The organism is Pseudomonas sp. Pseusp97 (assembly GCF_047304025.1).
Lineage (GTDB): Bacteria > Pseudomonadota > Gammaproteobacteria > Pseudomonadales > Pseudomonadaceae > Pseudomonas.
Map to the genome: position 1 here is coordinate 1 of NZ_JBGLYK010000024.1, position 44,507 is coordinate 44,507.

Here is a 44,507-nt window from a genome sequence, read left to right on the forward strand (position 1 = left end):
ACGGTCCACGTCAACGCGGAGTACGGGATCACCGACGCCGCCCGCGACGCGGCGCTGAGCGCCGGCCGCGACGTCACCCTCGCTTCGGCGGCGGATGAGAGCCATAGCTATAGCAATACGCGCAAGATCAGCAGCCAGAAGGACCACGTCGAACAGCAGGGCACCGAGCTGACCGCCGGCGGCGACGTCAGCATTGCCGCCGGGCAGGACCTGGCCCTCAAGGCCAGCAGCGTCAGCGCCTCGGGCGAGGCCTACCTCTATGCCTCGCGCGATGTCAGCCTGGTCTCCGGGCAGGACAGCGACTACAGCTACTACCGCAAGACCAAGACCAGCAGCTCCGGGCTCTCCAGCACCACCAAGACCCGCGTCGACAGCAGCAGTAGCATCACCCAGGCCGGCTCCCTGGTCAGTGCCGACAAGATCGCCATCCGCGCCGGCCAGGACATCGCCGTGCATGGCAGCGACGTCGCCTCCACCAACGGCACCAGCCTGCTGGCCGGGCGCAACGTGCTCATCGATGGTGCTACCGAAAGCTTCGAGACCAGCCACGCCGAGTCGAAGAAGAAATCCGGCCTGATGAGCAGCGGCGGGATCGGTGTGACCCTCGGCTCCAGCAGCCTGAAGACCACCCAGGACGACCACACCGAGCAGACCCGTGGCAGCACCATCGGCAGCGTGCTCGGCAACGTCGACATCCAGGCCGGCAAGGACCTGACCATCCGCGGCTCCGACCTCGCGCCGGCAAGGACATCAACCTCATCGGCCAGAACGTCAGCATCCTCGAGGCGCAGAACCGCAACCGCAGCGAGGAAACCCGCGAGCAGAAGAAAAGCGGCCTGACCCTGGCCCTGTCCGGAAGCGTCGGCAGCGCGGTCAATACCGCCTACCAGTCGTCCAAGGAAGCACGCCATGAAGACGACAGCCGTCTCGCCGCGCTCAAGGGCATCCAGGCTGGCCTGACTGGCTACCAGGCCTGGCAGGCGGCGGAGCAGGGCGGCATGACCACCGACAATGCCGGCAACTTCGTCGGCATCGCCATCTCCCTCGGCTCGCAGCAATCCAAGTCGAAAACCGTACAGGAGCAGAGCATCGGCCAGGGCAGCACCCTGACCGCCGGCAACAACCTCAACATCCTCGCTACTGGCGCAGGCAAGGTCGGTGAAGACGGCGACACCCACATCCAGGGCAGCCAGCTCAAGGCCGGCCAGGATGTCATGCTCGCCGCCAACCGCGACCTCATTCTCGAGGCCGCCTCCAACACCCAGAAACTCGACGGCAAGAACAGCAGCAGCGGCGGCAACGTCGGCGTCAGCATCGGCTTCGGCAGCGGCGGCGGTGGCCTGAGTGTCTTCGCCAACGGCAACAAGGGCACTGGCTTCGAACACGGCAACGGCACCACCTGGACCGAAACCACTGTCGACGCCGGCCGCCAGGTCGCCCTCGTCAGTGGCCGCGACACCAGCCTCATCGGTGCCCAGGTCAGTGGCGAGCAGATCACCGCCAAGGTCGGCCGCGACCTCACCCTACGGAGCCTGCAGGACACCGACGAGTACAAGTCCGAGCAGAAGAATGTCAGCGGCGGCGTCAGTGTCGCCATCATCGGCTCCGGCGGCAGCGCCAGCCTCTCGGTCGACAAGAGCAAGATCCACTCCAACTACGACAGCGTTCAGGAGCAGGCCGGGCTCTATGCCGGCAAGGGCGGCTACGACATCGAAGTGGGCAAGCACACCCAACTCGACGGCGCCGTCATCTCCAGCACCGCCAACGCCGACAGGAACCGCCTGAGCACCGACACCCTCGGCTGGCGCGACATCCGCAACGAGGCCGACTACAAAACCCAGCAACAGGGCGTCAGCGCGAGCACTGGCGGCAACGAAGGCAGCGCCTTCTTCGGCAACATGCCCAACGGCATGGTCACCGCCTACACCCATAGCGATAGCGACAGTGGCACCACTCGCTCGGCCATCTCCGCCGGCGCCGTCGAAATCCGCAATGGCGAAGCCCAGCAGCAGGACGTCGCCAGCCTGAACCGCGATGTTGAGCACGCCAACGGCAGCATCAGCCCCATTTTCGACAAGGAGAAGGAACAGCGCCGCCTGCAGGAAGTGCAATTGATCGCGCAGATCGGCAGCCAGTCGATGGACATCATCCGCACCAACGGCGAAATCAAGGCGAACGAGGAAGGACGCAAGGCGCTGGAGAAAGACGGTAAGTACCCACCGGGGGAAGGTGCCTCGGCCGAGGAGATCAAGAAGTACAACGAGGCCCTGGTCAACTCCAAGGCCTACCAGGATGTGATGCGTGAGTACGGCACGGGCAGCAACTACCAGCAGGCTGCCCAGGCCGTCACGGCTGCGCTTCAGTACCTGGCCGGTGGCGACATCGGGGGAGCCGTGGCGGGAGCCTCAGCGCCCTATGTGGCAACGCTGATCAAGCAGCAGACCGGCAACAACGACACCGCCCGCATCATGGCCCAGGCAGTGCTTGGCGCCATTGTGGCCAACGCCCAAGGCAACTCCGGCGTGGCCGGTGCAGCGGGTGCTGCGACGGGTGAGCTGATTGCGACCACGGTATACCCCAACAAGAGGCCCGAAGACCTGACGGAGAAGGAACGGCAGATCGTCTCGGCCCTTTCCACGCTCGCAGCGGGGATGGCGGGTGGCTTGGCGACAGGGGATAGCGCTGGGGTTGTGGCGGCGGCCGGAGCGGGTAAGACGGCGGTTGAGAACAACTATCTATCTGCCCGTGATGTATCCGAGCTGGCAGAGAAAGCTAAATCTTGCGAAGCAACAAATACCTGCGAGCAACTGGCAGCGGAAGCCAAGGAGCGGAGCGAGGCAAATCGCAAAAAACTACTGAACTGCAAGACGGATTGCGCCGAACTGCGTGCGGAGGTGGATGAGGGATCGCAGGCAGTAGATGCGCTGGTGAAGGTTCTGCCTGAGGGTGAAGCGTCCGACATCCTTGGTCGTTACACGGGCATTGGAGGCGACAACACCAGTGACTGGACCCTGGCTGGTCAGCTCCATCTGGATCGAACGGCCAAACTCTACTGGGACGGTGGGCCGGAATACATCAATGAAATCGCGACCTACCTGACCCAGACCGGGTTCAATCCATTCGCGATCGGTGTTCCCGTTTTCGCGGGAGGAGGAGCCGCAAAGCCAGGTTCGGTATCTGAGCCAGTAGGTGTTCCCTTCATCACGCCAGAGATGAAAGCTAACCCGTATCACCCTGATTGGAGAGCCTATGCTGGTGGGCAAGCCCGTGGGGTGGGGGCGGATGCTGTAGACGGTGGAGAGGTTAAACCCATATTAATATATGAAGATCCGCGAAACTTGATTCCAACACAAGTTAAATCGGAGATGAGCGGATCTCAAATTAAGCGATATACAAAAGATATGCTTAAGAATGGTTTTGATGAAAATTGGCCTGTTGATGCATGGAGAAATCCTGCTACAGGTCGGTTAGAGCTTCAAGATGGGCATCACCGTACCGAGGCTGCAAAGCGGGCAGGAATTGATAAAATTCCTGTGAATGTTTGGGAGTGAAGATATATGCGCGGAAAATACAGAACGGTTTTTATCTTGCCATTAAAGACAGAGAAAATCCTTACTGATTATGGCTGGGAGTTTTCTTCCCCTGAAGCTCTTAGTGTGGTTGTGAAGGAAAAAGTGCTGAATGATTTTGGCTTGGATTTCCAAGGTGAACACGCGGGGATAGAGAAATATATAGGGGAAAAGCTCGAGGTTCTTTTCTTTTATGGCTCAACTCGAGAGTTGGAAACTATTATGTTTAAGCTGTATGAAGATGATGTGGCTTCTGTTCAGGCCGTCTGGGAGGGTGGTCTAATGAATTTTTCGGAGATTTTTATTCCGGTATAATGACGCTAGAGTATTGGTAACTACAGAAACCTTAGAAGGGGCAGATTTGTTCTACTCTAAATTCGGGTTATGAGCCAGTGCTGGAGTACAGATTAAGGTTGGGATTAAGTTGTTGGGTCAGAATGGGATTTTGTATAGAAATTCATCCAATTTGACACATGACCCGGTGGGTTTTTGAGAAATGAAATCTTTTAGTTACTATCAAGCTCTACCTGAGTCCATGATCGCGGAGAATATAAAGGTTGAGTTTTTAGAAGTCCTGAAATGTTTAAAGTCTGGAGGTTTATCCAAAGAGAGTGCACTTAAGGCTCTTTTGGAATTGAGTGATAGGCAATGGAATACTTATTGTGCTCTGAGTGATGATATAAAGTCTTCAGTAGCTGATGCCTTAATTGCACTGTGGGATGGCCGATGTATCGAGTCAGCAGAGACGACAGTTGCTATAGTTTCGAGGCTGGGGCTTGGACAACTTCTCAGATTCCTAAGCGAAATTGACCCCGACCAGACGTCTCCTGACGTGTATATAGAAATTCATGAGGCAGTAGAAGAGTTGTGGGATAGTGTAGAAGATCCCTATAGTGGGATGCAAAACTAGCGAAAAGGGGACAGGTTTGTTTTTTACTCTAAAGCTGGCTGGCGAGTCAGGGCTAGAATACAGAAAATTAACTGCCAACTTTTCTGAATAAAAATGAATAGTACAAAGATTCTTCAGTTGGCTTTTATGCTTGTTAAGTGGGTGCTTGTATGTAGTGGGGCGCTTTTTCTAGCGTCGACAGTTTCAGTAGGATTTGTCATGTATTTAAGGGAGCAGGATTTCGACCTGTGGAATGTGATGGAGTCTGCTGCCGAGAGTGCTTTGAGAGGGGGAGGAATAATGACCTTCTTTCTGGGAGCTGTTTTTGCAGTAAATTACTTTAAGTCTGGAAGGGGTTGAGAAAAAAGAAAGGTAACAAAAGGGGGCGGAGTGGGGCGTTCGCTGGTTAAATGCCGAGTGGCAGGAATTTCAAATGAAGCCTGATGGATTGCTTAATGAATACATGTCGTCGTTGGTTTCTGGTATTCGATTTGTTTTTCTTATGATCATTTCCGGCCTGATTGCCGGTAAGCTGGAAAGATTCTTTGAGTTCAAGAATCCCATTGAATTTATTTTGATATTATTTCCTGTTTATTTTGCTCTTGAAGGACTTCTGAGTCTATTTAAACGCCGCGGCAAGAAAAAGGTAAAAGAGATACAGCGCGGCGGATATGATTAAGTTTTGATTGAAGGTTAAGAGACGAAAATGAAAAATATTTATTTTTCTACTCTAAAGCTGGGTGGTGAGTCGGGACTAGAATACAGAAAATAAATCTGTCCCCTTTTTCTTTCCCAGCGGTGTTGAACTGACTGCTTGAATCCATCTTCCCTTTCTTTCGTCTTCTTTTTCTCTATTAGCCTGCACGGTACTCGTAGGCGCTCGTTGCAGTGGCATAGTCTCTGGACTACTGGGAGGACATTCCATGGCATCGAGGCCAAGTTGGTTAAATCGTTCCTATATCGTGGTTGGCGACATAACCGATCACAACGGACAGGTATTGACGGGTTCCGCGACGGTTAAAAGCGCCGGGCGGAACATTGCGCGGGCAGGCGATAGCGTGAGCTGCCCCATCCACGGACCGAACAGGATCCTCGCAACGGGTAACCATGCCCTGCTGGAGGGGCAGGAAGTGGCTTACGATGGTACTCCGACTGAGTGCGGCTCCAGGCTGATACCGTTGCAGGCTTTTCCGCCGCTTGGTAGTGAACTGCACAGGTATTACTTCCCGGACGACTACTGGTACTACAAGAACCATCCGGAAATGTATGAACAGACTCCTCCGGGCCAGCGGCTGTCGAACCCCAATGGTTCCATCCTGCGCTTGCCGTTGAACAACCAGGATTGAGCGCGTGGCGTCGTTGGACTGCCTCGACTGTTGAATGAAGATACCCTTTGGTTTCCATTCCGAAGCCACTTGCCCCAGTCCGGGAGACCAGTCATGACCACCGCCACTCCCTTCCTCATGTTCCAGGGCGGCGTCGCGCAGGCGGCGCTGGATTTGTATCTCGCCACTTTTCCCAACTCCCGCGTGGTGCAGGTGGAGCGCTATGGCGCCGGTGAGCCGGGGCCGGAGGGGACGATCAAGGTGGCGCGGTTCGAGGTGTGCGGGCAGGCGTTCCTGTGTTCGGACAGCCCGGTGAAGCATGACTTCGATTTCACGCCGTCCAGTTCGATCTTCGTGGAGTTCGAGGCGGGGGATGTGCTGGAGCGCGTCTTCGCGGTGCTGGCGGAGGGTGGGCGCGTGTATATGCCGTTGGGCGACTATGGCTTCAGTCCGCGCTTTGGCTGGGTGAGCGACCGGTTCGGGGTGTCGTGGCAGTTGAGTCTGTCGAGGTAGGTGCGGGGGGAAAGGCCGTTCGCGAGCAAGCTCGCTCCTACGAACAGCGCCCCGCCAGAGAACCTCACCTGTAGGAGCGAGCTTGCTCGCGAACCTGCGTGGAGTGCAGCTGGCCATGGATTTCGCGGACAAGGTCCGCTCCTACAGAAGGCGGCTGGTTGCGGTGATGAGACGGGGTTCTCCTGGGGCGGAATATCCTCGTCCGACGCGGCCGTTTGCGTGGGGGAGTTGGGGAAGGCCCCTACACTGCGCCGGCGTTGCGGTCCTACAAGCCCTCTGCGTAGCGTTCCTGGCACCACGTTTGGCGTGGTCAGGTGTGGAAACCTGTTTAGAACTTTACGAACGCCATAGCAGAGATGATTCCGTCCGAAATCGAGCGGAATCAGCTCTGGCTGTCTATGGCGGACCGTGCGAGGCGGACTTCGGTCCGGCCGGTCTTCTTTCGTAAGTTCTCCGGTTTTCCACCCTTGCACGGTCCGCCTCCCTTGTTTCGGATGTTTCGGGCGGCGGCTTCCTGTCTTGAGCAAGGAGCTACTGCATGATGACGTCGATGTCCTTCCCGGCCGAACACGGCCTGATTACCCAATCCTTCGTGCGCTACAACCGTCAGTTGCGCGGCGTGCTGCTGGATCAGCAGCCGTGGTTCGTGCTGCGCGACCTGACCAAGCTGACCGCGAGCAAGCGCGGCGTGGAGCTGGTGCGCAAGCTGGAGCCGGACCAGTCGCGCTGGGAGCGCCTGGCCGGCGCGGCGGAGGATGAGTTGCTGGTGAGCGAGAGCGGGGTGTATGCGCTGCTCCTGCTGCACCTGTACCACCCGGAGAACCGCAGCCTGCGGCAGTGGCTGAGCAACGAGGTGGTGCCGGCGCTGCGCGCAGCGCAGCAGGACAACGCGCTGTTGCCGCGGCACCGGTTCCGCGAGGTGCAGGGGCAGCACATTGCCCTGCTGGATTGGCAGGGGCGGCTGTGGGTGCGCTTTGCCGATGCGGCGCGGTTGATGGAGCTGGACGGGCGCGAATAGGGCCGTCGCCTCTACAGGAGGTCGGGTTCGGCCTCCATTGCCAGCGGGCTGAGCGGGAAGGTACCGCCCTCCGCTTCGCCGAGCAGGGCGAGGAAGCGGCCGCTGCGGTGGTCGACAGTGACCTTGCGGCCGGTCTGCAGGGGCAGCGAGGGGCAGAGGATGCGCTGCCCGCTGGCGTCGTTCAGCAGCAGTGCGTGGTGCGCCGAGCTGTCCCGGGTCTTGCCACGCAGCGTAAGGCGGCACGGTTCCGGACGCGGCGAGAGCAAGCAGGCATGCAGGCGGGTTGCGCCGCTGGCCATGGTTTCGATGCTGAGGGCGCGGGCAAGGCCCCAGGGCGATTCCTCGTTGCTACGCACACCGAGCCACTCGCCACCGGCTGGAGGCTCGGCACCGGTCCAGAGTCCGCTGAAGTGCTGGGTGCCCGGGCGCACCTGGGTCAGGCGGAGGATGGGCGGAGCGCGGACCTCCTCGACGGGGGAATCGAATTCGATGGTGCTGTGGTGCGGGACGAGCTCGTCGAGCCCACCGCGCGCGCCGCCGTGCTGTGACCAGACGTCCTGCTGCGGCTGGCGCTGAAAGTGCCCGGCGTCGACAGAGGTGTCATCGCGTGCGCCGAGGTGCGCGAGCAGAGCCGGGAGGCCACGGCACACCTGCCATGTCTGCTCGTCGGCTTCGCCCCAGCAGGCCAGCAGGTGCGCGTTCAGGTCGAAGCCGGCGGTCTGGGTGGTGGCGCGGGTGAAGCGGGCCAGCGTGCTCAGCAGCTCGTCCAGTTCCAGGGCGTAGCCGTCGTCCGGGTCGGCGCCGTTGTCGCGGAACGGCTGGTCCTGCCCCAGCGCAAGCCGCCAGCGGCTCGTAGGCTGGGTGGCGCGGATGCGCACGACGGAGGCGAATACGCGGGCGGATTCGATCAGTGCCGGCAGGCTGTCCGGCGGGATATGCAGCGGCTGGGAGCCGGCGACCAGCAAGCTTTGCAGGTAGCCGTGGGCGACGTTCTGGCGACGGGTTTCATCGGCTTCGCCATCCTCGACGTCGAGCTGTTGCACCTGCAGGCGGCAGGCATGGCGGTGGATGCGGTGGAGCAGGAGCCACAGGCCGGCCGGCGCCTGGTGCCCGTTGAGCAGGCAGCTGAAGTGGATTTCCTGGGCGCTGCGCAGCAGCCGTTGCATGAGCAGGGCAGCGGTTTTGCCCTGCGTGCGACGGCCGCGCAGGAGGCGCCAATAGCCGAGGATCAGGCGCCGGTGGAGGGCGAGGATGAGCTTCTCGGCCTGCTCCGCGCGGGCCTGGTCGAGCGGGCTGTGGCGCTCTGCGAAGCGTTCGGCGAGGTGGCGGCTGACATCGAAGACCTGCGGCCGCAGGCGTTCGAGTTCGTGCAGCAGTTGCAGGCCGCTGAGCGACTGGTGGAGCAGGTCGATGGCCGTGCGGTAGAGCTCTCGCGTTCGCTGGGCCAGGTATTGCAGGGCGGTGTCCATGTGTCCCGTGGTTCCGAAGGATGCTGGCGAACACTTCGGAGACTGCGAGATTCAGGATGATTTGCGATTCAGACGAGTCTGATTCATGAGGGGCAATGCGTCACAGGAATGAAAAAGGGAGGCCGGCGGCCTCCCTTTTGCGTTTCAGGCGAAGGGCCTCAGAGCACACGCACGCTGGCGAAGGTGGATTCGCCCTGGGCCTGGCTGAGCGCCGAGATGGCCGAGGAATTGGGCATGAGGGCGAGGTCCTGCGGGATCGGCATGACCATGACCGGCTGGCCGATCGGCTGGCCCTGGCGCTCGTCGCGCGGCGGGATGCCGAAGTATTCGCGGTAGCACTTGGAGAAGTGCGGGGTGGAGACGAAGCCGCAGACCGAGGCGACTTCGATGATCGACATGGAGGTCTGCTTGAGCAGCTGGCGCGCGCGGATCAGGCGCAGCTTGAGGTAGTAGCGCGACGGCGAGCAGTGCAGGTACTTCTGGAACAGGCGCTCGAGCTGGCGGCGCGAGACGTTGACGTAGACGGCCAGTTCGTCGAGGTCGATGGGCTCCTCGAGGTTGGCTTCCATCAGCGCGACGATTTCCTGCAGCTTGGGCTGGTTGGTGCCGAGCATGTGCTTGAGCGGCACGCGCTGGTGGTCCTGCTCGTTGCGGATGCGTTCGTAGATGAACATCTCGGAGATCGCCGCGGAGAGTTCGCGGCCGTGCTCGCGGCCGATCAGGTGCAGCATCATGTCCATCGGCGCGGTGCCGCCGGAGGAGGTGAAGCGGTTGCGGTCGATGGAGAACAGGCGGGTGCTCATGGCCACGCGGGGGAAGGCTTCCTGCATGGCGGCCAGGCATTCCCAGTGCACCGAGCAGTCGTAGCCGTCGAGCAGGCCGGCGCGGGCCAGGGCCCAGCTGCCGGTGCACACGGCGCCGAGTTTGCGGCCGTGGCGCGCCTGGGCCTGGAGGAAGGTGGTGTGCTCGCGGGTGACGCTGCGCTGGATGCCGACGCCGCCGACCACGATCAGTGTGTCCATCTGCGGGGCGCTGTCGCAGGCCGCGTCGGGGGTGATCTGCAGGCCGTCGCTGGCCCAGACCTGGCGGCCGTCGAGGCTCAGGGTGTGCCAGCGGTAGAGTTCGCGTCCGGAGAGCTGGTTGGCCATGCGCAGCGGTTCCACCGCCGAGGCCAGGGAGATCAGGGTGAAGTTGTCCAGCAGCAGGAAGCCGATGGACTGCGGAGCTCGGTTTTGCGGGGGAACTCCGGGGTTGAACGCATTCATTCGATCACCTCACGCTAGTCACAGTCGCCTCACGGGAGGCGTTTCTTATGCTTGTTGTTCTGTTCGGGAATCCGCCTCGGGGGTTGCCCGGGCTGCTCCTCTGTTCTCGCTGCCTGTTAACAAGGCAAATGCCGTGCCTAGGTTGAATGGCTGTTCAATTAAAAAAGAAAACGGCATGGGAATGCCGTTTTTGCAGGTCCGGATTGCGACGCCGCGAAGGTCGCAAATACGCATGGATCGGGGCCTGGGGTTTTTGGTAGCACTCACCGGTCACGCGACCGGCGGCGCCCTGCGCGGAACGGTAACGCCCCTGGTGTTGTCGGGACGGGCGTACCGCTTGCGCCATCAGGGGGCGCGCCGGGGCTGGCGTGGTCGATTGCGGGTCAGCACTCGATGATGCTGACGGCCAGTCCGCCGCGCGAGGTTTCCTTGTACTTGTCGTGCATGTCGGCGCCGGTGTTGCGCATGGTGCGGATCACCTGGTCGAGGCTGATGAAGTGCTGGCCGTCGCCGCGCAGGGCCATCTGCGCGGCGTTGATGGCCTTCACCGCGGCGATGGCGTTGCGCTCGATGCAGGGCACCTGGACGAGGCCGCCGACCGGGTCGCAGGTCAGCCCCAGGTTGTGTTCCAGGCCGATCTCGGCGGCGTTCTCCACCTGCTCGGGGGAGGCGCCGAGCACTTCGGCCAGTCCCGCCGCGGCCATGGCGCAGGCGGAGCCGACTTCGCCCTGGCAGCCGACTTCGGCGCCGGAGATGGAGGCGTTCTTCTTGCACAGGATGCCGACGGCGGCGGCTGCCAGGAGGTAGTTGGTGACGTCGTCGTCGCTGGCGTCGGGGTTGAAGCGCATGTAGTAGTGCAGCACCGCCGGGATGATGCCGGCCGCGCCGTTGGTGGGCGCGGTGACCATGCGTCCGCCGGCGGCGTTTTCCTCGTTCACCGCCAGGGCGAAGAGGTTGACCCACTCCATGGCGGAGAGGGTCGAGCCGATGACGTTGGGCTTGCCGATTTCCTGCAGGTTGCGATGCAGGCGCGCGGCGCGGCGTTGCACGTTGAGGCCGCCGGGGAGGATGCCTTCGTGGCGCAGGCCGTTGTCGACGCAGTCGCGCATGGCTTGCCAGATGACCTTGAGGCCTTCGCGGATGTCGGTTTCGCTGCGCCACATGCGCTCGTTGGCCATCATCAGCTCGGACACGCGCAGGTTGTGGCGGCGGCAGAGCATGAGCAGTTCGGCGGCGCTGGCGAAGTCGTAGGGCAGCACGGTGTTGTCGGTATCGAGGCTGCCGGAGGCGGCCTGTTCCTCGTCGACCACGAAGCCGCCGCCGATGGAGTAGTAGGTGTCGCTGTGCAGCACGTGGTCGCCTTCGATGGCGGTCAGGCGCATGGCGTTGGGGTGGTATGGCAGGTTCTCTTCGAGCAGGCGCATGTCGCGCACCCAGTCGAAGGGAATCGCCTGGCTGCCGGCCAGCAGCAGTTCGCCGGAGCTGCGCAGCTGCGCCATGCGCGGTTCGATCTGGCTCGGGTCGATGCGGTCCGGCCATTCGCCCATCAGGCCCATGATCACGGCGCGGTCGGTACCGTGGCCGACGCCGGTGGCGGACAGCGAGCCGTACAGGCGCACTTCCACGCGGCTGGTGCGCTCGAGCATCTGCCGCTCGCGCAGGGCGCCGACGAACAGCGCGGCGGCGCGCATGGGGCCGACCGTGTGCGAACTGGAAGGGCCTATACCGATCTTGAACAGGTCGAACACACTGATTGCCATGCCGGACTCCGGGCGAGCTGCACGTCCATGAAAGAGTGGGATAGGCACGTCCCTGTGCCCGCGATGCCCGGCCATGATCGACCCAAGTCCGGCGCTGGCTGCGTCCATCGGCGACGCGGCCGTATCCAATAACGCCGCCCGCGACCCCGGTTGGGGCAGGGCGCCGGAGCGCCTGTTCCGGGGCCGACGAAAGCTTGCCTCTTTACGACGCGAGTGCCGCGAACCACGACCGGTCGATAGGCGTGGGCGGCCCTGCTGTTCCATGATCCGCCACCGACGAACGGCCGCGTTCGCCCGTATCCACCCCCATTCTCCGCAGTCAGAGGCTGGTCTCATGAAGAGTCTTGTGTCGTCGCTGTTGGCGTTATCCGTGGTACTACCGGGCGCTGCGCGCGCCGCCGAACCCGAATCCTGCGCCGTGGTGCGCTTCGCCGATGTCGGCTGGACCGATATCACCGTGACCACCGCGGTGACCCGCCTGGTGCTCAGCCACCAGGGCTACCGCACGCAGGTGGTGCGGCTGTCGGTGCCGGACACCTACAAGGCGATGTCGGAGAAGAAGGTCGACGTGTTCCTCGGCAACTGGATGCCGAGCATGGCGAACGACATCAAGCCTTTCGCCGACAAGGGCCAGGTGGAGACCGTGGGCGCCAACCTCGAAGGCGCCAAGTACACCCTGGCGGTGCCGCGCTACGCCTATGAGGCTGGCCTGAAGACTTTTGCCGATATCGCAAAATTCAAGGATCAGCTGGGCGGGCGTCTCTACGGCATCGAGCCGGGCAACGACGGCAACCAGCTGATCCAGAAGATGATCACGGAGAAGGCGTTCGGCCTGGGCGACTTCAAGCTGGTGGAGTCCAGCGAGGCCGACATGCTGGCCTACGTCAAGCGAGCCGGGGCCTTGAAGCAGCCCATCGTGTTCCTGGGCTGGGAGCCGCACCCGATGAATACGCGCATCCAGATGAACTATCTGGAGGGAGGGGATTCCTACTTTGGCCCGAACTTTGGCGGCGCGACGGTCTTCACCAACGTCAGAGCAGGCTATCTTCAGGAGTGCCCCAATGTCGCGCGGCTGCTGAAGAACCTGAAATTCGACCTGGCGATGGAGAACCAGCTGATGGATGCGGTGCTCAACGAGCGACGCAATCCCCGCCAGGCCGCCAAGAGTTGGCTCAAAGCCAATCCGCAGGTCCTCGATGGCTGGCTGCAGGGTGTCGCTCCGAACTCATCGGGCGCGGCGCCAGGGGGTCAGAAAACCGCCGCCAGGGAGTGATCCGGGCCTCTGGAAGACGCTGGAACCGGGCCTTTCCACTGGATGCGACATGGCTGGTGCTGAATACGACTTCGCCTGCACTGGATGCGACCCACCCGGTAGGCGACGAAATTTTCCTGTTCCATGATCGTTTACGAAATGACAACAAAAGGACCTGCGCCCCGAGGTCCCACTCATAATTCAGACCGCCGCGCCCCACTGTGGGCAGCGTCGGCGCCCCACCCCGCAGAGGAGTACGCTCATGAAAGGTTGCAAGTCTTTGCTGCTGGCTGCTGTGTCCGTTTGCGCACCGCTGGCGGTTCAGGCCGCTGAACCTGAGTCGTGCGGCACGGTACGTTTCTCCGATGTCGGCTGGACCGACATCACCGTGACCACCGCTACTACCCGTCAGGTGCTCGAGTCGCTTGGCTACACCACCAAGGTAACCATGTTGTCCGTGCCGGTGACCTACAAGTCGCTGGCGAACAAGGATCTGGACGTCTTCCTCGGCAACTGGATGCCGAGCATGGCCAACGACATCAAGCCCTACGCCGACAATGGCTCGGTGGAGACGGTGAAAGCCAACCTCGAGGGCGCCAAGTACACCCTGGCCGTCACCCAGGCCGCCTATGACGGCGGGCTGAAGTCCTTCGCGGACATCAGCAAGTACGCCGACAAGCTGGGCAACAAGATCTACGGCATCGAGCCGGGCAACGACGGCAACCGCCTGGTCCAGGGCATGCTCGACAAGAACCAGTTCGACCTGGGCAAGTTCAAGCTGGTGGAGTCCAGCGAGGCCGGCATGCTCTCGCAGGTCGGGCGCGCCGACCGCCGCAACCAGTGGATCGTGTTCCTGGGCTGGGAACCGCATCCGATGAACACCCGCTTCAAGATGAAGTACCTCGAGGGCGGGGATGACGTGTTCGGTCCCAACTACGGCGGCGCGACCATCTACACCAACGTCCGCAAGGGCTACGTCCAGGAATGTTCGAACGTCGGCAAGCTGCTGACCAACCTGACCTTCACCCTGGACATGGAAAACAAACTCATGGACGCCGTGCTCAACGGGGGCAAGAAGCCCGAAGAGGCGGCGAAAGCCTGGTTGAAGGACCATCCGGAACTGCTCGACGCCTGGCTCGCCGGCGTGACCACCCGTGACGGCAAACCGGCCTTGGCGGCAGCCAAGGTGGCATTCGCGAAGTAACTGTGCCGAAAGCATTGCCGTTGGCCGATTCCTCAAGCTTCTGATGGGCCCGCATTATGTTTCTGACTGACCACAAGCTACCGCTGGGCGAGCATATCGCCGCCTTCGTCGACTGGCTTACGCAACATGGCGCGTCGGTGTTCGACAAGATTTCCGACACCCTCGAGTTCCTCATCCATGGCGTCACCAACAGCCTGCTCTGGTTCAACCCGCTGGCGCTGATCGCGCTGATGGTCTTCCTGGTGTTCTACATCCAGCGCAGCTGGGGGCTCGCCGCTTTCGCCCTGGCCTCGCTGCTGCTGATCCTCAACCTGGGGTACTGGCAGGAGACCATGGAGACCCTGGCGCAGGTGATCTTCGCCACGGTGGTGTGTATCGCCATCGGGGTGCCGCTGGGCATCCTGGCGGCGCACAAGCCCTGGTTCTACACCGCGCTCAGGCCGCTATTGGACCTGATGCAGACGGTGCCCACCTTCGTCTACCTGATCCCCACCCTGACCCTGTTCGGCCTGGGTGTGGTTCCGGGTCTGATCTCCACGGTGATCTTCGCCATCGCCGCGCCCATCCGCCTCACCTGCCTGGGTATCCAGGACGTGCCGGCTGAGCTGATGGACGCCGGCAAGGCCTTCGGCTGCTCGCGCTGGCAACTGCTGACGCGCATCGAGCTGCCGCACGCCATGCCGAGCATCGGCGCGGGGATCACCCAATGCATCATGTTGTCGCTGTCGATGGTGGTTATCGCCGCGCTGGTGGGTGCTGACGGCCTCGGCAAGCCGGTGGTCAACGCACTCAACACCGCGGACATTTCCCTCGGCTTCGAGGCCGGTCTGGCCATCGTCCTGCTCGCCATCCTGCTCGACCGGGTGTGCAAGCAACGTTCGCTGCGGGGGAGGTAAGCACTATGTCGGCGATTCGATTCGAACACGTGGATGTGATTTTCGGCACCCACACCAAGGAAGCGCTCAAGCTGCTGGACAAGGGCCTGGGCCGCGAGGAAATCCTCAAGCGCACCGGTCAGGTGCTGGGTGTGGAGGATGCCTGCCTGGACGTCGAGCGCGGCGAGATCTGCGTGATGATGGGCCTGTCGGGCTCGGGCAAGTCCAGCCTGCTGCGCTGCATCAACGGCCTCAACCGGGTCAGCCGCGGCAAGCTGCTGATCGAGCACGAAGGCCAGCAGGTGGACATCGCCAACTGCTCGCCGGCGGCGCTCAAGACCATGCGCACCAAGCGCATCGCCATGGTGTTCCAGAAGTTCGCGCTGATGCCCTGGCTGACCGTGGCCGAGAACATCGGTTTCGGCCTGGAGATGCAGGGCCGTCCGGCCAACGAACGCAAGAAGGTGATCGACGAGAAACTGGAGCTGGTCGGCCTGTCGCAATGGCGCGACAAGCGCCCGGATTCGCTCTCCGGCGGCATGCAGCAGCGCGTCGGCCTGGCCCGCGCACTGGCGATGGATGGCGACATCCTGCTGATGGACGAACCCTTCTCCGCGCTGGACCCGCTGATCCGCCAGCAGCTGCAGGATGAACTGCTGGTGCTGCAACGTCAGTTGCACAAGACCATCGTCTTCGTCAGCCACGACCTGGACGAGGCGCTGAAGATCGGTACGCGCATCGCCATCATGAAGGACGGCCGCATCATCCAGCACGGCAAGCCCGAGGAAATCGTGCTCAGCCCGGCGGACGACTACGTGCGCACCTTCGTCGCCCACACCAACCCGCTCAACGTGCTGTGCGGCTCCAGCCTGATGCGTGGCCTGGACCAGTGCCGCCGCCAGGCCGACGAGGTGTGCTTCGACCAGGGCCGCGACTGCTGGCTGGGGCTGACCGAGACCAACCAGATCAAGACCGCGCGCCAGGGCAGCAACATCATCGACCTGCAGCAATGGCGCCCGGGCGACCCGGTGGAGAAGCTCAAGCACGAGCCGACCCTGGTGGACGTCAACATCCGCATGCGCGACGCGCTGCAGATCCGCTACCAGACCGGCCACAAGCTGGTACTGCAGGAGCAGAGCCGCGTCGTCGGCGTGCTCGGCGACAGCGAGCTGTACCACGCGTTGCTGGGCAAGAACCTGGGCTGATTCTTCGCCCGAATGAAAACGCCGGCTCCCTGTGAGGGGAGCCGGCGTTTTTGTTGGGGCTGGAGCCTTGGTTCTTGTAGGAGCGAGCTTGCTCGCGAATGGACTTCCCGGTAGCTCGGGGTGTTGGGCGGTTCGCGAGCAAGCTCGCTCCTACAAGTCAGGTCAGGTTCGGCGCCGACGGCTCGCTTTTGTAGGATGGGTGGAGCGCAGCGATACCCATGCCGATGGCGGGAGGAGTCGATGGATATCGCTTCGCTCCACGCCATCCTACGGCTGAACCAACCGACACATCGGTCAGTGCTTGAGGTCCGCCAACCCCTTGAGCAGCGCCTCGTGGAAGCGCTTCGGGTCCTGGATCTGCGGGGCGTGGCCCATGTCGTCGAACTCCACCAGGGTGGCGTTGGGGATGGCCTTGGCGGTCGCCTTGCCCAGCTCGGCGTAGTTGCCCAGCTTGGGCTTCAGGTCGTCCGGAGCCAGGTCCTTGCCGATGGCGGTGTTGTCCCTGGTGCCGATCAGCAGCAGGGTCGGCATCTTCAGCTGGCCGAATTCGTAGACCACCGGCTGGGTGAAGATCATGTCGTAGAGCAGCGCCGAGTTCCACGCCACGCGCTCGTGGCCGGCGCCGTTGAACAGGCCGGCGAGCATGTTCACCCATTTGTCGTACTCGGGTTTCCATTGGCCGGCGTAGTAGGTCGCCTGCTCGTATTGGCGGATGCTCTCGGCGCTGGTCTTCAGCTCGCGCTCGTACCACTGGTCCGGGGTGCGGTAGGGCACGCCCAGGGCCTTCCAGTCCTCCAGGCCGATGGGGTTGACCATGGCCAGCTGCTCGACCTGCTGCGGGTACATCAGCGCGTAGCGGGTGGCGAGCATGCCGCCGGTGGAGTGGCCCAGCAGGGTGACCTTGCCGATCTTCAGGTGCTCGAGCAGCGCATGGGTGTTGCTCGCCAGCTGCTGGAAGCTGTACTGGTAGCGCTCGGGCTTGGTCGACTTGCAGAAGCCGATCTGGTCCGGCGCGACCACGCGGTAGCCGGCGTCGCTCAGGGCGGCGATGGTGGTTTCCCAGGTACCGGCGCAGAAGTTCTTGCCGTGCAGCAGCACCACGGTACGGCCGTTGGGCTGCTTCTTGGGCTTCACGTCGATGTAGGCCATGTGCATATGGTGGCCCTGGGACGCGAAGCTGTAGTGACCGACCGGGTAGGAGTAGTTGAAGCGCTCCAGTTCCGGGCCGTAGGTGGGTTTGGATTCGGCGGCGTGCAGCGGCAGGGCAGCGGCCAACAGCAAGGCGGGTAGCCAGCGTCGGGACATCGGGGAGCTCTCCTGGTGGTGGGGCACGGGTCAGACAGCGGGAATCGCCATAGGTTGGCAGATTTTCTGAGCTGGCGCCGCATCGAGGCGCTTGCTTTGTAGGAGCGAGCTTGCTCGCGAACCGGGTGGGCACGGCGTGAGGCGTTCGCGAGCAAGCTCGCTCCCACAGGCTCAGGTCAGGCGGCGGTGGCGCCGCCGGTCAACCAGTCGATGAACAGCGAGAACAGCTCCGCCTGGGAGTTGATTTCCAGCTTGGTGTAGAGGTGCTTGCGGTGCATGCGCACGGTTTCAGGGGAGATATCCAGCACCCGCGCGCTGGACTTCACCGAGTGGCCGCGCAGCAGCAGGTGGGCGATTTCCCGCTCACGCTCGGTGAGCAGGTCGGCGCCGAAGTTCATGAAGGCCGCGCGGATGTGCCGGTTCAGCGGTGCCTGGTTGTCCGGCGCGCTGACGCTTGCACCACGCCCGGCCAGCAGCAGTTCGAGCCCGCCGTTGCGCTCGAACTGGCGTATCAGTTCGCGCACCAGCGGCAGGACGGTGGCCAGCAGGTCGAGCTGGGTTTCGCTGAAGCGCGCGCCGCTCCTGCCCTGGTACAGGCACAGCGAGACCTTGCGCGCTTCGCCCAGGTCGATGATGAAGTGGCAGTCCTCGCTGCAGCCGAACTTGAGGTAGTAGGTCTTGTAGTACTCGCTGGCGAAGAAGTCGTCCGGGGCGATGTCGGCCAGCGGGTAGAAGCCCTCGGTGAGGCCGTCTTCCATGGCCAGGCAGAAGGGGTCGAGCAGGTAGCCGCGGGCGTAGTAGCGGTCGATCAGCGCCTCGTGGTGCTCCGGGTCGATGCCGCGCTGGTACAGCGGTTGCGGCGGCTGGCCGCGCTGTTCCAGGCCGAGCATGACCGATTCCACCGGCACCAGGCAGCCCAGCGCGTCGGCCAGGCGTTCGACGAAAACCACTTCGCCGACGCTGGCCAAGGCGCGCGCCAGCCCCGCATGCCAGGCATGCAGGGCCGGTGCGTCGGAGGTTTCGCTCAGCGCCTGGGATTCGCTCATGTCCGGCAGTCTAAAGGGCTGCCGGGGTGCAGGCAAAATCCTCGGATCGATCATCAGTGCCCCGCGTAATCACCGCTGCGCTGGAGGTCCTGCGCGGCCTCGAGGATCGATTCGCGCAGGGTGTCGACGATCTCGTCGACCTGCTCGCGGGTGATGGTCAGCGGCGGCGACATCACGTTCAGGTGCACGATCGGTCGCACCAGCAGGCCCTTGGCCTGGGCGCGCAGGTGGATCTTCTCGCCGATGTTCAGCTCCTCGGGGAAGAGCACCTTGGTGCGCTTGTCGGCGACGAACTCGACACAGGCCATCAGCTTCTGGCAGCGCACGCTGCCCACCAGCGGCAGGTCGGCCAGTTCCTGCAGACGCTGCTCCAGGTAGCCGCCGACATCCTTCACATGCTCCAGCAGGTTCTCGCGCTCGATGATCTCGATGTTCTTCAGCGCCGAGACGCAGCTCACCGGGTGCCCGCTGTAGGTGAAGCCGTGGGCGAAGCAGCGGCCCTTGTCGGCCTCGCCGATCACTTTCCAGATGCGATCCGAGAAGATGCACGCGCCCAGCGGCAGGTAGCCGGAAGTCAGGCCCTTGGCGGTGGTGATGATGTCCGGCTGCATGCCGAACACGTCCTCGGAGGCGAAGAAGGCGCCGAGGCGGCCGAAGGAGGTCACCACCTCGTCGGCGACGTAGAGCACGTCGTACTGCTGGCAGACCTGCCACATGCGCTGGTGGTAGCCCTTGGGCGGGATGATCACGCCGCCCGAGCCCATGATCGGCTCGGCGAAGAAGGCGGCGACCTTGTCCTGGCCCAGTTCGAGGATCTTGTCTTCGAATTCCTTGACCAGGAATTCGAGGAAGTCGCCTTCGGTCATCCCTTCCGGCGCGCGGTAGGGGTTGGGGCAGGAGATGTGGTGAATGACGTCCTTGAGGAAGTCGAACTCGGCCGGGTGGTCGGCGACCTTGCCGCCCAGCGACATGGTGAGGAAGGTCGAGCCGTGATAGGCGTTGACCCGGCTGATGATGTGCTTCTTGTCATGCTTGCCGCGGCAGTTCTGGTAGTACTGGATCAGCCGGTAGGCGGTGTCCACGGCGGTGGAGCCGCCGGTGGTGAGGAACACGTGGTCCAGATCGCCCGGCGCGAGTTCCGCGAGCTTCTCGCAGAGCTGGATGGCGGTGACGTTGGCCATGTCGCAGAAGGGATTGGAGTAGGCCAGCTGGCGCACCTGGTCGGCGATGGCGTCGGCCATTTCCGCGCGGCCCAGGCCGATGTTGGTGCACCACATGCCGCCCACGGCATCCAGGTAGCGATTGCCCCTGGTGTCGTAGATGTAGGCGCCCTCGCCGGCAGCGATGTTCAGCGCACCGTTGACCCGGTGATCGTCGAACACGTGGTAGCCGTGCATGTAGTGGGCCTTGTCGGCGGCGACCAGCTGCTCGTCGTTGAACTGGGCGAAGAAGGCTGGGGTTGGGGTGGTCATCTGCTTTACCTCGGTGTTTCGTTATTCGGTTGGGCGTTTTGCCCTCTCCCTAACCCTCTCCCTGAAGGGAGAGGGGACCGTCCGGAGCGCATGGGACTCCGAACCTCCTTGTGGATCGTGGTTGTCGTTACTTTCAGGATGCCGCCGCGATTTCCGGCGGCTCCGCTTGGCCCCCTCTCCCTTCAGGGAGAGGGCTGGGGAGAGGGGGCTTCTGGTGCTTGCGCCATCAGGTCCCGGTCTTCACCGCATTCCAGGTGCGGGTGATCAGGCGGGTGGCCTTGGGTGTCTGCACTTTCTGGGTGAACAGCCGGGCGCGGGTCTCGGCGTCGGGGTAGATCGCCGGGTCGTTGCGCACTTCGGCGGCCAGCAGCGGGGTGGCGGCGGCGTTGCTGGAGGCGTAGCGGATGTAGTCCGCGACGCCCGCGGCCACCTTGGGCTGCAGCATGTATTCGATGAACTTGTGGGCATTTGCCACGTGCGGCGCGTCGGCCGGGATGTAGAAGTCGTCGAACCAGATCAGCGAGCCTTCCTTGGGCACGAAGTAGCCCAGCTTGACCTTGGCGCCGGCTTCGTCGGCGCGGGCCTGGGCAGTGGCGTAGTCGCCGGACCAGGTCATCGCCATGCACTGGTCGCCGTTGGCCAGGCCGTTGAGGTAGCTGGTGGAGTCGAACTTGCGGATGTACGGGCGGATCGCTTGCAGCAGGTCCTGGGCGGCCTTGAGGTCCTCGGGCAGCGCGCTGTTGGGGTCGCGCTTGAGGTAGGCCAGGGCCAGCGGGATCACGTCGGTGGGCGAATCGATGATGGTCACCCCGCAATCGGCGAATTTCGACACGATCTTCGGATCGAACAGCATCGCCAGCGAGCCGATGGGCGCGTCCGGCATGCGCTGCTTGATCTTGTCGACGTTGTAGGTGATGCCATTGCTGCCCCAGGTGTAGGGCGCCGAGTACTGCACGCCGGGATCGTAGTGGTCCAGGTGCTTGAGCACGTCCGCGTCGAGGTTGTTCCAGCTGGGCAGCTTGGACTTGTCCAGCGGCTGGAATACGCCGGCTTTCAACAGCGGCGGCACCAGGGCGGCGTTGAGCACCACCAAGTCGTAGCCCGAGCGACCGGGCAGCAGTTTGCCCTGCACGGTCTCGTAGGAATCGAAGGTGTCGTAGACCACCTTGATCCCGGTTTCCTTCTCGAAGTCGGCGATGGTGTGCTCGCCGATGTAGTCGGTCCAGTTGTACAGCCGCAGCGTCTTCGCGCCTTCGGCATCCTCCCCGTGACCCAGTGCCGGCAAGGTCGCCAGCGCCGCGCTGAGTACTGCTGCGAGCGTTTTCTGCATGTCAGTCCCACCTTGATTTTGTTATGGATTGGCGAATTCGCGGATAGAGCCACTCTCGACCAGGGCCGGCTGCCCGGCCATTCCCCGAACGGGTAGGTAATGGTCTGTTGGCATTTCGACGCGAGCCGCGTTGCCGCGAAAAATCACGCCAGGCTAGACGCGGGACGCCGGCAATGGTCGTTCCCTTGCCTAGTCCCGCAACGACGCATGGCGTGATTTTTCGCGCAACCCGAAGGGACGACTAACGGCTCGCGCCGACCGTTGTGAGTGTGCATCGTCGCGGCCGTGGCGAAACGTCAACAGACCCTGGCGCTGGCTTCCTGTCGAACAATCGTTCAGATTGGCCACCTGAAACTTCAGGAGCCAGGCATGAACGAGGAAGTCCGCTTTACCCGACTGGAGCCGGAGCAGCGCAAGGCGCTGCTGATCGAGGCCACCCTCGCGTGCCTGAAACGCCATGGCTTCCAGGGAGCCTCCATACGCAAGATCTGCGCCGAGGCCGGGGTCTCGGTGGGGCTGATCAACCACCACTATTCAGGCAAGGACGAACTGGTGGCCGAGGCCTACCTGACCGTTACCGGGCGGGTCATGCAGTTGCTGCGCGAAGCCATTGCCGAGGCGGCGCCGGATGCCCGCGCGCGGCTGTCGGCATTCTTCCGTGCGTCGTTCTGCGCCGAGTTGCTCGACCCGCAACTGCTGGATGCCTGGCTGGCTTTCTGGGGCGCGGTGAAAACGGCCGAGGAAATCAACAAGGCCCACGACCATTCCTACGGGGAGTACCGTGCCCTGCTGACGCAGGCGTTGAACGAGCTGGCGCAGGAGCAGGAATGGGCCGATTTCGATGCGGAGCTGGCCGCCATCGCTCTCAGCGCCTTGCTCGACGGCCTGTGGCTGGAGTCCGGCCTGAACCCCAACACCTTCACCCCGGAGCAAGGCGTGCAGATCTGCGAGGCCTGGGTAGACGGCCTCCAGCATGGCGGCCGGCAACGCTTCAGCCGGGCGCCGGCAGGCTGTTGATCGATTGTTCAACGACCGGTAACCTGCTGGCGTTCGCAGGACCGGTCCTACAGACCTTTCTACACTAATAACAAGAACTGCCCCGCCAGGAGCGGTGGCGTCAGCAGGGTATTGCGATGACTTCCCGTGTACTGATCGTGGACGACGATCCGGTGATTCGCGAGCTCCTCCAGGCCTACCTCGGCGAGGAAGGCTATGACGTGCTCTGCGCCGGCACCGCCGAGCAGGCCGAGGCGACGCTCGCCGAAGCCGCACAGGCCGACCGGCCCATCGACCTGGTGATGCTCGACATCCGCCTGCCCGGCAAGGACGGCCTGACCCTGACCCGCGAGCTGCGCGTGCGCTCGGAGGTCGGCATCATCCTGATCACCGGGCGCAACGACGACATCGACCGCATCGTCGGCCTGGAATGCGGCGCCGACGACTACGTGATCAAACCGCTGAACCCCCGCGAGCTGGTGTCCCGCGCGAAGAACCTGATCCGCCGCGTGCGCCACGCCCGGCAACCCGCCGCCGCGCCCGCCCAGGGCAGCAGCCGGCAGCACCACAAGCGCTTCGCCCACTGGACGCTGGACCCGGACCGCCGCCGCCTGATCGACCGTGACGGCAGCGAAACCCCGCTGACCCACGGCGAGTTCCAGCTGCTCTGCGTGTTCCTGCGCAACACCGGCCACACCCTGAGCCGCGACCAGCTGATGGACCAGATCCGCAACCGCGAGTGGCTGCCCAACGACCGCTCCATCGACGTGCTGGTCGGCCGCCTGCGCCGCAAGCTGCGCGACGACCCGGCCGAGCCCGAGCTGATCATCACCATCCACGGCGCCGGCTACCTGTTCACCGCCACGCCCGCCGACGCCTGAGCCTTACTCCGTGTTTCGAGCGCGCACCGTACGGCTCCCTCTCCCTTCAGGGAGAGGGCTGGGGAGAGGGCAATCCCCGCTCCAATTCCTCCTGTATTTCCTTGCTTTGCTCTTTTGTACGGCCACCCAAGCCGCCCAACCCATCCGCTATTGCGACTACCCCGTCTACCCGCCCATCTCCTGGAGCGACGGCCACGAAGTGCGCGGCCTGGCCCCGCAGACCGTGCGCAGCGTACTCGGCCAGCTGGGCTACGAAGTGCAGACCGTGGTGCTGGGCAACTGGAAGCGCTGCCTGCTGGACGCCGCCGAGGGCCGCGTCGACCTGGTGCTCGCCTACCAGACCCCGCAGCGCGACGACGGCCTGCTGTTCTCCCGCGTGCCGGTGCTGCGCGAGGAAGTGGCGATCTTCTACAACCGCCGCAAGCCCGTGCGTTTCGACCAGTTGGGCGACCTCGCCCAGTACCGCGGCGGGCTGCTGTTCGGCGAGAGCTACGGGCCGCAGTTCGACCGATTCGTCGCCGAGCACGGCAATGTCGAATGGGTCTCCGACAGCCGGCAGAACTTCGGCAAGCTGATCCGCCAGCGCATCGACTTCATCGCCCATGAGCGGCGTACCGGCACGCTGTTCGTCGAGCAGCTGGCCGGCGGGCAGGACATCGCCGCGCTGCCCCGGCCGCTCACCGTCGATTACCTGCGCATCGCCGTTTCCCGCCATTCCCCGCTGGCCGCGCGAATGGAAGAGATCAACGCCGTGCTGAAGCAACGCGTGGACGACGGCAGCGTCGCCCGCTGGCTGCAGCAGAGCGAGCGCGACTACCGCGCCATGCTCGCCGGCGACGGGGTGCCGCGTTGAGGCTGCCCGGCGGCCTGGCCCGGCGCCTGCTGCTGCGGGTGCTGCTGTTCAGCCTGTGCTTTACCGTGCTGGCCAGTGTGGTGCAGCTGTACTTCGAATACCGCCGCGAGATGCGCGACATCGACAACCGGCTGGAGCTGATCCGCGTCGGCTATCTCGCCAGCTTCGAGCGCAGCCTGTGGGACCTCAACCAGGAGCAGCTCAACGTACAGCTGCACGGCCTGGCCGACTTCCCCGACATCGCCCAGGTGCGCCTGCGCAGCGCCGACTTCAACCTGGTGCAGGACGCCGATGAGAAGCGCGGGCCGTTCCGTGTCGAGCACTACGCCCTGGCCTTCCAGCCGCCGGACGGGGAGCGCCGCGACCTGGGCGAGCTGGAAATCAGCATCGACCTGGGCGCCGTCTACCTGCGCCTGCTCCACGGCGGGCTGACCAGCCTGCTGTGGATGGGCGTGTTCCTCTGCGGCCTGGCGGTGGCGCTGAGCTGGCTGTTCCACAGCCTGGTCACCCGTCACTTGCGCGCCATGGCCGATTTCGTCCGCGGGCTCACCGGCGGCGACCTGGGCACCGAGCTGGTGCTGGACAAGAAACGCTCGGGCGAAGAGGACGAGATCGACACCGTCGCCGATGCCCTCGATGGCTTGCGCCGTGCCCTGCGCGCCGAGTTGCGCCGGCGCGAGGCCGACCGCGAAGCGCTGCAGAGCAAGCGCGACGAACTGCAGCGCCGGGTCGAGCGGCGCACCGCCAGCCTGCGTCGCGCCAAGGAGGAAGCCGAGGCCGCCAACCGCGCCAAGAGTCGCTTCCTCGCCACCATGAGCCATGAGATCCGCACCCCGCTCAACGGCATCCTCGGCATGGCCGAGCTGCTGCGCGCCGCGCCTCTGGGCGAGCAGGACCGGCGCCGCCTGCAGGCGCTGGCCACCGCCGGCGAAGGTCTGCTGGCGATCCTCAACGAGGTGCTGCACTTCGCCAAGCTGGAAGACGGCGCCAGCCAGCCGGAGCCGGTGGATTTCTCGCTGCGCCGCCTGCTGGACGACGTGGTGACCCTGCTGGAGCCGCGTGCCGAAGACAACGGCACCTGCCTGCGCCTGCGCATCGAACCCCAGGTGCAGGACGCTTGCCGGGGCGCCGAGCAGTTCCTGCGCCAGGTGCTGAGCAACCTGCTGGCCAACGCGGTGAAGTTCACCGAGGAGGGCGAGGTGCTGCTGGAAGTTGCCGTGCTGGAGGGCAGCGAGGCCGGGCAGCGCCTGCGCTTCAGCGTGACCGACGACGGCATCGGCATCTCCGCCGAGCAGCAGGAAAAGATCTTCCAGCGCTTCACCCAGGCCAGCGACGAGGTGGCGCGGCGCTACGGCGGCACCGGGCTGGGGCTGGCGATCAGCAAGCGGCTGGTCGAGGCCATGGGCGGCGAGATCGGCGTCGAGAGCCTGGAAGGCGAGGGCAGCACCTTCTGGTTCGAGATCATGCTGGCGCCGGGCGTGGTGCCGCGCTCCGAGGTGGAAATCGAGCAGGCGCCGGCTCTGGACGTGCTGGTAGTGGAAGACGTCGCCCTCAACCGCGAGGTCGCCCAGGCCTTGCTGGAGCGCGATGGCCACCGCGTGCAGCTCGCCGACGACGCGCAGCCGGCGTTGGCGCTCACCGCCGCCCGGCGTTTCGACCTGATCCTGCTGGATATGCACCTGCCGGGGATGAACGGCCTCGACCTGTGCCGGGCGATCCGCGCGCAGCCCGATGGGCTCAACGCGACCACGCCGATCCACGCCTTCACCGCCAGTGTGCAGCCAGGCATGGTCCGCCGCTATTTCGAGGCCGGCATGCAGGGCGTGCTGGGCAAGCCGCTGCGCCTGGACGACCTGCGCCGCGCGCTGTCCGGCGTGGCCTGGGAGTTGCTGCCCGAAGCTGTGGATAACGGCCCGCTGGATCGCCAGGTGCTCGATACCCACCGGCGCCTGCTGGGCGAGCACAAGCTGAATGAACTGCTCGCCAGCCTGTGGAAGCTGCTGGATGAGCAATGGCCGCTGCTGCTGGATGCGCTGCGCCAGGACGATGCGGTGGAGGCCGCCAGCCTCGCGCACCGGCTGGCGGGCAGCTGCCGCTCCATGGGCTTGCGCGGGCTGGGGGATTGCCTGGGTGAGCTGGAGCAGGCGGCGTTGGCGGGTTCCTTACAGGGTGATTGGGCCGCGCGATTGGAACGCGAACGGTCGTTGGCCGGCGAGCTGATGCTCACCCTGTAGGAGCGAGCTTGCTCGCGAACGCTTTTCCGGGCAAATCCAACGCTGGGCTGGTTCGCGAGCAAGCTCGCTCCTACGCGGTCCCCTCGCTGAACCCCCCGCCCCGCGCGGCCTGCACAAAATCCTTACATCTTCCTACAACTTCGATCCCGGCGAACAACCCCGCCTTACATCGTCTTCCAATAATCCGGTGGCATCCGTGCCCGAGCCACGGCCTCTGATTGATTGGAGATAACAATAATGATCCAACGTAGAGTTCCGCTCAGCCGCGCCCGCCGTTCCCAGGAGGTGCGCCATGTCTGAGACCCATCACGCCGAGAGCGGCGAAAAGATCCAGCTCACCCGCGCGCTCAAGAGCCGCCATATCTTCATGCTGTCCCTGGGCGGCGTGATCGGCACCGGCCTGTTCATGGGCTCGGGCGTCACCATCGGCTCCGGCGGCCCGATGGGCGCCATCCTCGCCTACCTGGTCGCGGGCCTGTTGATGTACCTGGTCATGGTCTGCCTGGGCGAGCTGTCCGTGCAGATGCCGGTCTCCGGCTCCTTCCAGGCCCACGCCACGCGCTTCATCGGCCCGGCCACCGGGTTCATGATCGGCTGGGTCTACTGGATGAGCTGGGCCTCCACCGTCGGCCTGGAATTCACCGCCGCCGGCATGCTGATGACCCGCTGGTTCCCCGAGGTGCCGATCTGGCTGTGGTCGGGCTTCTTCGTGGTCGTGCTGTTCTCCCTCAACGCCCTGGCCACCCGCGCCTTCGGCGAGGCCGAATACTGGTTCTCCGGGATCAAGGTCGCGGCCATCCTCGGCTTCATCATTGTCGGCCTGCTGGTGATCTTCGGCGCCATCCCCCTCAATAGCGGCACCGCCGCGCCGGGGCTGCACAACCTGATGAGCGACGGCCTGTTCCCCAATGGGTTGTCCGCGGTGTTCGCGGTGATGATGACGGTGGTCTACGCCTTCCAGGGCTGCGAGATCATGGGCGTCGCCGCCGGCGAGACCGACCAGCCGGAGAAGAGCATCCCGCGTGCCGTGCGCAACGTGGTGTTCCGCGTGCTGATCTTCTATGTGCTGGCGATTGCCGTGCTGTCCTGCATCGTGCCGTGGAAGCAGGCCGGGCTGATGGAGAGCCCCTTCGTGCAGGTGTTCGACATGGTCGGCATCCCCTACGCGGCCGACATCATGAACTTCGTCATCCTCACCGCGATCCTGTCCGTGGGTAACTCCGGCCTGTATGCCTCCACCCGCATCCTCTGGGCCATGTCTAAGACCGGCATGGCGCCGCGCAAGCTGTCCAAGCTCAGCGCCCGTGGCGTGCCGCTCTATGCACTGCTGATCAGCCTGGCTTTCGCGCTGCTCTCGCTGCTCACCAGCGTGGTCGCCGCCGACACCCTGTTCATGGTGCTGATGGCGGTGAGCGGAATGGCCGGCACCGTCACCTGGATCGTCATCGCCTACGCCCAGTACCGCTTCCGCCGCGAGCACATGGCCAAGGGCGGCACCGTGGCCGACCTGAAGTACGCCGCGCCCTTGTTCCCGCTGATCCCGCTGGCTTGCATCGCGATCTGCTGCTCGCTGTTCGTGTTCCTCGCCCTGGACCCGACCCAGCGTCCGTCGCTGTACTGGGGCTTCGGCTTCATGGGCGCCTGCTACCTGGCCTACTACGTGCTCAAGCGCAAGCGTGGGCAGGTGCTGACCGACGAGGCGGTACCGAGCCTCGGCTGAGTCTTTGCGCACCGCAGAAGCCCCGCATCGCGGGGCTTTTTCTTTTGCTTTTCGGCTCTTCGTAGGAGCGAGCTTGCTCGCGAACCCGCCCAGCGCCAGAGCGGCCGGATAATCCGTTCGCGAGCAAGCTCGCTCCTACCGGTACACCACCGCCCCCCTCTCTTGCTGAACGTTTGTTCGAAGTTGTAACAAGCTCCCGGCGAAAGCCCTGGGAAAACCCCTCAGCCCCCGCGCCGCGCGGCCTTCCCATCGATGGCAAGGGCGTTACAAGCCACCCATTCGGGTGGATTGCCGGCTTGCTGAACAAGTGTTTAGTATTGGTTCCAACGCTTCATCCGCCTCAGCAAACGACTACAAGAACGAGGGCAGCATGACTCAGCCATCCCCGCTCAGCCGGGTCCAGGACGGTATCGCCTGGATCACCCTGAACCGCCCCGAACAGCGCAACGCGCTGGACATCCCGACGCTCAAGAACCTGCACGCCCTGCTCGACACCCATGAGGCGGACCCTGCCGTGCGCGTCATCGTCCTCAGCGGCGAAGGCCGCAGCTTCTGCGCTGGCGCCGACCTTGCCGAATGGGCCGAGGCCGAAGCCCGTGGCGAGCTGGAAACCTACGGTTGGACCGAAACCGCCCACGCCCTGATGCGTCGCCTGCATGGCCTGGACAAGCCGACCATTGCCGCCGTCAACGGCACCGCTGTCGGCGCCGGGATGGACCTGACCCTGTGCTGCGACTTCCGCATCGCCGGTGCCTCCGCGCGCTTCAAGGCCGGCTACACCGGCATGGCCTACTGCCCGGACGCCGGCGCCAGCTGGCACCTGCCGCGCCTGATCGGCAGCGAAGCGGCCAAGCGCCTGCTGTTCCTCGACGAGCTGTGGAACGCCGAGCGCGCGTTGAATGCCGGCCTGGTCGGTGAGGTGGTCGCCGACGATCAATTGCAGGCCCAGGTCGGCGAATTCGCCGCGCGCCTGGCCGCCGGCCCGACCTTCGCCTTCGCCCAGACCAAGCGCCTGATGCGCGACGGCGCCGCCCGCACGCTGGCCCAGCAACTGGAAGCCGAACAGGCCGCCGGGCTGCTCTGCGGCCGCAGTGAAGATGCCGCCGAGGCGCTGCGCGCCGTGGCCGAAAAACGCTCCCCCCAATTCAAAGGCCGCTGACGGCTGCAGGTGATGTGATGGATTTCCAACTGACCCAGGAACAGGAAATGCTCGTCGAGGCGGTCAAGGCTTTCGTCGAGAAAGAGCTGCTGCCGTACGAGGAAGAAGTGGACCGCGCCGACGCGGTGTCCCCGGAGCTGGCCGCGAAGATTCGCGGCAAGGCCCTGGCGGCCGGCTTCTACGCCTTCAACATGCCCGAGGAAGTCGGTGGCGGCGGCCTGGACTACCTGTCCCAGGCGCTGGTCGAGCGCGAGCTGTCCAAGGTCTCCTGGGCGCTGCACGTGTTCGTCGCGCGCCCCTCGAAGATCCTCATGGCCTGCAAGGGCGAGCAGATCCAGGACTACCTGCTGCCGGTGGTGCAGGGCGAGAAGATCGACTGCTTCGCCCTCACCGAGCCGGGCGCCGGCTCCGACGCCAACTCGATCAAGACCCGCGCCGTGCGTGATGGCGACGATTTCGTGATCAACGGCGCCAAGCACTTCATCAGCCACGCCGGCCATGCCGACTTCGCCATCGTCTTCGCGGTGACCGACACCTTCGAGCGCAACGGCAAGAAGCGCAACGCCGTGACCGCCTTCCTGGTCGACAAGGGCACCGCCGGCATGACCGTGCGCCGTGGCCCGCGCTGCGTCAGCAACAAGGGCTACCACACCTACGAAATCTTCTTCGACGACTGCCGTGTGCCGGCCTCCAAGGTCCTGGGCGAAGTCGACAAGGGCTGGGAAGTGGCCAACGCCTGGCTCACCGCCGGCCGCGTGATGGTCGCCGCCAACTGCGTCGGCCAGGCCCAGCGCGCGCTGGACCTGGCGCTGCAGTGGTCCGCCGACCGCAAGCAGTTCGGTCAGGCCATCGGCAGCTACCAGGGCATCTCCTTCAAGCTCGCCGACATGGCCACGCAGATCCGCGCCGCCGAGCTGATGACCCTGCACACTGCCTGGAAGATGGACCGCGGCAGCATGACCGACGGCGAAGCCGGCATGGCCAAGCTGTTCGCCAGCGAAGTGCTGGGCAAGGTCGCCGACGAGACCGTGCAGATATTCGGCGGCATGGGCCTGATGGACGAAGGTCCGGTGGAACGCATCTGGCGCAATGCGCGCATCGAGCGCATCTGGGAAGGCACCTCGGAGATCCAGCGGCACATCATTTCCCGCGAACTGCTGCGGCCGTTGCTGCGCTGATTGCGGGTGTTCTTCGGGGAGTGGCCGGCGCTGCCGGATAGACCCTCTCCCCAGCCCTGGCTGCGCGCCCCGCTCCGAAGGGAGAGGGGGCAAGAACGATTCGGCGCGTGGACAGACACCTGCGCTGAAGGATGACCCGAAAGCTCCCCTCTCCTTTCAGGGAGAGGGGCTGGGGGAGAGGGCAGAGCCCTGTACCGAGAACCCGACATGAAAAGAGAAAACCTCCAGCGCCTGCTGGCGCCCCGGCACCTGGCCTTCATCGGCGGCCGCAGCATGGCGCGCGCGCTCAAGCGTTGCGCCGAAGGCGGCTTCGCCGGCCCGATGTGGCTGGTCAACCCGCAATACGACGTACTCGAAGGCGTGCCCTGCGTGCGCAGCATCGCCGACCTGCCCGAAGGGCCGGACGCGGTGTTCGTCGCCACCAACCGCGACCTGACCCTGCAGGCCGTCGCCGAGCTGGCTGCCAAGGATGCCGGCGGCGCCATCTGCTACGCCTCCGGCTTCGCCGAGACCGGCGCCGAAGGCGAAGCCCTGCAGCGCCGCCTGCTCGCCAGCGCCGGCGACATGGCTCTGCTCGGCCCCAACTGCTACGGCCTGCTCGACTACCTGCACGGCTCCGCGCTGTGGCCGGTGGCCCACGGCGGGCACCTGGTGGAGAAGGGCGTGGCGGTGCTGACCCAGAGCGGCAACTTCGCCTACAACCTGTCCATGAGCGACCGCTCGCTGCCGATCGCCTACATGGCCTCGGTGGGCAACCAGGCGCAGCTGGGCGTGGCCGAACTGATGGACGTGCTGCTCGACGAGCCGCGTGTCACTGCCATCGGCCTGCACCTGGAAGGCCTGAAGAACGTCCCCGGCTTCGCCCGCGCCGCCTTCAAGGCGCTGCAGAAAGGCATCCCGGTGATCGCCCTGAAAACCGGCGTTTCCGAGATCGGCGCCGAACTGGCGCTCAGCCACACCAGCTCCCTGGCCGGTTCCGACGCGCTGTACGACGCGCTGTTCGACCGCCTCGGGGTAATCCGCGTCAGCGGCCCGGTGAGCTTCATCGAAACCTTGAAGGCAGCCGCCTGCGGCAACCTGCCGGCCGGCCCGAGCCTGGCCGCGCTGGCCTGCTCCGGCGGTGATGCCGGGCTGATCGCCGACTACGCCGAACGCAACGGCCTGAGCCTGCCCAAGCTGGTCGACGGCCAGCGCGCCGAGCTGGCCCAGGTGCTACCGGACTACGCCAACATCGCCAACCCGCTGGACTTCACCACCGCCATCTGGGGCGACGGCCCGGCCCTGCAGCGCATGCTCGACAGTGCCCTGCAGACCGACGCCGATGCCGCCCTGCTGGTGCTGGACTACCCCGGCGAGGAAACCGGCGAACGCCCGCAGTGCGACCTGCTGCTGGAGCTCTACTGCGCGGCGCTGGAGCGCCACGGCAAGGTCGGTTTCATCGCCTCCGCATTGCCGGAACTGCTGCCCAAACACGCCCGCGAACTGCTGCATTCCCACGGCGTCGCCGCGCTGCAAGGCGTGGAAGATGGTCTCGCCGCCTGGGGCCGCATCGCCCACTACCGCCAGCGCCGCGAAGCGCTGCTGGCTCGTGGCGAAGCCGCGCTGGTGCCGCTCTGCCCGCAAGCGCTGGAAGGCGAGGGCCGGCTGCTCGATGAGTGGCAGTCCAAGCAGGCGCTGAAACCCTTCGGCCTGCCGCTGCCGCGCGCTGCCCTGAGCACGCCGGCACAGGCCCGCGAAGCGGCCGCCGACGTCGGTTTCCCGCTGGCGCTGAAAGTGGTCAGTGCGCAACTGCCGCACAAGACCGAGGCTGGCGGCGTGGCGCTCAACCTGCGCAACGAGGCGGCGCTGGAAGCTGCGCTGTTCGACATGCGCGAGAACATCGCCCGCCACGCACCGGGCGTGCCCTTCGACCAGGTGCTGCTGGAGCGCATGGCCAATCCGCCGCTGGCTGAGCTAATCGTCGGCATCAAGCGTGAGAACGGCTTTGGTCTCGCGCTGGTGCTGGGTGCCGGCGGCATCCTCGTCGAGCTGCTCAAGGACAGCCGCAGCCTGCTGCTGCCGACCACCGACGCGGCGATCCGCGACGCCCTGCTTGGCCTGCGCAGCGCGCCGCTGCTCACCGGTTTCCGGGGCCGCCCGGCGGTGAACCTGGAGGCCCTGGTGGAAGCCATCCGCGCCGTCGCCGACTACGCCTGCGAGCACGTGGACAGCCTGCTTGAACTGGATGTGAACCCGCTGCTGGCGGACGCCGACGGCGCCGTGGCGGTGGATGCGCTGATCCGCACCGCCGATTGATGACGCCACACCTGTAGGAGCGAGCTTGCTCGCGAACAACCCCCCGCTGTGGGGCTCGGTTCGCGAGCAAGGGCTAGGCGCCCCCCTCGATCCTACGAAAAGCAAAAGCGGCGCCAAGCGTTGAAGGAAGAACACGAACGCTCCCTTTCCCGCTTGCGGGAGAGGGGCTGGTAGAGAGGGTGGTGGGCCGGAACTCGGTGCCATCGAAGAGCCCTCTCCCCAGCCCTTTCCCTGAAGGAAGAGGGAGCAAAAGCGGCGCACGCCGGACACTCGGCGTAGGCCCCAACGAGTAGGGCGAATAACCGCTCGCGGTTATCCGTCGAAAAACCATTCGGGAGATCGTTCATGCAAAACGACAAGACCCTCACCGGCGGCCAGGCCCTGGTGCGCCTGCTGGCCAACTACGGCGTCGACACCGTGTTCGGCATTCCCGGTGTGCACACCCTGGAGCTGTACCGCGGCCTGCCCGGCAGCGGCATCCGCCACGTGCTGACCCGCCACGAGCAGGGCGCCGGCTTCATGGCCGACGGCTATGCGCGCGTCAGCGGCAAGCCGGGCGTGGCCTTCATCATCACCGGGCCGGGGGTGACCAACGCCACCACCGCCATCGGCCAGGCCTACGCCGACTCGATCCCGATGCTGGTGATTTCCAGCGTCAACCACACCGCCAGCCTGGGCAAGGGCTGGGGCTGCCTGCACGAGACCCAGGACCAGCGCGCCATGACCGCGCCGATCACCGCGTTCTCGGCCGTCGCCTTGAGCTTATCCACAGCCTGCTTGAGCGCATCGGCGCTGGGCTGGCCACGGCCGGCGCGGCGCACCACCTCGTGGGTCCAGTCGCGGGCGACCGGGTTCGCCAGCACGTCCAGCGGCACGGAGATGTGCACCGGACGCGGGCGCTCGCTGTCGAACACGGCGTAGGCGCGGGCCAGCACCGCCGGCAGTTCGTCGACGCTCATCAGGGTGTGGCTGAAGGCGCTGACGCCGGCGACCATCGCGCGCTGGTTCGGCAGCTCGTGCAGGTAGCCGTTGCCGTGCGCCAGGCGCGAGCGCTCGTTGACGCTCGAGATCACCAGCATGGGGATGGAGTCGGCGTAGGCCTGGCCCATGGCGGTGAGGATGTTGGTCATGCCCGGGCCGGTGATGATGAAGCAGGTGCCCGGCTTGCCGGTGACGCGCGCGTAGCCGTCGGCCATGAAGCCGGCGCCCTGTTCGTGGCGCGGGGTGATGTGGCGGATGCCGCTGTGCGGCAGGCCGCGGTACAGCTCGACGGTGTGCACGCCGGGGATGCCGAAGACGGTATCGACGCCCCAGGCTTCGAGTTGCTTGACGAGGAATTCGCCGCAGGTGGTCATGGCAGTTCCTTAAGATTCATGGGTGAGGTCGTAATCATCATTCAAGCAAAAGGGCGCGGAGATCAGCTCGCCGCGCCCTTTTGCCCAGCTTGGTTTCTTATCAGGCCGCTTCGGCTACCGGCGCCGGGCGCGGCGACAGCAGGCTGACGACGATGAAGCTGACCAGGCCGATGGCCAGGCTGTAGTAGATCGGGGTGTTGGCGTCGAGGCCATCCTTGAACATGAACACCAGGGCGGTGATGAAGCCCAGGCCCATGCTGGTGATGGCGCCGGCGGTGGTGGCGCGCTTCCAGTAGATGGCGCCGATCAGCGGGATCAGCATGCCGCCGACCAGCAGGTTGTACGCCAGGGTCAGGGCGTTGAGCACGTCATTCACCACCAGGGCGATACCCAGTACCACGATACCGGTGAGCAGGGTGCAGATGCGGTTCAGGCTCAGGCGGGTGGAGCGCTGGCCGGTGAAGATCGGCAGCAGGTCTTCGGTGATGGTGGTGGAAGCGGCGAGCAGGCCGGCGCTGGCGGTGGACATCATCGCGGCCAGGGCGGCGGCGATCACCAGGCCACGGATGCCGTCCGGCAGAGCGGCGCTGACGATGGCGGCGAAGGCGTTGTTGACGTTGTCCAGGTCAGGCAGCAGGACCTTGGCGCACATGCCGATCAGCGCGCCGACCAGGCCGTAGATCACGCAATAGACGCCCGCGGCAGTGCCGGCGTACTTGGTGACCTTCTCGTCGCGGGCGGTGAACACGCGCTGCCAGATGTCCTGGCCGATCAGGATGCCGAAGAAGTAGATCAGGAAGTAGGTGATGATGGTGTCGTAGCCGATGGTGTGGAAGCTGAAGGCGGTCGCCGGCAGCTTCGCCACCAGTTCGTCCCAGCCGCCTACGCGGTACAGGCAGATCGGCAGCAGGATGAACATCAGGCCGACGGTCTTGATGATGAACTGCACGATGTCGGTCAGGGTCAGCGACCACATGCCGCCGATGGTGGAGTAGATCACCACGACGCCGCCGCCCAGCAGCACGGACACCCAGAACGGCAGGCCGAACAGGACCTGCATCACGGTGCCGATGGCCAGGGTGGAGACCACGCCGATCATCAGCGCATAGGCGAACATGATCACCGCCGAAGCCTGGCGGGCCATGGGGTTGTAGCGGCGCTCCAGGACCTGGGTGACGGTGAAGATGCGCAGCTTGAGCAGCGGTTTGGCGAGGAACAGGTTCAGCGCGATGATCCCGGCGCCCAGCGCGGCGCACAGCCAGAAGCCGGAGATGCCATGGACGTAGCCCAGGCGCACGGTGCCCACGGTGGAGGCGCCGCCCAGGACGGTAGCCGCCATGGTGCCCATGTAGAACGACGGGCCGAGATTGCGGCCGGCGACGAGGTAGTCCTCGTGGGTCTTGGCGCGGCGCATGCCGTACCAGCCCAGCCATAACATGCCGGCGGCATAAATCAGTACGACGATCAGGTCTAACGCCATGGTTGGTTCCTCACACTTGCATTGTCATTGTTGCCGCGCGCTCGTGGCGTGCGGTAGGCCATCGGACCGGCGGCAACCGGTCCGATGGGGGCTTTGGGGTATTTCGCTTCGCCAGGCAGCGAAGCCTGGATCAGGCCGTCGGCTCGCTGATGCTGCGAATCGGGCGGTCATGGCTGGAGACCCAGCGCGGGCCCTTGGGACCGTAGACGCCAGCGGGTTCCGGGAAGCTGCGCAGCAGGGCGACGTAGAGCAGGGCGGCCATGCCGAGGGTAACCGGCAGGCTGATGTCGATGCCGCCGGCCAGGTCGCCCAGCGGGCCGACGAACTGGCCCGGCAGGTTGACGAAGCACAGGCCCATGGCCGCGCTCGGAATCCAGGCACCCATGCCGCGCCAGTTCCAGCCGTTGTGGAACCAGTAGGCGCCGCCTTCCTGGCCGCGGGTGAACACCTGCAGGTCATCGGCGTGGTAGAAGCCACGGCGGATGATCAGGCCGAGGATCATGATCACCATCCACGGGCTGGTGCAGGTAATGATCAGCACGGCGAAGGTGGACACGCTCTGCACCAGGTTCGCGGCGAAGCGGCCGATGAAGATGAAGGCAATCGACAGCAGGCCGATCAGCAGGGTGGCCTGCACGCGGTTGAGCAGGCGCGGGAACACGCTGGACATGTCCAGGCCGGTGCCATACAGCGAGGTGGTGCCGGTGGACATGCCGCCGATCACCGCGATCAGGCACACCGGCAGGAAGAACCAGCTCGGCGATACGGCCAGCAGGCCGCCGACGTAGTTGTTCTGCGCGATGTAATCCGGCGCGTTGACCGCGACGATGGTGGCGGTGGCCAGGCCGAACAGGAACGGGATCAGGGTCGCCAGCTGGGCGAGGATCACCGCCAGCATGATGCGTTTCTGCGAGGTCTCGCGCGGGATGTAGCGCGCCCAGTCACCGAGGAAGGCGCCGAACGACACCGGGTTGCTCATGGCCAGCAGGGCGGCGCCGATGAAGGCGGCCCAGAAACCTTCGCTGCCCATCTGCACGGTGCCGGCGTAGCCGGCGTCGAAGGGACCGGCGAAGGCGAACAGGCCGAGCAGGAACAGCAGGCTCGCGGCCCACACGGCGATCTTGTTGACCATCAGCATGAAGCGGAAGCCGTAGATGCAGACGATCAGCACCAGCACGGCGAACAGGCCGTAGGCCAGGCCGAGGGTCAGGTCGGTTTCCGGCAGGTCGAACAGGCGCTTGGCGCCGCCGATCAGCGCGTCGCCCGAGCTCCACACGGAGAGGGAGAAGAAGGCGACGGCGGTGAGCAGCGACAGGAACGAACCGACGATCCGCCCGTGCACGCCGAAGTGGGCGCCCGAGGAGACCGCGTTGTTGGTGCCGTTGAGCGGGCCGAACAGGCCCATGGGTGCGAGGATGATCGAACCGACCAGCACGCCCAGGACGATGGCCCAGACGCCGGCCTGGAACGACAGCCCGAAGAGGACCGGGAAGCTGCCCAGCACGGCGGTGGCGAAGGTGTTGGCACCACCGAAGATCATGCGGAACAGGTCGGTGGGCGTGGCGTTGCGTTCGTGGTCCGGGATCTGTTCGACCCCGAATGTTTCGATGGTGGTGATTGCGTGTGCGTTGTTCTTGTTATCCATGACTTCCTCCCGGGGAGCCCTGTCTTTATGGCGTCGGAGACGGTGACAGGTGCTCGTGTGTGGCCAGCCAGCGGCCCAGTTTCGGATCACGGCGGAAGACGATGGTCTCCCGCTCGTGGTTCAGGCTTTCCTCTCCCTGGATGCGCAGCCGCGTGGCCACGTCGTGGCAGAACACGGCCACGTCCTCGCCCTGCAGGCTCACAAAGGTGTTGCTCGAAAGGCAGTCAAGGACCTCGAAACCATCGTCACGCAGCCAGCCTTCCCACACCTCGCGGTACGCCGCGCGCGACAGCAGCGGCTGCGGCCAGGTGTGGAAGATGAAGCTGGCGTCTTCGCTGAAGGCGGCGAAGTAGGCTTCGGTGTCGGTGCGCGCGAAGGCTGCCACGAGATCGCGGGCAGCCTCCAGCACCTGTGCTACGCAGGCGTCGTTATTCATGCAGGTGCTCGTGCGCTCAGCGGCGCTCTACGCCCGGGAGGATGCAGAGCATTTCGTACAGCAGGTTGGCGCCGAGGAGCGAGGTATTGCCGGTGGTGTCGTAGGGCGGGGAAACCTCGACCAGGTCGCAGCCGATGATGTCCAGCCCCTGGCAGCCGCGGACGATTTCCATCGCCTGGATGGTGGTCAGGCCGCCGATTTCCGGGGTGCCGGTGCCAGGCGCCCAGGCCGGGTCGATGCCGTCGATGTCGAAGGACAGGTAAACCGGGCCGCCGCCGACTTTCTCGCGGACTTCGGCCATCAGCGGTTCCAGCGACTTGTGCCAGCACTCTTCGGCCTGCACCACGCGGAAGCCCTGCTTGCGGCTCCAGTTGAAGTCTTCGGCGGTGTAGCCCTGAGCGCGCAGGCCGATCTGCACCACGCGGTCGCAGTCCAGCAGGCCTTCTTCCACGGCGCGGCGGAAGGTGGTGCCGTGGGCGATCTTCTCGCCGAACATGTGGTCGTTCACATCGGCGTGGGCGTCGATGTGAACCAGGCCGACCTTGCCGTGCTTCTTGTGGATGGCCCGCAGGATCGGCAGGGTGATGGTGTGGTCGCCGCCCAGGGTCAGGGGGAGGATGCCGTGGTCGAGGATCTTGTCGTAAGCCTCCTCGATGATGCGCACCGCTTCCATCAGGTTGAAGGTGTTGATCGCCACGTCACCGATGTCGGCGATGTTCAGCGAATCGAACGGCGCGGCGCCGGTGGCCATGTTGTACGGACGGATCATCACCGACTCGGCGCGGATTTCGCGCGGCCCGAAACGGGTGCCGGAGCGCAGGGAGGTGCCGATGTCCAGGGGCACGCCGACGAAGGCGGCGTCCAGCTCGTTGAGCTCTTCGGGGGACTGGATATGCGGCAGGCGCATCATGGTGGCGATGCCGCCGAAACGCGGCATTTCGTTGCCGCCCAGGGGCTGGTGAAGTTTCTTGTCCATGGGAAGGGCCTCAGGCTGATCGCTGTCTTCGTGGAAACAGGCTTGTTGAATACTGAGACCGGATTCTCGTCAGGGGCGGTAGTGGAAAAAATCGCTGGCTACAAATAATCACTTCAGAGTTTTCTAAACTAACGGGGATCGCTAGACTGCGCCACCTTGCCGCAGCAGGCGGCCCGGCAGGCCTGTGGCCTGCGGTTCCTGGATAGATAGCTGGCTAGCTATCATCTGTCTTTCAGGTACACAAAGTACTGAACTAGAGCGGCCCGGCCGCGGTTTTGCGGAGTCTTCATGAGCACGAGCGCACTGCCCGACGTCAAACTGCTGCGGATTTTCGCCTGCGTGGTGCGTAGCCAGGGCTTCGCCGCCGCCCAGCAGGAGCTCAACCTGTCGACCTCGGCGATCAGCACCTACATGAGCCAGCTGGAGAACCAGCTGGGCATCGTGCTCTGCCACCGCGGCCGCGGCGGCTTCGGGTTGACCAGCAAGGGCGAGCTGTTCCACCAGGAAACCCTGCGCATCCTCGGCGAACTGGAAGGCTTCGAGCGCTACGCCGCGACGCTCAAGGGTGAACTGCGCGGCACCCTGAACCTCGGCGTACTAGACTCCACCGTGAGCGACCCGGCGCTGCCGCTGGCCGATGTCATAGGTTCCTTCAGCGGCCTGCACCCGGCGGTGCACCTGCACCTGCAGGTGCAGAGTCCCTACGAGCTGCAGCTCGCGGTGCTGGACAACCGCCTGGACCTGGCCATCGGCTCCTTCTTCAGCCGGATGAACGGGCTGGTCTACCAGCCTCTTTATAGGGAGCAGCACTGGCTGTACTGCAGCGACCGCCATCCGCTGTTCGACGGCCGGCGCATTCCCGCCGAACTGATTACCCAGCAACGCATGGTCGGCCGTGGCTACTGGAGCCAGGCGGAACTGGCGCGGCACGGCTTCAAGCACAGCGCCGGCACCGTGGAGAGTATGGAGGCGCAGCTGATCCTGATCCTTTCCGGCGGCTATATCGGCTACCTGCCCGAGCACTATGCGCACCCCTGGGTGGAGCAGGGCCGCCTGCGGGCACTGTTGCCGGCGACCTTCGGCTACCAGGCGCCGTTCTCGCTGATCCTGCGCCGCGGCCGCTCCCGCGAGCCGCTGATCCAGAACTTCCGCGACCTTCTGCGCACCCAGCCGAGCCAGTCGTGAGCCGCGCCCGCTGCCCGCGCTGCGAGCGCCCGCTGGACCATTGCCTGTGCCCGCTGATCCCGCGCCTGGACAACCGTACCCGCGTGCTCCTGCTGCAGCATCCCAGCGAAGCCGGGCATGCGCTGAACACCGCGCGCCTGGCGGCGCTTGGCCTGGCCAACGCGGAGCTGAGGGTGGGCGAGGATTTCAGCGGCCTCGACCTGTCCGCCTGGGACGCCTGGCTGCTGTTCCCCGGCGAATCCGCCGTGGCGCTGGCCGAGCTGGCTGCGCAGCCTGTGGATAAACCGCGCCTGCTGGTCGTACCCGACGGCACCTGGCGCAAGGCGCGCAAGCTGCTGCATCTCAACCCGAACCTCGCGGCACTGCCGCGGGTCGTTCTGCCTGATGGACTGACCTCGCGCTACCGTCTGCGCAAGGCGCCGGCCGAAGGCGCACTGTCGACCATCGAGGCGGTGGTGCATGCGCTCGATGCGCTGGATGCGCCGCAGTCCCATGCCGACCTTCTGCGTCCGTTCGATGCACTGATCGACGGGCAGATTGCGGCGATGGGCGAGGAGACCTTTTTGCGCAACCACGGGCCTCATAGCTGACCGGCGGATAACGCCTTGGGCGTCATGCGCCCGGTGCTTTTCGTAGGAGCGAGCTTGCTCGCGAACAGTTTTCCGGCGGCTCCGATGCCAGGCGGTTCGCGAGCAATAACGAAGGCGTCCCCCTCGCTCCTACAGGTTTGCGGGTGATCCTGTCGGTTTCGATAGGGGGCAGGTCCGTAGGGCGGAAAGTGATGGGTATCGCTGCGCTCCACGCCATCCTACGTCGTGTTGGTGCTGTGGATATCTACCTTTGCGGGGACAAGGCGCGATAGCGCTCCACCAGCAGCGGAATGGCCCGCTCGCGCCAGAACTGGCTGCTGATCATCCCGCTGGACATACCTCCATGGGCATGACGCGGCAGGTGGATGTGGGCGGGATGATCCAGGCCGACGCCGGCAAGCTGCTCGAAAAGCCGCGCGAGTAGTTGCGTCAGCTCTGTCTCGCTGGCAGGCCAGGGCGCGTCGGCGAGATGCTCGGCCATTTCCCGCCACAGGTAGGGATCGCCCCGCAGGCCCCAATACAGGGGCTCTTCGCGGAACAGTTCGGCGACGGAGATGGGGGCTGGCATGGGCGGACGTCCTTGTGCAGTGGTCGGGCTGCCGCGCGTTGGCGGGGAGGGCAGTGTCGCCGCTGGCGCGGGCATCTGGAAAGATTTCCCGTGCGCCGATTTCTGCCCGGCGGCCAGACTGGCGCCGCCGCTGCCGTTATACTGCGCCCCTCATTTCCCTTCGCGAGGTGTTCGTCCGATGCGCAATTGATGCCGCCGTGGTTTCACGGCCCGTTTTCTTCCCTGGCCCGTTCCCGGGGGATTTCCGGCATCACTCTGGTATTGCGCATGACGAGCCCGTTCACCCTGGCGCTGCAAGGCGTCTCCTTCCAATTGCCCAGCGGCGAGATGCTGCTGAGCGACCTCAATGAAACCTTCGACGACCGCCGTACCGCGCTGGTCGGGCGCAATGGCGCGGGCAAGTCCGTACTGGCGCGGATCATGGCCGGCGAGCTGGCCGCCAGCGCCGGCCACTGCCTGGTATCCGGGGCGGTGCATTACCTGCCGCAGCGCATCGAACCACAGGCGTTCCGCAGCGTCGCCGAGCTGGCGGGTGTGCAGCCGCTGCTGGATGCGCTGGCGCGAGTCGAGGCCGGTGGTGTCGCTCCCGCCGACTTCGAGCGGCTCGACGGTCGCTGGGATATCCGCGCCCGTCTGGAAGTCGAACTGGCTGCCGCCGGGCTGGCGCATCTGCAGCCGGATACGCCCGCCTCGCGCCTCAGCGGCGGCGAATGCACGCGGGTGGCGCTGCTCGGCGCCTGGCTCAGCGACGCGGACTGGCTGATCCTCGACGAACCGAGCAACCACCTCGACCGCGCCAGCCGCGAGGCTCTGCGCGGTCAGCTACGGCGCTGGCGCGGCGGCCTGATCCTGATCAGCCATGACCGTCTGCTGCTCGACGACATGCAGCGCATCGTCGAGTTGTCAGCCGCCGGCCTGCGCAGCTACTCCGGCGGCTATGCCTTCTACCGCGAAGTGCGCCAGCAGGAGCAGGACAACGCCCAGCGCGAGTTGCAGCGGCGCAAGCTGGAGCGCGATCGCCAGCAGCACGCCATGCAGGAGCAGCGCGAGCGCCAGGAGCACCCCCAGGCGAGGGGACGCAAGGACGCGAAGGGGGCCAACCAGGCGAAGATCCTCGTCGACCGGCAGAAGGAGCGCAGCCAGACCAGCATCGCGCGCCTGGCCACGCAGCATGAGGATCGGCGCGAGCTGCTGGCGCAAAGTGTGCGAGAGGCTTTCGAACAGTTGCGCGAAGACGCGTCGGTGGTGCTGAACGCGCCGGACTGCGAGTTGCCCGAATCCCGTGGGGTCTTGCTGCTGGAAGCACTGCGCCTGCCGTTCGGCAATGCCGCACCGCTGGACCTGCAGTTGAGTGGCCCGCGCCGCGTGGCGGTCAGCGGGCGCAACGGCAGCGGCAAGTCGACCCTGCTCAAGGTGATCGCCGGCGTGCTCAGTCCCGCCGCTGGCTCGTGCGAAGTGAAAGTGCGCAGCGCCTATCTGGATCAGCATCTCGCCGCGCTGTTGGCCGAGCGCTCGGTGCTGGACCTGCTGCAGGAGCGCAACCGCGCGGCGGACCCTTCGGTGCTGCGCACCCGGCTCGCGCAAATGGGTTTGCCGGCGGCACGGGTCGAGTTACCCAGCGGGCGGTTAAGCGGCGGTGAGCGGTTGAAGGCGGCGCTGGCCTGCGAGCTTTACGCGGAGCATCCGGCGCAGCTGCTGCTCCTGGACGAGCCGGACAACCACCTTGACCTGCCGTCCCAAGAGGCGCTGGAAAACCTGCTGCGGCAATACCGCGGCGCGCTTCTGGTGGTGTCCCACGACGCTGCGTTTCTCGACCGGCTGAAGCTGGAGGCGAGGTTGGAATGCGCGGAGGGCGGCTGGCGTTGGCTGGTCGAATGAGGCTTTACCGGCCGGAAAGGGCTGGGTAGGATCGATTTCCCTCACTTTCCGGCTGCCTCTGCCGTGTTCCGCCCAGGCGTTGATTCGCGAAGCGGGCATTCATGCTGCCGACGCTCCAACGGCCGTCACCTCTCGTGGCGCGCTATCCCTTTGTGATCTGAATCAGGATGCATTCATGCTCATTCGCCAACGCATCGCTGCGGACAACCCGCGGCTGCTCGACATCTGGCTGGGCGCCGTGCGCGCGACCCACCATTTCCTCCAGGCGTCGGATATCGACGAACTGCTGCCCCAGGTCCGTGACCTCTACCTGCCCGCCGTCGAGGTCTGGGTGGCGGTAAATGGCGAAGACCGCCCGCTGGGTTTCATCGGGCTCAATGAACGGCATGTGGAAATGCTCTTCATCGACCCGGACTGCCGGGGCCGTGGCCTCGGCCGCGCTCTGCTGGATTTCGCGCGCGAGTTGCGCGGTGTGCTGAGTGTCGACGTCAATGAACAGAATCCTCAGGCGGTGGGGTTCTATCGGCACTATGGCTTCGTGCAGACCGGGCGCTCGCCCACAGATGGCGAGGGGCGGCCTTTTCCATTGCTGCACATGAGCCTGCCGGCCCCTGAATAAGGCACGGCTTACCTGTAGGAGCGAGCTTGCTCGCGAACAAATGTCCCGCAGCTCCGGAGTCAAGCGGTTCGCGAGCAAGCTCGTTCCTACGAAAAGCTGTTTTGTTCTGTCTCGCTGCTGCCGAAACGGATGCTCCGCGCGCCGAGCCTGAGCAGGCTGTCGGCGAACAGGTCGCTGGCAGTGTGGCGGCAATCCCAGGCAGTCTCCCAGTCTTCCCGGCGGCGCCAGTGCAGGCGGCCGACCAGGCGCGCGGGTTCGCCTTCGGCGTGCAGTTCGCTGGCGAGGTAGCCGGGGCGCAGGTAGAACAGCTCCTGCAGATGCGACAGGTAATCGCCCAGGCGCGCGGCGATGTGTGGGCGTTGCTCGGACGTGACGTCGATCTCGATCTGCAGGATGTAATGCGGGTCGTCCACGCAGGCATGGGCGCTGATCGGGGCGGGTTGTGTCATGTTGCTGGGCTCCCTGGCTTGAACCGAATGCCTGGCGAGGGTAAAACCTCAACATAAGTTGAGGTCAATAGCCCATGAAAGAATCTTCTTCCTGCTCCATGCACCGCGAGCTGAGCGTCGGCGAGCTGGCCAAACGCGCTGGCGTGGCGGTTTCCGCGCTGCACTTCTACGAGGCCAAGGGCCTGATCAGCAGCTCGCGCAATCCCGGCAACCAGCGCCGCTATTCGCGGGACACGCTGCGCCGGGTGGCGGTGATCAAGGTCGCGCAACGGGTGGGTATTCCCCTGGCGGAGATCGCCGAGGCGCTGGGCTCGCTGCCGACCGGGCACAACCCGACGACGGCGGACTGGGCGCGATTATCGGCGCGCTGGCGGGATGACCTGAACGAGCGGATCGAAAAGTTGCTGCTGCTGCGCGATCAGCTGGATGGCTGTATCGGCTGTGGATGTTTGTCGATGGAGGCCTGCCCGCTGCGCAATCCGGGGGATCGGCTGGCGGAGGAGGGGCCGGGGG

The 44,507-nt window shown here is 64.9% G+C and carries 37 protein-coding genes and 2 pseudogenes; 25 read left to right on the plus strand and 14 right to left on the minus strand.

The genetic code is table 11. The annotated features are described in order from the left end of the window. The 7 genes from ACCC94_RS07310 to ACCC94_RS07340 all read left to right on the plus strand — a co-directional run. Positions 1-840 (plus strand): hemagglutinin repeat-containing protein (locus tag ACCC94_RS07310; protein ID WP_413348646.1); only part of this gene is annotated, 840 nt, incomplete at its 5' end. A gap of 158 nt (positions 841-998) precedes the next feature. Then, complete coding sequence (locus ACCC94_RS07315; protein ID WP_413348647.1) at positions 999-3,551, plus strand: hemagglutinin repeat-containing protein; 2,553 nt, start codon at positions 999-1,001, stop codon at positions 3,549-3,551. 6 nt (positions 3,552-3,557) lie between these two features. Continuing rightward, positions 3,558-3,884 carry a hypothetical protein gene (locus ACCC94_RS07320; RefSeq protein ID WP_413348648.1) on the plus strand — a complete coding sequence of 109 codons (327 nt, stop codon included), beginning with the start codon at positions 3,558-3,560 and terminating at the stop codon, positions 3,882-3,884. 1,007 nt (positions 3,885-4,891) lie between these two features. Next, positions 4,892-5,137 (plus strand): hypothetical protein, encoded by a 246-nt coding sequence (locus ACCC94_RS07325; RefSeq protein ID WP_413348649.1) that lies wholly within the window; start codon positions 4,892-4,894, stop codon positions 5,135-5,137. 244 nt (positions 5,138-5,381) lie between these two features. After that, positions 5,382-5,804, plus strand: a complete 423-nt coding sequence (locus tag ACCC94_RS07330; protein ID WP_413348650.1) for a PAAR domain-containing protein — start codon at positions 5,382-5,384, stop codon at positions 5,802-5,804. Positions 5,805-5,897: 93 nt separating this feature from the next. Further along, positions 5,898-6,296 carry a VOC family protein gene (locus ACCC94_RS07335; RefSeq protein WP_413348651.1) on the plus strand — a complete coding sequence of 133 codons (399 nt, stop codon included), beginning with the start codon at positions 5,898-5,900 and terminating at the stop codon, positions 6,294-6,296. A 538-nt stretch (positions 6,297-6,834) separates the two neighbouring features. Next, positions 6,835-7,314 (plus strand): phage antirepressor, encoded by a 480-nt coding sequence (locus ACCC94_RS07340; RefSeq protein WP_413348653.1) that lies wholly within the window; start codon positions 6,835-6,837, stop codon positions 7,312-7,314. Between the two features lie 11 nt (positions 7,315-7,325). Here the strand turns inward: ACCC94_RS07340 and ACCC94_RS07345 are convergent, their stop codons facing one another. From ACCC94_RS07345 to ACCC94_RS07355, 3 genes are all read right to left on the minus strand, one after another. Continuing rightward, positions 7,326-8,783 carry a hypothetical protein gene (locus ACCC94_RS07345; RefSeq protein WP_413348654.1) on the minus strand — a complete coding sequence of 486 codons (1,458 nt, stop codon included), beginning with the start codon at positions 8,781-8,783 and terminating at the stop codon, positions 7,326-7,328. Between the two features lie 158 nt (positions 8,784-8,941). Continuing rightward, entirely contained in the window at positions 8,942-10,048 is a 1,107-nt protein-coding gene (locus ACCC94_RS07350; protein WP_413348655.1) for a GlxA family transcriptional regulator, read from the minus strand. Positions 10,049-10,431: 383 nt separating this feature from the next. Then, the gene (locus tag ACCC94_RS07355; RefSeq protein ID WP_413348656.1) at positions 10,432-11,808 is read right to left on the minus strand and encodes an L-serine ammonia-lyase; all 1,377 of its coding nucleotides are present in this window, start codon (positions 11,806-11,808) and stop codon (positions 10,432-10,434) included. Between the two features lie 334 nt (positions 11,809-12,142). Here ACCC94_RS07355 and ACCC94_RS07360 point away from each other — a divergent pair, with 334 nt between their 5' ends. The 4 genes from ACCC94_RS07360 (at position 12,143) to choV (ending at position 16,344) form a co-directional block, all read left to right on the plus strand. After that, complete coding sequence (locus tag ACCC94_RS07360) at positions 12,143-13,081, plus strand: choline ABC transporter substrate-binding protein (RefSeq protein ID WP_413348657.1); 939 nt, start codon at positions 12,143-12,145, stop codon at positions 13,079-13,081. A gap of 241 nt (positions 13,082-13,322) precedes the next feature. Continuing rightward, on the plus strand, positions 13,323-14,264 hold the full coding sequence (locus ACCC94_RS07365) for a choline ABC transporter substrate-binding protein (protein WP_138213546.1): 942 nt from the start codon (positions 13,323-13,325) through the stop codon (positions 14,262-14,264). Between the two features lie 56 nt (positions 14,265-14,320). Further along, positions 14,321-15,160: a choline ABC transporter permease subunit gene (gene choW / locus ACCC94_RS07370; protein WP_017521464.1), complete on the plus strand. Its 840-nt coding sequence runs from the start codon at positions 14,321-14,323 to the stop codon at positions 15,158-15,160. Between the two features lie 5 nt (positions 15,161-15,165). Continuing rightward, complete coding sequence (gene choV, locus ACCC94_RS07375) at positions 15,166-16,344, plus strand: choline ABC transporter ATP-binding protein (RefSeq protein WP_413348659.1); 1,179 nt, start codon at positions 15,166-15,168, stop codon at positions 16,342-16,344. Between the two features lie 294 nt (positions 16,345-16,638). On the opposite strand, the gene ACCC94_RS07380 is transcribed toward choV, so the two are convergent. The 4 genes from ACCC94_RS07380 to ACCC94_RS07395 form a co-directional block, all read right to left on the minus strand. After that, positions 16,639-17,649: an alpha/beta fold hydrolase gene (locus tag ACCC94_RS07380; protein WP_413348660.1), complete on the minus strand. Its 1,011-nt coding sequence runs from the start codon at positions 17,647-17,649 to the stop codon at positions 16,639-16,641. Between the two features lie 176 nt (positions 17,650-17,825). Then, positions 17,826-18,695 (minus strand): helix-turn-helix transcriptional regulator, encoded by an 870-nt coding sequence (locus ACCC94_RS07385; RefSeq protein ID WP_413348661.1) that lies wholly within the window; start codon positions 18,693-18,695, stop codon positions 17,826-17,828. A 53-nt stretch (positions 18,696-18,748) separates the two neighbouring features. Continuing rightward, complete coding sequence (locus tag ACCC94_RS07390; protein WP_413348662.1) at positions 18,749-20,167, minus strand: aminotransferase; 1,419 nt, start codon at positions 20,165-20,167, stop codon at positions 18,749-18,751. Positions 20,168-20,393: 226 nt separating this feature from the next. Continuing rightward, on the minus strand, positions 20,394-21,497 hold the full coding sequence (locus tag ACCC94_RS07395) for a polyamine ABC transporter substrate-binding protein (RefSeq protein ID WP_413348663.1): 1,104 nt from the start codon (positions 21,495-21,497) through the stop codon (positions 20,394-20,396). Positions 21,498-21,866: 369 nt separating this feature from the next. On the opposite strand from ACCC94_RS07395, the gene ACCC94_RS07400 reads away from it, so the two are divergent. The 9 genes and pseudogenes from ACCC94_RS07400 to ACCC94_RS07440 form a co-directional block, all read left to right on the plus strand. Continuing rightward, positions 21,867-22,514 (plus strand): TetR family transcriptional regulator C-terminal domain-containing protein, encoded by a 648-nt coding sequence (locus ACCC94_RS07400; protein WP_413348664.1) that lies wholly within the window; start codon positions 21,867-21,869, stop codon positions 22,512-22,514. A gap of 110 nt (positions 22,515-22,624) precedes the next feature. After that, positions 22,625-23,374, plus strand: coding sequence for a response regulator (locus ACCC94_RS07405; protein WP_413348682.1), 750 nt, complete (start codon positions 22,625-22,627; stop codon positions 23,372-23,374). Between the two features lie 91 nt (positions 23,375-23,465). Further along, positions 23,466-24,227 (plus strand): substrate-binding periplasmic protein, encoded by a 762-nt coding sequence (locus ACCC94_RS07410; RefSeq protein ID WP_413348683.1) that lies wholly within the window; start codon positions 23,466-23,468, stop codon positions 24,225-24,227. Beyond that, a complete protein-coding gene (locus ACCC94_RS07415; RefSeq protein ID WP_413348665.1) occupies positions 24,224-26,461 on the plus strand; it encodes an ATP-binding protein in 2,238 nt (745 codons plus the stop codon). Before ACCC94_RS07410 ends, ACCC94_RS07415 begins: the two co-directional genes overlap by 4 nt. A gap of 292 nt (positions 26,462-26,753) precedes the next feature. Next, positions 26,754-28,181 carry an amino acid permease gene (locus tag ACCC94_RS07420; protein WP_413348666.1) on the plus strand — a complete coding sequence of 476 codons (1,428 nt, stop codon included), beginning with the start codon at positions 26,754-26,756 and terminating at the stop codon, positions 28,179-28,181. 370 nt (positions 28,182-28,551) lie between these two features. Beyond that, the gene (locus ACCC94_RS07425) at positions 28,552-29,340 is read left to right on the plus strand and encodes an enoyl-CoA hydratase/isomerase family protein (protein WP_413348667.1); all 789 of its coding nucleotides are present in this window, start codon (positions 28,552-28,554) and stop codon (positions 29,338-29,340) included. Between the two features lie 17 nt (positions 29,341-29,357). Beyond that, complete coding sequence (locus ACCC94_RS07430) at positions 29,358-30,518, plus strand: acyl-CoA dehydrogenase family protein (protein WP_413348669.1); 1,161 nt, start codon at positions 29,358-29,360, stop codon at positions 30,516-30,518. Positions 30,519-30,725: 207 nt separating this feature from the next. Then, complete coding sequence (locus ACCC94_RS07435; protein WP_413348671.1) at positions 30,726-32,813, plus strand: acetate--CoA ligase family protein; 2,088 nt, start codon at positions 30,726-30,728, stop codon at positions 32,811-32,813. A 345-nt stretch (positions 32,814-33,158) separates the two neighbouring features. Continuing rightward, positions 33,159-33,578 (plus strand): annotated as a pseudogene (locus ACCC94_RS07440) (thiamine pyrophosphate-binding protein); the annotation flags it as partial. Here the strand turns inward: ACCC94_RS07440 and ACCC94_RS07445 are convergent. The 5 genes and pseudogenes from ACCC94_RS07445 to speB all read right to left on the minus strand — a co-directional run. Continuing rightward, positions 33,569-34,168: pseudogene (locus ACCC94_RS07445) on the minus strand (thiamine pyrophosphate-binding protein); the annotation flags it as partial. The pseudogenes ACCC94_RS07440 and ACCC94_RS07445 overlap by 10 nt on opposite strands. A 100-nt stretch (positions 34,169-34,268) precedes the next feature. Then, positions 34,269-35,648, minus strand: a complete 1,380-nt coding sequence (locus tag ACCC94_RS07450) for a sodium:solute symporter (RefSeq protein WP_413348672.1) — start codon at positions 35,646-35,648, stop codon at positions 34,269-34,271. 130 nt (positions 35,649-35,778) lie between these two features. Further along, positions 35,779-37,293, minus strand: a complete 1,515-nt coding sequence (locus ACCC94_RS07455) for a purine-cytosine permease family protein (protein ID WP_413348673.1) — start codon at positions 37,291-37,293, stop codon at positions 35,779-35,781. A 25-nt stretch (positions 37,294-37,318) separates the two neighbouring features. Next, positions 37,319-37,729 carry a YybH family protein gene (locus ACCC94_RS07460; protein ID WP_192430349.1) on the minus strand — a complete coding sequence of 137 codons (411 nt, stop codon included), beginning with the start codon at positions 37,727-37,729 and terminating at the stop codon, positions 37,319-37,321. A gap of 16 nt (positions 37,730-37,745) precedes the next feature. Continuing rightward, positions 37,746-38,705, minus strand: coding sequence for an agmatinase (speB, locus tag ACCC94_RS07465; RefSeq protein WP_259753777.1), 960 nt, complete (start codon positions 38,703-38,705; stop codon positions 37,746-37,748). 288 nt (positions 38,706-38,993) lie between these two features. Between speB and ACCC94_RS07470 the strand changes: the two genes are divergently transcribed. Together ACCC94_RS07470 and ACCC94_RS07475 are read left to right on the plus strand one after the other, a co-directional pair. Then, entirely contained in the window at positions 38,994-39,890 is an 897-nt protein-coding gene (locus ACCC94_RS07470; RefSeq protein ID WP_413348675.1) for a LysR family transcriptional regulator, read from the plus strand. Further along, a complete protein-coding gene (locus tag ACCC94_RS07475) occupies positions 39,887-40,480 on the plus strand; it encodes a tRNA-uridine aminocarboxypropyltransferase (RefSeq protein WP_413348676.1) in 594 nt (197 codons plus the stop codon). Before ACCC94_RS07470 ends, ACCC94_RS07475 begins: the two co-directional genes overlap by 4 nt. 244 nt (positions 40,481-40,724) lie before the next feature. Here the strand turns inward: ACCC94_RS07475 and ACCC94_RS07480 are convergent, their stop codons facing one another. Next, positions 40,725-41,048, minus strand: a complete 324-nt coding sequence (locus tag ACCC94_RS07480; protein WP_413348677.1) for a hypothetical protein — start codon at positions 41,046-41,048, stop codon at positions 40,725-40,727. Between the two features lie 267 nt (positions 41,049-41,315). Here ACCC94_RS07480 and ACCC94_RS07485 point away from each other — a divergent pair, with 267 nt between their 5' ends. Beyond that, the gene (locus ACCC94_RS07485; protein ID WP_413348678.1) at positions 41,316-42,926 is read left to right on the plus strand and encodes an ABC-F family ATP-binding cassette domain-containing protein; all 1,611 of its coding nucleotides are present in this window, start codon (positions 41,316-41,318) and stop codon (positions 42,924-42,926) included. Positions 42,927-43,101: 175 nt separating this feature from the next. Beyond that, positions 43,102-43,545 carry an acetyltransferase gene (locus ACCC94_RS07490; protein WP_413348679.1) on the plus strand — a complete coding sequence of 148 codons (444 nt, stop codon included), beginning with the start codon at positions 43,102-43,104 and terminating at the stop codon, positions 43,543-43,545. An 86-nt stretch (positions 43,546-43,631) separates the two neighbouring features. Here the strand turns inward: ACCC94_RS07490 and ACCC94_RS07495 are convergent, their stop codons facing one another. Next, the gene (locus ACCC94_RS07495; RefSeq protein ID WP_413348680.1) at positions 43,632-43,994 is read right to left on the minus strand and encodes an antibiotic biosynthesis monooxygenase; all 363 of its coding nucleotides are present in this window, start codon (positions 43,992-43,994) and stop codon (positions 43,632-43,634) included. A gap of 74 nt (positions 43,995-44,068) precedes the next feature. Here ACCC94_RS07495 and soxR point away from each other — a divergent pair. Further along, positions 44,069-44,507 (plus strand): redox-sensitive transcriptional activator SoxR (gene soxR, locus ACCC94_RS07500; protein ID WP_413348681.1); only part of this gene is annotated, 439 nt, incomplete at its 3' end.

Bases quoted from the DNA above. Each gene is read 5' to 3' on its own strand.
- ACCC94_RS07390 (WP_413348662.1), bottom strand. From the start codon at position 20,167: ATGACCACCCCAACCCCAGCCTTCTTCGCCCAGTTCAACGACGAGCAG.
- ACCC94_RS07340 (WP_413348653.1), top strand. From the start codon at position 6,835: ATGATGACGTCGATGTCCTTCCCGGCCGAACACGGCCTGATTACCCAA.
- ACCC94_RS07430 (WP_413348669.1), top strand. From the start codon at position 29,358: ATGGATTTCCAACTGACCCAGGAACAGGAAATGCTCGTCGAGGCGGTC.
- ACCC94_RS07455 (WP_413348673.1), bottom strand. From the start codon at position 37,293: ATGGATAACAAGAACAACGCACACGCAATCACCACCATCGAAACATTC.
- ACCC94_RS07495 (WP_413348680.1), bottom strand. From the start codon at position 43,994: ATGACACAACCCGCCCCGATCAGCGCCCATGCCTGCGTGGACGACCCG.
- ACCC94_RS07335 (WP_413348651.1), top strand. From the start codon at position 5,898: ATGACCACCGCCACTCCCTTCCTCATGTTCCAGGGCGGCGTCGCGCAG.
- ACCC94_RS07435 (WP_413348671.1), top strand. From the start codon at position 30,726: ATGAAAAGAGAAAACCTCCAGCGCCTGCTGGCGCCCCGGCACCTGGCC.
- speB (WP_259753777.1), bottom strand. From the start codon at position 38,705: ATGGACAAGAAACTTCACCAGCCCCTGGGCGGCAACGAAATGCCGCGT.
- ACCC94_RS07325 (WP_413348649.1), top strand. From the start codon at position 4,892: ATGAAGCCTGATGGATTGCTTAATGAATACATGTCGTCGTTGGTTTCT.
- ACCC94_RS07470 (WP_413348675.1), top strand. From the start codon at position 38,994: ATGAGCACGAGCGCACTGCCCGACGTCAAACTGCTGCGGATTTTCGCC.
- ACCC94_RS07420 (WP_413348666.1), top strand. From the start codon at position 26,754: ATGTCTGAGACCCATCACGCCGAGAGCGGCGAAAAGATCCAGCTCACC.
- ACCC94_RS07355 (WP_413348656.1), bottom strand. From the start codon at position 11,808: ATGGCAATCAGTGTGTTCGACCTGTTCAAGATCGGTATAGGCCCTTCC.
- ACCC94_RS07485 (WP_413348678.1), top strand. From the start codon at position 41,316: ATGACGAGCCCGTTCACCCTGGCGCTGCAAGGCGTCTCCTTCCAATTG.
- choW (WP_017521464.1), top strand. From the start codon at position 14,321: ATGTTTCTGACTGACCACAAGCTACCGCTGGGCGAGCATATCGCCGCC.
- ACCC94_RS07345 (WP_413348654.1), bottom strand. From the start codon at position 8,783: ATGGACACCGCCCTGCAATACCTGGCCCAGCGAACGCGAGAGCTCTAC.
- ACCC94_RS07380 (WP_413348660.1), bottom strand. From the start codon at position 17,649: ATGTCCCGACGCTGGCTACCCGCCTTGCTGTTGGCCGCTGCCCTGCCG.
- ACCC94_RS07490 (WP_413348679.1), top strand. From the start codon at position 43,102: ATGCTCATTCGCCAACGCATCGCTGCGGACAACCCGCGGCTGCTCGAC.
- ACCC94_RS07400 (WP_413348664.1), top strand. From the start codon at position 21,867: ATGAACGAGGAAGTCCGCTTTACCCGACTGGAGCCGGAGCAGCGCAAG.
- ACCC94_RS07480 (WP_413348677.1), bottom strand. From the start codon at position 41,048: ATGCCAGCCCCCATCTCCGTCGCCGAACTGTTCCGCGAAGAGCCCCTG.
- ACCC94_RS07460 (WP_192430349.1), bottom strand. From the start codon at position 37,729: ATGAATAACGACGCCTGCGTAGCACAGGTGCTGGAGGCTGCCCGCGAT.
- ACCC94_RS07395 (WP_413348663.1), bottom strand. From the start codon at position 21,497: ATGCAGAAAACGCTCGCAGCAGTACTCAGCGCGGCGCTGGCGACCTTG.
- ACCC94_RS07385 (WP_413348661.1), bottom strand. From the start codon at position 18,695: ATGAGCGAATCCCAGGCGCTGAGCGAAACCTCCGACGCACCGGCCCTG.
- ACCC94_RS07315 (WP_413348647.1), top strand. From the start codon at position 999: ATGACCACCGACAATGCCGGCAACTTCGTCGGCATCGCCATCTCCCTC.
- choV (WP_413348659.1), top strand. From the start codon at position 15,166: ATGTCGGCGATTCGATTCGAACACGTGGATGTGATTTTCGGCACCCAC.
- ACCC94_RS07320 (WP_413348648.1), top strand. From the start codon at position 3,558: ATGCGCGGAAAATACAGAACGGTTTTTATCTTGCCATTAAAGACAGAG.
- ACCC94_RS07365 (WP_138213546.1), top strand. From the start codon at position 13,323: ATGAAAGGTTGCAAGTCTTTGCTGCTGGCTGCTGTGTCCGTTTGCGCA.
- ACCC94_RS07450 (WP_413348672.1), bottom strand. From the start codon at position 35,648: ATGGCGTTAGACCTGATCGTCGTACTGATTTATGCCGCCGGCATGTTA.
- ACCC94_RS07360 (WP_413348657.1), top strand. From the start codon at position 12,143: ATGAAGAGTCTTGTGTCGTCGCTGTTGGCGTTATCCGTGGTACTACCG.
- ACCC94_RS07350 (WP_413348655.1), bottom strand. From the start codon at position 10,048: ATGAATGCGTTCAACCCCGGAGTTCCCCCGCAAAACCGAGCTCCGCAG.
- ACCC94_RS07425 (WP_413348667.1), top strand. From the start codon at position 28,552: ATGACTCAGCCATCCCCGCTCAGCCGGGTCCAGGACGGTATCGCCTGG.
- ACCC94_RS07330 (WP_413348650.1), top strand. From the start codon at position 5,382: ATGGCATCGAGGCCAAGTTGGTTAAATCGTTCCTATATCGTGGTTGGC.